Genomic DNA, 57671 nt, shown 5'->3' with positions numbered 1-57671 from the left:
CAGCCGCTCGCCGGCAGAAACACCGCGAGACTCAGCAGATAGGAGGTGATGGCCAGGTTCAGATGCAGCGTCTGGACCTGCAGCGAGCGGGCGATCGACGGCAAGGCCGTCGCCATGATCGACGTGTCGAGGTTTTGCAGGAACAGCGGACAGGCGACGATGAGGGGAATGAGTCGGGAGCGGTCGGTCATGCGCTCCCTTTTACCGCAGAACGCGGCGTCCGTAAAACACGGCTTCTGCAAAACGCGACATCCGTAAAACCCGGCGTCCGCACAACGCGCCGTCCGCAAGACTTCACTCGCCTTCGCCCAACCTTACCAGCAGCGCCTGCAGTTTCTCCACGTGGCGCATCAGCAGATGCCGATGCTTTTCGATCTGCTCGAGCCGGCCGGTGAGATCGGCGTGGTCCGTGTCCTCCAGATCAGCGGCGTTCATGACGTCTTCCACCTTGGCGCGCAACGCGGCCAGTTCGACCGGCGGACTCGCCAGATGCCGCTCGAAGCGGCGCACGTCCTGCACCGCCAGATCGCGGACCTTGCGAAAATGCGCCTGACGCCGATGCGCCTCGGCGTCGAGCGTCTCCTCCTCGAGGCGGCGCGCGGGACCCGGCTGACCGAAGATCGGCTCCGGCGGCCGCAACACCGAGCGCTTGCGGACCGGATGCGCCGTGCCGCGAAAGCGCGCGAGCGGGCTTTCATTGTCGATGGCCTCGCGGGCGTTGGCGGGAATCTCCTGCTGGGCATGCGGCGCGTCCATCCAGCCTGCTGGCAGGCCGGTGACCGCTTCGACGCCGCGCACGAACTCCTCGCTGAATTCCCGTTGACCCGACAGCATCAACTTCAGATAGCTCGCGGAGAACGTCATCATCCGCGCGAGGCGGGTTGCCGCGCCGACCTCCTGGGTCAGCACCACCAGATTCGCCCGCCAGATCGGAAGCAGGGACTCGTCGGAATCTTCCATTGCTGGGTCTTCCATCTTTTTCTTGCCCGATTAGTGAGTAACGTCTGCGCGGGCGCCACTGCGGCCCACGCACGTTGTGTTCGTCAAAGGGTAGTCGCTTCGCCGGGCCGCGCGCAACCCGTATGTCCCGGAGAGTGTGACGTAACGTAACCGACGTAACTGTCGGCACGCCGTGTTCTTTCTGATGACAGGCATTGAGCGGGTGCGTTCCGGCCACCCGCTCAATCCCGGCAGGCCATTGTTCAGAGGTTTGCGGTACGGATCGTGCTGAGGGAAAGGCTCTACCACCCACCCGGACAAAAGGGAAAAACGATGAAGAAAGCGATCCTTGCCTGCGCTGCGGCGCTTACTACTCTGTGCGTCATGATCCCGGCGCATGCGGACGAGCATCATCACCCGGTATGTCATAACGTTCACGAGCATGGGCACTGGGTGCGGCACTGCCACTAAGACGGCGGGCTGAGACCTGAGACGGGCTGCTGGGCGCAGGGCTTCTTCGAAGGTCGAAAAAACGCTTTATTGCTGGAAAACGCTTGCTGGAAAACGCGCCACGGCGGCCGATCAGGGCCGCCGTGGCGCGTGTACGTTCAACGCGGATTAAAGCCTTATGCCGCAGCCACGTGCGCCAATGCGGTTTTCACCAACGTTTCCAGAAGCGGTTCGACCTGCGCGGCGAGCGTTTCGTCGTACGCATACGGCATCTGCTCTTCCATATACGTAATCTGCGTCAACTCGAGTTGCACCGCGTGCACGCCTTCTGCCGGCTGGCCGTATTGACGGGTGATGTAGCCGCCCTTGAAGCGGCCATTGGCAATCGACGAGTAGCGGCCGTCCTGCTCGACCACCACGGCCAGCGCCTCCGCCAGCCCCGCCGCAGCACTCGCGCCATTCGACGTGCCGAAGTTGAAATCCGGCAGCCGTCCTTCGAAGAAACGCGGCACGTGCGAGCGGATCGAATGCGCTTCCCACAGCAGCACCCGGCCGTGCTTCGCCTTGAGCGCCGCCAGATGCGCGGCGAGCGCGTCGTGATACGGCTTCCAGTAGATGTCGCGGCGGCGCACGAGTTCGGCCTCGCTGGGCAAATGACCGTCGAGATAGAGCGGCTCCTTGTCGAACGTGTCGACGGGCAGGAGGCCCGTCGTGTCCTGCCCCGGATAGAGATTCGCGCCGTCCGGCGGGCGGTTCAGGTCGATCACGTAGCGCGCGTTGACCGGCATCAGGATCGAGGCGCCCAGCTCGCGAGCAAAGCTGTACAGGCGGTCGAGGTGCCAGTCGCAATCTTCGGTGCGCTGGGCGATGGGCGTCATCGTCGCGGCAATATCATCGGGAATGCCCGTGCCGACGTGGGGTATCGAGATCAGCAGCGGCAGGCTTCCCTCATGCAGCGAAAAAACCGCTGGGGTGTTCGAAGCAGTCATGTCAGTCCGGAATCCATGAAATCAGGGTATCACGTCAGCAGCTTACCTGAGCGCCCCGGTTTGCGGCGCCGCTTTGCTTGGCAGCGTCGGCGCGAGAGGCTTACCTGAGCAACTCGGCGAGCGCCACGCGGTACTGCGCGTAAGCCCGCTCTTCATCGCGATGCCGGCGATTGTCGACCACCTTCACGCCGCCGGTATAGACGTCGCGAATCGGCGTCTCGCCATGCTCGCAGAATACAACGCCCGAAAGCCACGCGTCCGGCGCGTGTTCGGCAATGCTCGCGTGCTCGGCGTCCAGCACCAGCCAGTCAGCCCGTTGCCCTGCCCGCAAGGCGCCGACGGCACGGCCCGTGGCGTGCGCACCACCGTCGAGCGCGGCGCCGAAGAGCCGGTCGGCGACGAACGGCGCCTCGGCCGATGCCAGCACATTGCGTTGACGGCGTACCAGCCGCTGGCCGTATTCCAGCAGCCGCAGTTCGGCCCGCCAGTCCACTCCGATATGACTATCCGAGCCGACGCCAAAGCGCCCTTGCTCGTCGAGATAGGTATGCGCCGGAAAAATGCCGTCGCCGAGATTGGCTTCGGTCGTCAGGCACAGTCCCGCCACCGCGCCGCTTTTGGCCAGATCACGGGTTTCCTGCGCGTCGACGTGGGTCGCATGCACCAGACACCAGCGGGAATCGACAGCGAAGCGATCGAGCAGCCATTGCACCGGCCGCGCGCCCTCGATTTCGAGGCAGGCGTCCACTTCGGCAGTCTGTTCGGCGATGTGGATATGCACCGGCGCGCCGGGCAGATCCTGATCGAGCCCGTCGAGCAGACTGCGCAGCGATGTCTCCGAAACCGCCCGCAACGAATGCGGCGCCACGCCATAGCGCCGCGCGGCGCTTTCCGGATAAGCGTCACGGAGCTTGCCCAACAGATCGAGCAGGCTCTCAGGCGTATTGATGAAGCGCCGCTGATCAGCGTTTGGCGCGCGCGCGCCGAAGCCGCTGTACTGGTACAGCACCGGCAGCATCGTCATGCCGATACCGCTCGTCCGGGCCGCCTCCACCACCTGCCCGGCCAGTTCGGCTGCATTGGCATAACGGTTGCCATCCGGCATGTGATGCACGTAATGGAACTCGCACACCGAGGTATAGCCCGCCTTCAACATCTCGATGTAGAGCCACTGCGCGACAGCGGCCAGCCCTTGCGGCGTGATCTTCGCGGCGAAGCGGTACATCAGGTCGCGCCAGCTCCAGAAGTTGTCGGTGGCGTTGGCGCGGTATTCGGTCAGGCCCGCCATCGCGCGCTGGAAGGCGTGCGAATGCAGATTCGGCATGCCGGGCAAAACCGGGCCGGCAGCGCGGGGAACGCCGGCCATCCGCGCGGACGCGTCGGGTGTCACGTGCGTGAGCGTGCCGTCGGCGTCCCACTCCAGCAGCACGTTACGGCGCCAGCCATCCGGCAGCCAGGCGTAGTCGGCGAACAAGGCATGCTTCGACGTTCGAGTGGATTCAGTCATCTTCGGACCTTGATGGATTCAATCAGCCAGCGTAAGCGCGTCGCGTATAAACCGTCTCGCCGGCGCGCACCACGCGCGCGCACAGCGGACGCCCGAGCCAGTAGGCCAGTTCAGCCAGCGTATCGACGGACCACACGACGAAATCTGCGGCACGTCCTTCTGCCAGCGCGCCGTGGCGATCCGCCTGGCCGAGCGCACGCGCCGCATGCTGCGTCACGCCCTGCAGCACTTCGGGGACGGTCATGCGAAACAGCGTGGTCGCCATGTTCATCATCAATAACAACGAAGTGGCGGGCGACGTGCCGGGATTGCTGTCGGTGGAAAGGGCGATGGGTACTTCGTAGCGGCGCAGCAGATCGAGCGGCGGCAACTGCGTCTCGCGGATGAAGTAGTAGGCCCCCGGCAGCAGCACGGCGACCGTGCCGCTTTCCTTCATCGCCGCGACGCCCGCTTCGTCGAGAAACTCGAGATGATCCGCGGACAAGGCGTGGTGCCGCGCTGCGAGCGCCGTCCCGCCGCTGTTGGACAACTGCTCGGCATGCATCTTCACCGGCAGCTTGTAGCGCTCGGCCGCGGCGAACACACGCTCGCTTTGCGCCAGCGAAAAGCCGATCCGTTCGCAGAACACATCGACCGCGTCGACGAGGCCTTCGTTGGCCAGCGCGGGCAGCATGCGCTCGCAAACCTCGGTGATGTACTCGTCCGCGCGCCCGACAAACTCGGGCGGCAACGCATGCGCGCCGAGAAACGTCGTGTAAACCGACACCGGATATTGCTCGCCCAGACGGCGTGCGACGCGCAGCATCTTGCGTTCGGTCGCGAGATCGAGGCCATAGCCGGATTTGATTTCGATAGCGGTGACGCCTTCGGCGAGCAGCGGTTCGAGCCGCGCGGCGGATTGGCGGAACAGGCTCGCTTCATCGGCCGCGCGCGTCGCGCGTACCGTCGACACGATGCCGCCGCCCTGCCGCGCGATCTCTTCGTAGCTGACGCCGGCAAGCCGCTGCGCGAACTCGTCGGCACGCTGGCCACCGTAGACGAGATGCGTATGACAATCGACGAGGCCCGGCGTGACCCACGCGCCGCCGAGGTCTTCGCGCGGCCATGTGGCGTACTCAGCCGGCAATTCGCTCGCGGCGCCGAGCCATGCAATGCGGCCGTCGCGCACGGCGATCGCGGCGTCGGCCTGGGTGTGGCGGGGATCGCCTTGTGGGCAGAGGTTCAGGTGATGCCAGACGGTTTGCTTCATCGCGTGCTCGTTGCAGCTCGTTGCGGTCTGTGAAGGCGAAGTCCGATGCGCGCCCGGACTCGCGGTGTGCTTCAGGCAATGCGTGTAGTGCGGTTGGTTCGTCCTGCTAACGTGGCGTGCCGGCGCGGCCCGTCTGCGCCGCTTTTTGTCAGGTCACGCGTACTGCAAGCGAATGACGAGCAGCGCGCCCTCACCGCTTACCCCGCACGTCAACGCATCCGGGGCCTCGATCTGCAGCGTGTCGTCTACTGCAAGCGTCATCGGAGCGGCATCGCCCAACGTCACTTCGAGCGAACCCGCCGCGCAGAACAGCAGCACGACGTCAGCGGACAGTTTGCGCGTTGACGGCCCGCTCGTGCCACCGTCGCTGCGCCATACATCGAGTTCGCCGGTTGCCGCGCCACGCCGCACCATCAGGTTGAAATCGCGCGTCGCTCCGTCGACCAGACGCGCTTCGATCGCCGTCTCGCCCGCAAACCGCGCGATATCGAGCGGCTGCGTCAGCGCATGCGTCGGCCCCTGCGCCTCATCGAGCAGCATACCCGCGCCCGCCAACAACACCAGCGTGCGATCGATGCCCGCAAAGTGTGAGAACGGCCCTGCCTGCGCAACGTCTGCAATGCTCACGCGCCAGATGAACGCGTCGAGTCCCGAACCTTCCGGGAACGCGGCCACTTCACGCGTGACACCGCCGCCGTTCTTCCACGGCGCCGCCACGCGCTCCGCACCGCGCAGCAACCTCACGCCAAGGGCCGGAACCGCACCCGTGGACGCCGGGTTGCTGGGCTCGACCGGCAAGGACGGCGCCACGATCAGCGACCCAGCATCGGCAGGTTGAGCCCCACTTCGCGCGCGGTTTCCTGCGCGAGTTCGTAGCCGGCATCCGCGTGACGCATCACACCGGTGGCCGGGTCGTTGAACAGCACGCGGCCGAGGCGCTTGCTGGCTTCATCGGTGCCGTCGGCGACGATCACCACGCCGGAGTGCTGGCTAAAGCCCATGCCGACGCCGCCGCCATGGTGCAGCGACACCCACGTCGCGCCGCCCGCCGTGTTCAGCAGCGCGTTGAGCAACGGCCAGTCGCTGACGGCATCCGAACCGTCCTTCATCGATTCCGTTTCGCGATTCGGGCTGGCCACCGAGCCGGTATCCAGATGATCGCGGCCAATCACGACCGGTGCCTTCAACTCGCCGTTCTTGACCATCTCGTTGAACGCTTGTCCAAGACGATAACGATCCTTCACGCCCACCCAGCAGATCCGCGCCGGCAGACCCTGGAACGCGATGCGTTCGCGCGCCATGTCGAGCCAGTTGTGCAGATGCGGATCGTCGGGGATCAGTTCCTTGACCTTCGCATCGGTCTTGTAGATGTCCTCAGGATCGCCCGACAGCGCAACCCAGCGGAACGGGCCCTTGCCTTCGCAGAACAGCGGGCGGATATACGCCGGCACGAAACCCGGGAAATCGAAGGCGTTTTCGACGCCCATTTCCAGCGCCATCTGGCGGATGTTGTTACCGTAGTCGAGCGTCGCCGCGCCGCGTTCCTGCAGCGTGAGCATGGCCTTGACCTGCTCGGCCATCGACTGTTTCGCAGGTTTGACGATGCTGTCCGGCACCGTCTTTTGACGCTCGCGCCAGTCTTCCACGCTCCAGCCTTGCGGCAGGTAGCCGTGGATCGGATCGTGCGCGCTCGTCTGGTCGGTCACGCAGTCCGGCGTGATGCCGCGTGCGACGCACTCGGCGAACACGTCCGCTGCATTGCCGAGCAGCCCAACCGAAACCGGCTTGCCGGTTTTCTTCGCGTCTTCGACGATCGCCAGCGCTTCATCCAGCGTTTTCGCCTTGCGGTCGACGTAACGGGTCTTCAGACGGAAATCGATGCGCGACTCGTCGCACTCCACCGCGATCATCGAAAAGCCGGCCATGGTCGCCGCCAGCGGCTGTGCGCCGCCCATGCCGCCCAGACCGCCCGTCAGAATCCACCGGCCCTTCGGGTTGCCGTTGAAATGCTGGTTCGCCACCGAGAAGAAGGTTTCGTAGGTGCCCTGAACAATCCCCTGGCTGCCGATGTAAATCCAGCTGCCCGCCGTCATCTGGCCGTACATCATCAGGCCCTTGCGGTCGAGTTCGTGGAAATGTTCCCACGTCGCCCAATGTGGCACGAGGTTGGAATTGGCCAGCAGCACGCGCGGTGCGTCGGCATGTGTTTTGAACACGCCAACCGGCTTGCCCGACTGGATCAGCAGCGTTTCGTCGTCGTTGAGATCTTTCAGCGAGGTGAGAATCTGATCGAAGCAATCCCAGTTACGCGCGGCGCGGCCAATGCCGCCATATACCACGAGCGCATGCGGATGCTCGGCTACTTCGGCGTCCAGATTATTCTGGATCATCCGGTACGCGGCTTCCGTCAGCCAGCTCTTGCAGGTCTTTTCCGCACCGCGCGGGGCGCGGATCGTGCGGGTCGGGTCGAGACGTGGGTCGAAGTGCTTGGGGTTGTTCATGGTGGCCCTCGGAGGCTGGAAAGTACTCGGGAATCAGGTCAAAAAACGCAAAGCGGATCAGCGAAATCAGAAGTGTCCAGTGAAGCGGTAACGGCTGCCGGGATGCCAGAGATTGGCCACCGAAGCGACCAGGCTCTGCGACCACGTGCGACGATGCAGCACGAGGCACGGTTCGAGTTCATCCATGGTCAGCAGGCGCCGGGTATCGGCATCCGTCACCGACGCTTCAATGCGGTACTCGACGCGCTGCAGCGGCGCGACGTGCACCAGATACTGGTTCGGCGTGGTGTTGGTAAAGTCCTGCAACGCATACTCGGGAGCGACCGCCGGGTTGACCCAGCGTTCTTCGAGCTGCACGGGTTCGTCGTTTTCCAAATGCAGCACGCGCGAGTGGAACACCGGGCTGCCGGCGCTCACCTGCATCTCGTCGGCGAGCGCCTCGTCGGCAATCGCGGCGCCGACATGCAGCACCTTCGCCTGATAGCGGTGGCCGCGCGCGACGATCTCGTCGGAAATGCTGCGGATCGCCACCAGCGTCGACTCGTACTTCGGTCGTGCGACGAAGGTGCCCGATCCCTGCACGCGTGTGAGCACCTGCTCGGAGGTAAGCTCGCGCAGCGCACGGTTGACCGTCATGCGCGCCACGTTGAACTCGCGTGCGAGCTCGTTTTCCGAAGGGACCTGGTCGCCTTCACCCCATTCGCCCGCGTGAATGCGGGCGAGGATGAAGTCCTTGATCCCCTGATAGGCCGGTGCGTTCATGCTCGATGTGCCGTGAGTGCCGTTGCGGTGCTTACTGTTCGGACGGGAACACGTACGGGCTATGCGCGGCGATCGTGCCGTTCTGCACGAGATGCGTGATCGCGGCGATGTCCGGTGCAAAGTAGTGATCGAGTTCGTAATGCGCGACTTCCTTGCGCACGGTCTGCATGACTTTCTGCAGGCTCGGGCTGGTCTCATGCGGCGCGCGCAGATCGACGCCTTGCGCGGCGGCGAGTAGTTCGATCGACAGGATGTTGGCCGTGTTCTCGGCGATGTCGCCGAGCTTGCGCGCAGCAAACGTCGCCATTGATACGTGGTCTTCCTGGTTCGCGGAGGTCGGCAACGAATCCACCGAAGCCGGATGCGCGAGCGTCTTGTTTTCCGATGCAAGCGCAGCCGCCGTGACGTGGGCGATCATGAAGCCGGAGTTCACGCCGCCGTCGCGAACGAGGAACGGCGGCAGACCGGACAGCGTGGAATCGATCAGCAGTGCGATGCGACGTTCGGCGAGCGCACCGATTTCGGCCGCGGCCAGCGCGAGATTGTCCGCGGCAAACGCTACCGGTTCAGCGTGGAAGTTGCCACCCGACAGCACTTCGCCCGTGTCCGGGAAAATCAGCGGATTGTCTGAGACGGCATTGGCTTCGATCAGCAGCACGTCGGCCGCATGGCGCATCTGGTCGAGACACGCGCCCATGACCTGCGGCTGGCAGCGCAGGCTGTACGGATCCTGCACCTTGCCGCAATCGCGGTGCGACAGATTGATGGCCGAGCCGTCGAGAAGCGAACGGTACGCCGCCGCGGCTTCGATCTGACCTTGATGACCGCGCAGATCATGGATGCGATGGTCGAACGGCTTGACCGATCCGGCCGCCGCATCCACCGATAACGCACCCGCCACGAGTGCCGTACGGTACAGATCTTCGATGGCGAACATGTTGTACAGCGCCAGCGCGGTCGAGGCTTGCGTGCCGTTCAGCAGCGCCAGGCCTTCCTTCGCCTGCAGCGTGAGCGGCTTGAGACCGGCGAGGCGCAGGCCTTCGGTGGCGGCCATGCGCTCGCCTTTGGCGATCACATCGCCGACGCCGAGCAGGGTGGCCGACATGTGCGCGAGCGGCGCGAGGTCGCCCGAGGCGCCCACCGAGCCCTTGACCGGAATCACCGGCAGCACGTCGGCATTGAACAGCGTGATCAGCGCGTCCATCACTTCGCGGCGGATGCCGGAATGACCGCGGCCGAGGCTCGACAACTTGAGCGCGATCAGAAGACGCACGACCGGACGCGACATGGGCTCGCCCACGCCGACCGCGTGCGACAACACCAGATTGCGTTGCAGCAGCTCGAGCTGCTCACGCGGGATATGCGTGCTGGCAAGCCGCCCGAAACCCGTGTTGATGCCGTAAGCGGGCTCGCCCTTCGCGGCGATATCGGCGACCGCCTGCGCGCAGGCGTCGATGGCGGCAAAGCTGGCGGGATCGAGTTGCAGCGTGACCTGTTCACGCGCGATCTGGCGCAGTTGCGGGAGAGTCAGGTGGCCGGGCTTGAGCGTCATCATGGAAGTGAGTCCTGTCTATACAAGTTGAGAGAAGTCTAGCGGCGCCAGCTTGTATATACAACTTATTTTTAATCGTTTGTGATTAGTGGTTTCCCGAGGGTCTGGTTGAGCCCTGCCGCATTGCTGGCATGCTTTTCGCAGAAATTCACCGGGCCGGTGCGTGGCGCTGCACCCAGTGAGGGCGTGCCAACCTGCGCCGTCATTTCACGAGAACTTGTATATACAGCGGATCGTCCGCTTGAAATGATGGAGAAGTGTGACTAAAGGTCGAGGCGTGGCCCGATGAAATCCAGAAACGCCTGCACCCGGCCGGCCAGCGTGGCGCTCTGATAAAACACCGCACTGACCGGTTGCCGGTCGTCGACCAGCACGTCTTCGAGAATTCGCACGAGCCGTCCATCGCGTACGTCCGCGAGCGTCATGAAATCGGACAGGCAGGCGATACCGCTATCCGCCATGGCCAGTTGACGGATCGTCTCGCCGCTCGACGCCGTCATGGCGGGCGCGATCTTCAACGCAGCACGTTCGCCGTCGCGCAGCGGCCAGCGGTTCAGATGCTCGGGCGCCGTAAAGCCGATCAGACGATGCGCATGCAGCGCCTCGGCAGCATCCGGCTCGCCGTGCCGCGCCAGATAACCCGGGCTCGCCACGACGCGCCGCTTGCTGCTGCCGAGCGAGCGCGCATGCAGCGTCGAATCCTGCAGTACGCCAATCCGGATCGCGATATCCACCGTCTGTTCGAGCAGATCGACGATCCGCTCGTTGCTGGTCAGCTCGAGATGGATCTCCGGGTACAGCGCCGAAAACGCCTGCATATGCGGCGCGATGCAGTGAAGCATGAAGGGCGACGCCGCATCCACGCGCAGACGCCCGCTGGGCCGCTCGCGCCGCCGGGCGACGGACTGCTCGGCCTCTTCCATGGCGTCGAGAATCGCCCGTGCCCGGCCGAGGAACAATGCGCCCTCTTCCGTGAGTTGCAGCCGCCGTGTCGTACGGCGAATCAGGGCCGTGTCGAGCTTCTTTTCGAGCCGCGTCAGTGCCCGGCTCACGCCCGACACCGTCTGTTGCAGCTTTTCGGCGGCGGCCGTGATCGAGCCGCTGTCGACTACGGTCACGAAAACCAGCAGCTCGTCGGTCGAAGTCTTCATTGTTGATTTCAAGTCAAGATTGATTTGAGACTAACACGCTTTTTGCCAGAATCAAGACGGCGGATACTGGCTCCACTGCAGCGGAAATCCAGCGATTCCCGCTTATCCCGGCTGTCCCAGCCATTAGGAGAACGTCTTGAACATATTCATCACCGGTGCCAGCGGTTTTATTGGCGGCTCGATTGCGGCGGGCCTCGTGCGCGCCAGACACCACGTACGCGGCCTGATCCGGAATCCTGAACACGCTGCTGAGCTGCAGCGCCATGGCATCGAAGCGGTCGCCGGCACGCTCGACGATCGCGCGTTGCTGATCGCCGAAGCCCAGGCCGCGGACGCCGTCATCAACGCGGCCAGCAGCGACCACCGTGCGGCCGTGGAAGCGCTGATCGAAGGCCTCGCTGGCTCCGGCAAGCCGTTTTTGCATACGAGCGGTTCGAGCATCGTCGGCGATGCATCCGGTGGCGAAGCCGGCGCGGCCGCGATCTATCACGAAGACGCTCTGCCCGAACCGACTGCGGACAAAGCGGCCCGAGTTGCCATCGACCGTCTGGTGCTCGAAGCGGCCCAGCAGAATATTCGCTCAGCCGTGCTATGCAATACGCTGATCTATGGCCACGGCGCCGTGGCGGGTAGCGCCAGCGTGCAATTGCCGCGCCTCGTGCGCCAGGCGCAGAAAAGCGGTGTCGTGCGGCAGGTGGGAAGCGGCGGCAACATCTGGTCGAACGTGCATATCGACGACGTCGTCGAGCTGTATCGGCTCGCGCTGGAGAAGACGCCGGGCGGCACGTTCTACTTCGTGGAAAGCGGTGAGGCATCGTTCCGCGACATGAGTGCCGCTATCGCCCGCGCGATGAACCTGGGACCAGCGCAGGACTGGCCGCTGGCCGAGGCCGAAAAGGAATGGGGCTATGAAATGGCGAACTACGGGCTCGGCTCGAATAGCCGGGTACGGGGCGAACGGGCGCGCAAGCTGCTCGGGTGGCAGCCGAAGCGGAATTCGGTGGTGGAGTGGATCGAGAAGGAGATGGTGGCGCGGTAGGAGATCAGCGCCCTTTGGGGCGCCCCCCAAGGGGACTTCCTCCGGGCGCTGACGGCGCCCTCCAGGGCGCCCCCCAAGGGGACTTCCTCCGGGCGCTGACGGCGCCCTCCAGGGCGTAATCTGTGTAAGCGATTTTGTTGCGAATTCGTAAGCTCAACTCGTTAAAATCCAGCCGAATTAATGCGTCGTTTCGCAAACGCGAACCGACCTTCGAGCCCGGATCCCTCGATGAGCCTCGCGCTAAATTTCGATTGGCTGACCAACCTGATGGCGATCCTGTTCGTCGTCGCATGTCTCTATGACGTGCGCTACGACGAATACGGCACCTTGACCATCGCGGCCGCGGCAATGGGACTCGTCGTCATGGCCATCGAACTGTTCCTCAGACCCGCCTTCGAGTTGTCACTATAGCCAGCAAGGCGGCGCAGTCCATCCACTCAGACAGCGCCGCCGGCCCTGCCCCGGCATGCCAGTTCACACACCGGGCAGAAGCAGCACTTACAGGATCACCGCCACTTCCGGCGGCGCACGACGGAAGCCCCGTGTAAGCCAGCCGAGATAAACCAGGCCCAGCACGAACCAGATCGCGCCCAATACCAGCGCCGTCTTCTCCAGGCTCACCAGCAACCACAGATCCGCCAGCGCACCCAGCAACGGGAACAGCAGGCCGCCCAGCACACCCATGGTTTGCGCACTGCCTTTGGCCAGAAAATACTGGCGTACGACGCACAGATTGACCGCGGTGAACGCGAGAAACGCGCCGAAGTTGATGAACGAAGTGGAAGTCGCAACATCGAGCTTCAACGCAATCAGACCCACCACTCCCGCAATCGCGATGTTGATGGCCGGCGTCTTGAACTTCGGATGCACGAAACCGAAAATGCGCCGCGGCAGCACTTCATCGCGGCCCATCGCATACAGCAGACGTCCAACGCTTGCCTGAGCCGAAATGCCCGAAGCAAACTGCGCGAGAATCAGCCCGGCCAGAAACACCGTCACGAAGATATCGCCGCCCACCATGCGCGCCACTTCGAACGCAGCGGAATCCGGATCCTTGAACACGGCGCCCGGGTGCGCAAGCTGCACCGTATAGGCCGCAATCACGAAGATCGCCCCGCCGATCAGCGCAATCAGGACGATCGCACGCGGCATGGTCCTCTCCGGCGCAATGGTCTCTTCGGTGAGCGTCGACACCGCATCGAAGCCGAGATACGAATACGCGGCAATCGCGGCGCCCGCCATGGTCGCGGAGAACGGCACGTGCGGCTTGAAGAACGGTTCAGCGGAAATCAGCCCGCCCGGTCCCATCGCCGCCGTCACATAGTGACAGCACAGGACAACGAACAGTGCGACGATCGCCAGTTGCACCACCATCAGCACGATGTTGAAGCGGTTCGCGAGCTCAATGCCGAGGATATTCAGCGCGCTCGTCAATACGATGAACGCGACGATCCAGATCCAGCTCGGCACCGTCGGAAAGGCCGCGCTCAGATAGGCGGCGCCAATCAGCCAGATCACCATCGGCAGGAAGAAATAATCGAGCAGTGTCGCCCAGCCGATCATGAAACCCAGATGCGCATTGAAGGTCTTGCGCGTATACGTGTAGGCCGATCCCGCTACCGGGAAGAGCCGCGCGAGTTTGCCGTAGCTCAACGCGGTGAACACGATGGCGATCAACGCGATCAGATAGGCGAGCGCGGCCGTATCGTTGCTCGCGCTGGCGAGCACGCCGTAAGTACCGTAAACGATCAACGGCGCCATATAGGCGAGGCCGAACAGCAATACCGAAGGCAGGCCAAGTGTGCGCTTGAGGTGCGTGGTTTGCGTGCCCGCTCGTTCGGCGGGGGATGAGGTTGTCATGCAGTGTCTCCTGGGTATCGCCGGCCAGCGTGGCCGGACGAACGGGCGGTTTTAGTGAATGATCAGGTTTGCTACGGACGTGCCGCATCACCCGCTGGATGAAACAGGTCCAGTACTGCGACTCCAGATATCGTGGCGCGGTCTGGCGAGAGCGGTCCGCGCGAACGCCGGACCCTCGCCTCGTGCCACGCGCCTAACGGATCACGCGGACACGCTGGCCGTTCTCGCCGTCGAGCGTCTTGAGATCCAGCGCGATGCGCGCGTCATGCAGGTAGCGATAATGTTCACGCGCGTTTTCCAGCCGAGCGGGATCGAGGCTCGCTTGCAGCACGGTCTGCGCGGCGCCTGCTTCGCAGACGACCTCGCCGAACGGATCGATCAGCGCCGATTCGCCGGGGAAGCTCAGGTTGTCGTCACCCGTGCCGGTCCGGTTGACAAGCGCGGCAAACATCTGGTTTTCCATTGCCCGCGCCACGATCGCGCGGCGATGCACCGGGCCGAACGGATCCATGTTGCCGTTGGTCACCAGCAGCAGATCGGCGCCCAGCGAGGCGACTGCGCGCGCGGTCTCGGGGAATTCGATGTCGTAGCAGATCAACATCCCGACGGTCATGCCCTTGAAGCTGCACACTTCGTAGCGATCGCCCGGTTCGAACACACCGACGTCCGACGCCCACAGATGCGTCTTGCGATAGCGCAGCGCCAGTTCGCCCTGCGCGTCGATCAGCACCGTGGTGTTGTAAAAGCGGCTGCCGTCGCGCTCGGCGAGACCTGCCGCAACCGCCACGCCAGCCGAACGCGCGGCGTTGCGCACGCGCGTCAAGGCCGCGCCGTCGAGCGGTTGCGCGACATCGGCCACCGTGTCGCGGGTGGGGAAGCCCGAAAGCGTTGTTTCGGGAAAGACGATCAGATCCGTACCGTCCGCACGTTTCTCGATCACTTCGAGCACGCGTTGCACGTTGGTGTCGGTCGCGCCATCCTGAATCGGAATCTGCGCCAGTTCGAGCTGCATTGATGTCTCCTTGCTTTGCCAGTCCGCTTCGTCCACGTCTACTGATTATTTCGGCCGTCGCCGAAGCGCCTGGCGCTATTATCACCAGACATATTTATCGTGGAATCACCCGGCTGGGTTACCCTCAACGGAGCAGGCATGGAACTCGAATGGCGCGACCTCGCCTTTCACAGGGAAATTGGCGCGGTCATCGAGGCGCTCGACAGCACGCAGTTCTGGACCCGGCTCACCCGTGCGCTGCAACGCTACGTGGCCTTCGACAACTGGGTGGCGCTGCGTTTCACGCCGGACGAGGCGCCGCTCGTGTGCGCCGAATCGCCGACGCCCGACGGCACGGTCGATGTCATGTTCCAGGATTATCTGGCGGCGCTCTATCAGCTCGACCCGTTTTATATCGACGCGTGCGAGCGGCCCGCATCGGGCTTCGTCACGCTCGCGGATGTGGCGCCCGACAACTTCTCGATGACTTCGTACTATCAGCGCTACTTCAGGAAGAACATCGTCGGCGACGAGGTGCACTTCAACTATAGGATCGATGCGCGGCATACGCTGGCGTTTTCACTCGGCGCGACCCACGGCTATGGCGAACGGGACCTCGCCGTGCTGGCCCTGTGCGCGCCGTGGGTGATCGCGCTGATGCGCCAGCGCTTGCCGCATGAAACCTTCGACACATCCGCCGCGCCGGGCATGGGCGAACCCGTTGAGGTGAACAAAGGAACTGCTACAGGTTCCCCACCCGCCGCCGATGTGCCGACCTACGCGGAGCGCTTCACGCAGGTGGCGCAGGCCGGTGGACACACGCCGCTCACGGCGCGTGAAGTGGAGGTGGCGATGCTGACGCTCAGCGGATTCTCCACGCGGGCGATTGCCGAAAAGCTGGCCATCTCGTTCGAAACCGTGCGGGCCCACAAGAAACACATTTATACCAAGCTCAACATTAATTCACAGTCCGAACTGTTTGCGCTGTTCTACGAAGCGGGACATCGCAGTACGCAGTCGTGATGCGAGCATCGAGGCGCCTGCCGGAAGCGCCCCTGCTCACTGACGCCGGCTAGCCGCACGCCGGACATCCGCGTGGCGCGTCCCCGTAACGGTCGTGATGCTTGACCCACTCGCCCAGGTTCCTGACTTCATTACGTCCCTTCGGCGCGATATCCAGATGCGTATAGGTGCCGATAAACGGCTCGCCACCACGCGCATAGCTCGAATAGGTGTGAAAGAGATCGCCGGCCTCGTCCTTATAAAACGCGCTATGCCCGGGCGCTTCGTCGCCGGAAATGTCCTGTTCCTCGAAGTTGTAGAAGGCCTTGCCCTGCGCGATCTCCTCCGGTGTGAACGACACGTGGTAGTCGAAATTGAAATCGCTGTCATGCGACGACACCCAGCGAAACCGCCACCCCATCCGCTTTCTGAACGCCTCGATCTTGTCGAGCGGCGCACGCGAAACGGCCATGTACGAGACGTCGTGATGTTCGAGATGCGCCAGCACACCATCGACACTGTCCGACAGGAATGAGCAGCCAGGGCATCCCTCCTGCCATTCGGGGCCCAGCATGAAGTGGTAGACAATCAACTGGCTGCGTCCGTCGAACAGTTCGGCGAGCGTCTTGCGGCCTTGCGGCGTATCGAACGTATAGGTCTTGTCGAGCTTGACCCACGGCAACGCCAGGCGCTTGCGGTTCAGTTCATCGCGCGCATGCGTGAAGGCCTTTTCTTCGGCCAGCAACGCGCGGCGCGCAACCAGCCATTGTTCCCTCGAGACAGTGCTATGCGGTTCCATCTGCTCTCTCCTTCCTCAGTAGTCACACCAGGTAGCGTTCAAGCCCGTCGAGCGCGGACGTCCAGCCCGCTGCATGCGCGTCGCGCGCGGCTTCGCCAACCAACTGTTCGTGAGTCAACGTCAACAGCGTGCCGTCGCCGTCAGGTCTTAAGGTCACCGTAACGAGCGATTCGCGTTCAGGGGTCGAGCGCCACGTCCACGTGAAAACCAGTTTCGCGTCCGGCACCACTTCCAGATAACGGCCGCTGACCGCATGCTCGGCACCGTCCACGCCGCGCATCACGAGTTGAAAACGCCCCTCGACACACGCTTCCACTTCCGCGTGAATCATCTGGTTGTCGTTCGGGTGCATCCACCTCAGGATTTGCGCCGGTTCCGTCCAGGCACGGAAGACTTTCGCGGGCGCGGCGTTGAGACGGCGCTGGAGCGTGAGACTGGGTTGGGTGGACATGGCTCATCCTCTTCGACAAACGCAGCAAGCCGATCGAGCTGTTCGGTCCAGAAGCGCTGATAGCGGTTGAGCCACTGCATCGCTTCCTCCATCGGCCCGGCAGACAAACGGCACGCTACCGTACGGCCTGTCTTGGTACGCGTGACGAGACCGGCCTCGGCTAGCACATCGAGATGCTTCATCACCGCTGGCAACGACATCTCGAACGGCTGCGCGAGTTCGCTCACCGACAGATCGTGCCTATCGGAAAGGCGCGCAAGGAGCGCACGCCGCGTCGGGTCGGCGAGCGCCGCAAAGGTGCGGTCGAGAACGGCTTCGGAAAACTTAACCATGAGGTTAAGTGTAGTCGCGCGAAACGGGATGTCAAGAACGCGATGAGCAGGCGAAGTCCCCTCCCACCCACGCGTTACAGCGATCGCACCAACCGCTCCCGCTGAAATCAGATCGCCCAGCCGCCGAGGTAGAACACGGCCAGTACGATTGCAATCGCCACCGTGCCGACGTTCAGCTTGCGATACTCGCCACTCACGATGCGGCCGATCACCAGCGTGCTGAATCCCAGCATGATGCCCGTCACGATGTTGGCAGTGAGCACGATGAACACCGCGCATACCAGACCCGACATCGAGTCGACCATGTCGTCCATATTCAGCTTGCTCACGCTCGACAGCATCAGCAGGCCGACGTACATCAGCGCGGGAGCCGTCGCATACGAAGGCACCAGGCCGGCGAGCGGCGAGAAGAACATCACCACCAGGAACAGCAGACCGACCACGGCCGCGGCCATACCCGTCTTCGCGCCCGCTGCCACGCCGACCGTCGATTCGATATACGCAGCAGCCGGTGCACCGCCGAGAAAGCCCGAGAAGATCGAGCTCAGCGAGTCCGCGGTCAGCGCACGGCCGCCGTTGATGATGCGGCCATTGGCGTCGAGTTGACCGGCCTGCCCGGCGACGGCGCGGATCGTGCCGGTCGCGTCGAACACGGCCGTCATCACGAGGGCCAGCACGCTAGGCAGCACCGCCAGCGAGAGCGCGCCCTTGATGTCCATCGCGCCGATCAGCGAAGCGTGACCCGGCGCGCTCAGCGACGGCAAGGCAAATACACCGTGAAACGCCACGGCCGGATCGATCAGGAGTCCGATCGCAGAAATCGCGACAATCACGATCAGGATCGAGCCCGGCACACGACGGCGCACCAGTCCGAAGATCGCAGCCAGGCCCGCCACCGACATCAACGCCGGCAGCGCCGTGATATTGCCGAGCGAGACCGGCAGACCGGCGCCCGGGTTCTTCACGACGAGGCCCACGTCGTTGGCCGCGATCAGCAGCAGGAACAGACCAATGCCGATGCCCGTACCGTGCGCCACGCCGGAGGGCAGGTTGCGCAGGATCCACGAGCGCACGCCCGTCACCGAAATACCGGTGAAGACAATACCCATCAGGAACACCGCGCCGAGCGCGACGGTCGGATGCAGGCCCTTGCCCAGCACGAGACCAAAGGCCGTGAAGGCGGTGAGCGAGATGGCGCAGCCGATCGCGATCGGCAGCTTGGCCCAGACGCCCATCAGCAGCGAACCGAACGCCGTGGTCAGGCACACGGCCACGAAAACCGCGCTGGTGTCGAAGCCTGCCTTGCCGAACATGCCAGGCACGACGAACACCGAATAGACCATCGCCAGAAACGTGGTGACGCCGGCGATGATTTCCTGACGCTGCGAACTGCCGCGCGAGGAGATTTCGAAATACCGGTCGAGAAAGCCCTTGGAGTCGAAGGTTTCGACGCCGACATCGGAAATCGGCTGGGCGTGGGGTTCCATCATGATGAGTGCCTCCTTTATCAGCATGCCGAAACAGCCGGGGCACCGGCTGTCATCAGGTTCGTCTCGTTGCGTTTATGTAGTGGGGTGAAGCAAGGTTTGAACGTTCATCCAGACGGACAGCCTGTGATTCAGGCCGCTCCGCTTTCATCCGAGGATTCCCGACATCCCTTACAATCGGGCACCTACGTGTCGGGTGAAACCTGTGGGGCACAACCCGCGTCAACACCGTTCATCAGTTGCTGTCCCGAAATGTAGGCGAATACAAATATGGCTCCCATCGCATGAATGGCATGCCGGTCATGTCGCGATGCTTATATCGTTTAAGCCACGGCGGCATGCGGGTCCAGCCCGCGCGTATACACCTACGGCTCTTCACGCGCCTGCCGTCGGTCTTCGCGCTGCACGATGCCGCATCCGCCGCGCAGATGAACCGGGTCCGCGGTTTTTCCTGTCAATGCGGGCCGGAACGCGGCGCGCCGCGGGTTAAACTCTGACGCATACGCCGTTTCAATTGCAGCAGCCGCGGGTGCGGCGAGCCCATCGCACCCTCCGCTCTCGCCCATGGAGTCCTTCTTGATGAGTGGCGGTTTTCCACGTCCAGCTTGCCGTTATCCGATCCTTCTCGTCCTCGCGGCCATGGCCCTGTCGGGTTGCAGCTTGCTGCGCGGACCGCAGCAGGCGCCGATCACCGAGGCCGTGCCGGTCCTCGTCTCGCCCGACGGCTCCACGCTCGTGGCCGGACCGCCCGAGACCACCGTGCAGACGGAAGCGGCCAAACCCGAAGCGCCGCCGAAACCGAAACGTCCTCCTGCCCCGCCCCGCAAGCCCGAGGAGCCGCCGCCCCCGCCCGCGCCGCCGCCTCCGCCGCCGCCCGCACCTGCGCCGCTCATCGTGACGCGGCTGATCGACCGCAACCAGGCGCATGGCCTGCTCGACAGCGAAGTGCAGAAGCCCGACGGCAAGGTCGTGGGCCGCGCCGTCGATCTCGTCACGGACGCGAGCGGCAAGCCGATCGAAATGGTCGTGAACCTGCAGGGCTTCCTTGGGGTCGGCGACCGCAAGGTCAACTTCCCGTGGAACGTGTTCCGCTTCACGCCGAACGCCAAAGCCGCGACTATCACGCTCAATCTCGCGCCGGGCCAGGCGCCGCCCGCCGACCGCTCGAAAGCCGCTGCGGCGGCTGCCGGCACCGCAACGGCGACGCGCTTGCCGCTGCTCGATGCCACTGTCGAGCGGCCCAACGGCGGCAAAGTGGGCCGCGTGGTCGACGTGCTGATCGACGCTAACGCGCAGCCGCAAGCCGTGGTGCTCGACGTCAGCGGCGGCATCGTCAACACCGACCGGCGCACGATTGCCGCCAACTGGTCCGCGCTGCACTTCGGCACCAAGGACCACGCGCTCTATCCGCTGCTGGATCTCAGCGACGCCGCGATCGCCGCATCTCCGGCCTACGACACCGGCCAGCCGGTCCGCGCCGTCTCGCCCGCACCACCCGCAGCGCCCGCAGCGCCCGCTAGTGCGCCCGCCGCGGCTGCGTCATCGTCTACAGCGGCGGCTTCGACCGCACGGGCGGCCCGATGACAGGCCGCCTTTTGGTTAATGCCCGCAGCCTGCGCGCGCTCGACTGGATGAACTTTTTCGTCGCCAACGTGCAGACGGGTTTCGGGCCCTTCATCGCGTCCTATCTGGCGTCGCACAAGTGGACCCAGGGGGAAATCGGCATGGCGCTGTCGGTCGGCACCATCAGCGCGATGGTGAGCCAGGTGCCCGCCGGCGCCGCCGTCGATGCCATGCGTAACAAGAAAGGCGCGGCGGCCTGGGCGATCATCGCGATCATTCTCTCCGCCGTGCTGCTCGCCAGCAGTCCGACCGTGCTGCCCGTGATCGCCGCGGAGGTTTTCCACGGCTTTGCCAGTTGCATGCTGGTGCCGGCGATGGCCGCCATTTCGTTCGCACTGGTGGGACGCCAGAACCTCGGCGACCGGCTTGGCCGCAATGCGCGCTGGGCGTCGATCGGCAGCGCGATCGCAGCCGGGTTGATGGGGCTGTTCGGCGAGTACTTCTCGTCGCGCGCCGTGTTCTGGCTGACCGCCGCGCTTGCCATGCCCGCGCTGATCGCGCTGAGCATGGTGCAGAACACCGGCACGCTCGACCCGTTGCCGCAGGCCAAAGCCGAACCCGATGCGGACGAGAAACGCGAAAGCCTACGCGAGTTGCTACGCGACAAGCGCATGTTGATCTTCGCGGCCTGTATCGTGCTGTTCCACCTCTCGAACGCGGCGATGCTCAACCTCGCGGCCGGCGAAGTGACGGCCGGCATGGGCGATAACGTGCAGCTCGTGATTGCAGCCTGCATCATCGTGCCGCAAGCGATCGTCGCGATGATGTCGCCGTGGGTGGGACGCTCCGCGCAACGCTGGGGACGCCGGCCCATTCTGCTGTTCGGCTTTTCCGCGTTGCCGCTGCGCGCGCTGTTGTTCGCGGGCATCAGCAGCCCCTATCTGCTGGTGCCGGTGCAAATGCTCGACGGGCTGAGCGCTGCCGTGTTCGGCGTCATGCTGCCCCTGATCGCCGCGGATGTGGCGGGCGGCAAGGGGCGCTACAACCTGTGTATCGGTCTGTTCGGACTGGCGGCCGGGATCGGCGCGACCTTGAGTACGGCGGCGGCAGGTTTTATCGCGGATCGTTTCAGCAATACGGTCAGCTTCTTCGGTCTCGCAGCGGCTGGCGCGCTGGCGGTGCTGCTGGTGTGGGCGGCCATGCCGGAAACGCGCGAGAGCGAGACCGTCGCGCGGCCGGAAGGGGTGCCGGAGGCGAGATAGTGCGTAGTTGCAGGTTGCACCCAAAATGATCCGCAGTGAAAGGCCGGTGTCGCTCGAGCGACACCGGCCTTTTCTTTGCGCGAGTTGTCCCTCAATCAATCGGTCTGCCCGCCGTTTCGCGCATGAACGGCAGCGGCAGCAACGACACCAGCCCGCAACCGATCAGATACCACGCCGGCGCGAGCGTGCTGCCCGACAACTGGATCAACCAGGTCGCGAAAAATTGCGCGAAGCCGCCGAAGATCGATACACCGAGGCAATACACGATCGACATCCCGGTTGCCCGGATTTCGCGCGGAAACATCTCCGGCAACATCACGATATTCGGCACGGCGGTGAAGGTCACCAACACCGCAAGCACAGCGACGACCGCCAGCAATACGGGGACCGTCGGCGATGCATTGATCAGCATGAACGCCGGATACACGGCAGCAATCAGCAAGACACGCGAGATCCACAGCACGCGCTTGCGGCCCACGCGGTCGGATAACGCGCCAGCAAACGGCGACAGGATCACGGTGACGAATGCTGCGGCCCACGAAGCCCACAGCGCGAGCGACATGGGCAGATGCAGAATGCGGATCGCATAAGTGGACAGATAGAACAGCACGATGTAGTTCGCTGCCGTGCCGCCAATGGTCGTCACGACGCCCGTTGCAATCACGCCGAGGTGGTTGCGAAAAATCTCGCGCACCGGTTGCGCATGCGCCGCGACGATGCACGCTTCGCTCGTGCCTCCCTCGCTGCGTGCGCGCCCTGCTTTATCCCGCGTTTCGGCCTCGATCGGCTGCGCGGCGAGCGGCAAGGTTTCGTCCAGATGACGGCGAATGTAAACCCCGATCGGGCCCATCGTCATGCCGATCACGAACGGCACGCGCCAGCCCCAACTTTCCAGAGCAAGCGTGCTCAGGCTCGCCGCCAGCGCGACGCCGAGCAGCGACCCGCACACGGTATTCAAGCCCTGGCTCACGAACTGCCAGCTGCCGTAAAAGCCGCGCGACTTGTCGCGCCCATATTCCATCAACAGCGAGGTTGACGCGCCGATCTCGCCGCCGAGCGCAAAGCCTTGAATCAGCCGCGCGAGAATCACCAGCAGCGGTGCCGCCACGCCGATTGCCGCATAGGTCGGTGCGAAAGCGATGATCGCTGAGCCGAGCGTCATCATCCACAGCGTGAGACTCATCGCCGCCTTGCGGCCGGCGCGGTCCGCATAGGCGCCGAGCACCACACCGCCAACCGGTCGCATGATGAAGCCCACGCCGAACGTCCCCGCTGCGAGCATCAGTTGCGCGAGTTGCCCTTCGACCGGGAAATACAGCTTGCCGATGATCGTGGCGAAAAAACTGTAGATGGTGAAATCGAAGAACTCGAGACCGTTGCCGAGCGTAATGGCGGCGATGGCTTTGGCGTGGCTGACGCGTCCGCGCGCTTTTGCAGGCACGCTGTCGAGCAGCCCATGACAGGTCGATGTGTCATACGCCAGGCTGTCGTGGGCCCGTTCTTGCGAGCCCGCTTGCGGCTGCGGTGTGGCGGAATAATCCATGGGTGCGTCTCCTCCCAGATGTGCTGCAGATGCGTCGCTCCGTGACGACGGATGTGGATCCGCCTTTGCACGCTGCCGAATGCTGTGACCGGCGCGCCGTCACGCCCTCAGGCGAGAAACGACTCGGTCAGCCGTACCCAGTACGCTGCACCGGTGGCGAGACAATCGTCGTTGAAGTCGTAGCCGGGGTTGTGCACCATGCACCCGCCTTCGCCGTCGCCATTGCCGATGATCAGATAGCTGCCCGCGCAACGTTCGAGCAGAAAGGCAAAGTCCTCGCTGCCGGTGAGCGGCTGCAAATGGGGAAGCAAGCCCGCGTCGCCGAGCCAGTCGCGCGCGACCTGTTGCGCGAAATCAGTCATGGCGGCGTCGTTGACGAGCACCGGATAACGGCGCTGATAGTCGACCTCCGCGCGTGCTCCGTACACCGCCGCCTGCGCCTGCACGACTTCGGTGATACGTGTTTGCAGATAATCGCGAACCTCAGGCTTGAGCGCGCGCACCGACAGGCGCATTTCCGCAGTTTCAGGAATCACGTTCGACGCTTCACCGGCGTGAATCGCGCCGACGGTGACGATCGCCATGTCGAGCGGTGCGATGTTGCGCGAGACGATGGTCTGCAACGCGAGCACGATCTGCGCACACACAACCACCGGATCGACCGCCTTGTGCGGCATCGCGCCGTGGCCGCCGCGCCCGGTCACGTTGACGATCACCGTATCCGACGACGCCATGAACGAGCCGGGCAGAAAGCCGAATTTGCCGGTCGGGTATCCGGGCATGTTGTGCATGGCGAACACGGCGTCGCAAGGAAACGCATCAAACAGGCCGTCTTCGAGCATCTTCTTTGCGCCGGCCTGACCTTCTTCAGCCGGCTGGAAAATCAGGTTCAACGTGCCGTCGAACGACTTCGCGCTGGCGAGATGTTTGGCCGCGGCAAGTAGCATCGCGGTATGGCCGTCGTGACCGCATGCGTGCATCTTGCCGGGGATCGTACTGGCATGCGGCAAGCCGGTCTGCTCGTGGATCGGCAAGGCGTCCATGTCGGCGCGCAGGCCGAGGCGCCTGGTGCCTTTGCCTACTTTCAGTTGACCCACCACGCCGGTTTGCCCGAGCCCTCGTTTTACCGTATAACCCCACTCCTGCAGACGTTCGGCCACCAGATCGGCAGTGGCGAACTCTTCGTACGCCAGTTCCGGATGGGCGTGGATGCGGCGGCGCAAAGCGATCATTTCGTCTTCAAGATCGGCGATGCCCGCCGGGATGGCCATGGTGTTCACGTAGCTGTCTCCGTCAATGAATCATTGAATGCGTGGGCCCAGCATAGCCAGGGGCATTTTTGACGGGCAGGCGTAGAATCGTCACGGCGGCAACCACAGGTTGCCGCCCACCCCTCGCTCACACCCCATGAAACTGCATCAGCTCAATACCTTGGCGGCGATTGCGGATACCGGCAGTATCCGGGCCGCAGCGCGTACGATGGGCCTCTCGCCCGCGGCCGTGACCAAGGCTGTGCGCGAACTCGAAGCGGATCTGCAGGCGCCGCTCGTGATCCGTGGCGCAAGCGGTGTCGCGTTTACCGAGTTCGGCCGCGCACTCGTGGTCCATGTGCGGTTGGTGCTCGGGCAGCTGCAACGGGCCGAGGCGGAAATCGAAGCGTTGCGTGGCGCAGCGGCCGGAAAATTGTCGATCGGCGTCACGCCGTGGATCGCGCTGACGTTTTTACCGCAGACCGTGCAGCGTTTCCGCCAGCGCATGCCCGAAGTGCAACTGGAGTTCTTCGAAGGCCTGCTGGCTGTCGTGCAGCCGCGTTTGCGCGACGGCAGTCTGGACTTTTCGATCGGACGGCCGCCGCCCGCTTCGCCACAATCGGAATTTCATAACGTACCGCTGTTTTCGACGCACTCGGCGGTGGTCGCACGGCGCGATCATCCGAAGGCCGGGTGCCGGACCTTGCTCGAACTCGAGGACGCCGAGTGGGTGCTCAACTGGGATCCGGCGAGCCGCGAGTCGATGGCGGACAACCTGTTCCGGCATCGCGGCATGAAGGTACCGCATACGATTCACCTCGCGCACTCGCTGGCCATCGTGTTGGGTTTGCTCGCACATACGGACATGCTGAGCATCTTTCCGTGGCCGCTGGTCGAAGTCAGCAGTGCGAAGGAGAATCTCTGGGCGTTGCCGCTGCGCGAGACCGTGGATGAGACCATCGTCAGCATCACGTCACGGCGTGGCGCGCCGACGAGTCCCGCCGCGGCGTGTTTTCTCGATTGCCTGCGGGAGGTGATCGACGAGGGCGCGCGTTCGAAAGACCCGGAACAACGCAGGCTGTTTCATTCGATCGAGCTTCTGCTGTAGGTTCGCCACGCCGCTCTTCAATCCAGCAGTTCCGCCGCGCGCTTGCGCAACTCGGCGCCGAAGTCATCGAGCCAGCCAATCGACAAGCGCCAACTCTGCCAGTAAAGATCCACATCCACCGGCTTGCCCGGCGCCATATCCACCAGTTCGCCGCTCTCCAGATGCCGCGCGATCATCCGCTCCGGGCACAGCCCCCAACCCATCCCCGTGACGCAGGCCCGTAAAAAGCCGGCGACGTGCGGTATCCAGTGCAGCGGCGGGTCCATTTCCGCGCGGGTAATCCGGCGCATGAAACGCTTTTGCAACTGGTCCTTCGGATTGAAATCGACGCAAGGTGTGCGCCGCAACGACTCGCGCGTGACGCCATCGGCGAAGTAACGCGCGTAGAAATCCGGCGCGCACACGGCCAGATAGCGCATCCGTCCAAGCCGAACCGAGCGGCAGCCCTGCACCGGCTCGGCCTGGGTGGTGACCGCGCCCTGCACACTGCCGTCGCGAATCCGCTGGGCGGTGTGATCCTGATCGTCGATCACGAGATCGAGCAGCATCTCGCGCTGCACGCAAAAGCCCGCCACTGCATCGATAAACCACGTGCCCACGCTGTCGTCGTTGACCGCGACGCGCAGGGTCGGCCACGACTCCAGCAACGCCCCCGGCAACGCGGGCAAGCGCCCGCTCAGCTCCGATTCAAGCAGTTGCACCCGCTCCGTATGCCGGCACAGCAGCGCGCCGGAGGTGGTTGCCACGCAGGGCTGCCCGCGTTTGACGAGCACGCTGCCCACCCGCTCCTCCAGCAGCTTCACGCGCTGCGACACCGCCGACGGCGTCACATTCAACGCGCTCGCCGCGCGGTCGAACGAGCCGTGACGCACCACGGCAGCCAGCGCATCCAGCAAGGCATAGTCGAGCATTAGCGTTCCTTAATCGGCATTAACTGAATTAGCTTCTCTTATGAGCGGCGAAACCGCAGACTAGCGCTAATTCGTCTCACCCGTCTACTGGATCTCTTATGGATTGGCTTGCTTTCTCCCACGGGGCGGCGCTGTGCGCGTCGCTGATCGTGACCATTGGCGCGCAGAACGCCTTCGTTCTGCGGCAAGGCATCATGCGCTCGCACGTCGGCAAAATCGTGCTGCTGTGCACGTTGTCGGACATGATCCTCATTGGCGCAGGCGTCGGCGGCGCGTCCGTGCTGGTCGAGCGCTATCCGGTGTTCATCCACACCATGCTGTATGTCGGGCTGGCGTATCTCGGGTGGTTTGGCTTCAATGCGCTGCGCCGCGCAGTACGGCCGAGTCATGCGGTGCTGGATGTAAACGCACCGGGCGAGGCGGCCTCGGGCAGTCCCCCCGCCCCCGCCGCGCAACGCGCCATGCCGGTGATCCTGATGACGCTGGCCTTTACGTGGCTCAATCCGCACGTGTACCTGGACACCTTTTTGCTGATCGGTACCGCGGGCGCGCGTGAAGCGCTGAGCGGCCGGGTGGCGTTCGCACTTGGGGCAATGGCGGTCAGCGCCGTGTGGTTCGTCGGTCTTGGCTACGGTGCGCGGGCACTGGCCCCGCTATTTCGCCGCGCCATGGCCTGGCGCGTATTGGACGGCGCCATCGGCAGCATGGTGCTGCTCCTCGCGGTCACGCAGTTGCGTTAAACACTTGCGTTAAACACCGCGACCGGCGATGTGCATGAATTTTCGAAGCACGCGCCGGCTCCCCGCGCGTCAAGGCTGGGTGGCTGCCGGCGTATCGTCGCAGATCCCGGCGCGCCCTACCCCGACGGTCTGCAACGCACCGTCCGCCACGTACGGCACTAGCCCATCCTTGCAGATTTTCTGCACCGTATCGCGCGCGCACGACTCATCGCCGGGCGCGCAGTAGTCGATCGAGATCACCGGCAAACCATACTGCTCCCGGATCGTTCTGGCCTGCCCAAGCAGCCAGTCACGATCGGCTGTTGGCACCTGCGTATAGCGCTGATTCGTCTGATCCCAGCCGCTGTAGAGCGATTCGAGCGCAACCGCGTACACCAGATCGTGCACCTGCGGCAAAATCTCGAAGCCCCGGTTGAACATGAGTTTGGCCCGTGGATAGCGAGCCTTGATTGCGCGGATCAGCGCCACCAGTCCAGCCTGCTGACGCTGGCGGTCCGCATCGGTTTTGGCGATCAGTTGATACGAATCCAGCGTGTCGAGAAAGAAGCCGCGATAGCCTTTGCGCCATAGCGGTGCAATCACCTGCTTCACGTAAAACGCGGGCCAGCCGGGCGCGTCCTGATCCACCACGCTGGATGACCATGCCGCGTTGTGGCCGGCCAGCCAGGTCTTCGGCATGGCCGCGTAGTACTGCCGCTGCGGTGTCACTTCGCCGACGCTCACATACGCGAACCAGGCCGTACATCCTTCCGGCTGTGCTGCCGATTGTGCTGCCGGGTCGAAACCGCTATCGGGTTCCACCACCACCGCGTTGAACCGCGAGAGTGTTTCGACTGGCACCTCGGCGCCATAGAAAAACGCAACCGTTGGCATGCCCGCACCGTTGGCCGCATTCGCAGCGCTGCAGTCCGCACCGGCCGGCGCCACCGCTTGCGCCTGCGCCGCCTGCCCCAGTCCCGCGGCCGTGCCGAAGCAAGCCACCCACGCGAAAAAGCGGTACAGCGTGCGCACCATCAACATCCGCATCCCACCTGACCGGTCAGTTATGCAACATGTAGGTTTCGTACTCGAGCTTGGCGAATTTGCGGTCCAGCGTCAGCACGGCGCTCACCACCAGAATCAGCAGCGCCAGCGCAAAGCCGTAACCATAGGCGTTGGGGCTCATCTGCAGCGTGATCCACGTTAGCACACCGTTGAGCGCCACAAAAGCCACGCACAGCTTCAACACCGTGCGCCGCGCGTCCAGATAGAAGAACACGTTCAGGAGTCCCAGCAATACCACCTGCAGGCTGGCCGCAATCACGTCGACGGTCAAAAGCGGCATGTACAGCGGCGAGATATGCAGCGCCTCCAGCACGTTCTGGCCGAAGGCAAAAATCAGCAGCAGTACGACCACCTGAATCTTGATGATTTCATACAGGCCCGCGCGCACGCTGCCGACCATCATGTCGCGCATATCGTTGATGTGGCGCAGCGTCGCGCCGCTACGCACGGCACCGTAGAACGCGTCGTAGTACTCGACGAAATCCGCCTCGATACGCACCAGAAAGGTCGCCATGCCCGGCATCACGCAGACATAGGCGATAAACACGGGGATATCGTAGATCACCGAGGCGTGCAGCGGCCCGATCACCGGCGCGCCGGTTCCGGGCGCGTACCAGAACATCAACTTGTCGAGCCACACGCCGAGATTGAAGAACAGCCCGACCAGCGCGAGCGTCGGATAGGCGAAGCGCCTGTCGAACACTTCGAACGAGATCAGCCGGCCGCTGCGGTAATTGCGGTAAATCAGCCCGGACAGTCCACCCAGCAACACCAGATGCCCCGCCACGAAGCCGCCGAGCAGGCCCGGCAGACCATGCCGGTTGAGCATCAGGGCGAACCCCACGGTGCAGCCGTAGCCGATCAGAAACACAAACAGGATCTGCCGGTACTGCTTGACGCTGGACAGAAAGATCACGGCGATCCAGATGTTGCTGACCACCACGAACCCCGCCACCATCAGCACGCGATAGGCCAAGGGTTCGCTCTTGAACCCCAGCAGCATCGCAAGCACACCGACCAGTCCTGACGCGATCGTGCTGACCAGTACGACGCCGTTGTAGTTCGACAGCACCAGATCGTCGCGCTTTTCGAACAGCCGATCGGAGATAAAGCGCGTGAACGACAGTTGCAGCGGCCCCGTGAGGATCAGGCTCAGCGCGATCAGATACGTGACCGACACCTGAAACTGCACGATCGCGTATTTCGGTATCACGAACGCGAGGCTCATCACCCCGATGATCAGGATGCCGAAGATCGACAGGATCAGCGGCCCCGAGCTGATGAGGCCGGCGTAAGCATAAGCGCGCGCGACGCCGAACAGTGTCTCCTGCTTCAGGATCTTGCGCAGTTCGAAACCAATCCCGGCCATTAACGTGTCTCCCCGGTTTGAGCGGCCTGCGCCCCGGCTGACGCGCCATGATTCACCGGACAACCGCCGCCCACGCTACCGCGCTTGCGCTGCGCGACGTCGGGCGCGGCTGCGAGCTGCTCGTACAGGGTCCGGTAGCTATCGGTCATCTGTGCCTTCGTGTAGTAACGGCGCACACGCGCAAGTCCGGCCTGCTGCGCGCCCTGCCAGCGAACGTCGTCGTTCAGCAGCGCCACCACGGCCTGCGCGAATGCCGCCGGATTGGCGATCGGCACGACCGCGCCCGCGGTGCCCAGGGCACGGTCTTCGGCGGTGAAGCCTTCGATCAGCTGGCGGCACGAGCCCACATCCGTCGTAATGGATGGGATGCCGGCCGCGAACCCTTCCAGCACCACCAGCGGCAGCGCCTCGCTGATCGAGGTCAGTGCGATTACGTCGATCTTCGGCAGCACCGCGTCGATGCGCTGAAAACCGAGGAATTTCACGTTATCCGAGAGCCCCAGGCTTTCCACCAGTGCGCGGCATTCGAGCGCGTAAGCCGGATCTTCTTCTTCCGGTCCGATGATCCAGCCTTCGATGTCGGGCATCGCGCGCGAAGCCACGAACATGGCGCGGATAAACGTCTTGATGTCCTTGATCGGCACCACGCGGCCGATCAGCGCCACCACCCGGTGCCGTCCCTCGGCCCGTTGCGCGACGAGCGGCGCGAGGCCGTCCACGTCGACACCGTTCGGGATGCTACGCGTGCGCTCGGCGGCCGCGCCGTCGGCGATCTGGCGCTGACGATTCGCCTCGTACAACGCGACGATCTCGTCGGCGGCGTCATACGCCAGCTTGCCGATCGCTTCGAAAAAGCGCACCCATAGCTCGCGAAAATAGCTGATGCGTGAAATGTCGCGCTCGAACGCACCGCGGTTGTCTCGAATCCACTGGCTTTGCAACAGGTCGATCTTGCGTTCTTTCGTGTAGATGCCGTGCTCGGAGATCAGCAGCGGACGCCCGGTGCGATGGTGCAGCAACGCGCCCAGAAAGCCCGCATAGCCCGTCGAAACCGTGTGATAGACGCGTGCCGGGATCAGTTTTTCAGCGACGTTCGCCAACTGCCACAGCGGCTTGTGCATGATCCGCACAGTCCAGAAGTAGTCGGTAAACGACGGGTCGGTACAGTATTTCTCGTACTGGTCGACAATAAACTGCCACGACTGGCGGCTCGCCAGAAACTGCGCTTCGTTGAGCGCGCCATGTTCGCCGAGCGTCGGCACCATCTCGGCCATCAACGCGCCGACGTCCGCACCGCGCACTTCGCGCAAGGCGTCGTGCAGTTCGGCCGACTTCGCGAACGCCGCCGCATCGCCTTCGATCTCACGCGGCCGCTGGGCATCTGCCGCGGACGCCTCGTACAGATAATGCGTCTCCAGGTGCACGACGTTGTCGGGCAACGCGTAGGCGGCACCGTTGTAGTCCTGCTCGCGGCTGCCGATAAACACAATCGCAAAGCGCGTCTGCGGGAACGCGCGCAGCATTTCATTGACCCAGCTCGACACCCCGCCGCGCACGAACGGGAAGGTGCCTTCCAGCAACAGGCAGACATCGGCATCGGCGGCGCGCCGCATCAGGGACTCTTTCATGATGACCAGTAAGTCACAACAGGTTTGAGCGTCGGCAGCGCGGCGGCATTGCCGAGCGCCGCGAGCCATTGGCTGGTCTGGGCGTACTCGCCGCGCAGGAACGCCACTTCGGCGAGCCACGGAATCAGCCGTTCGCGCGGAAAACCCAGTTCAAGGGCACGTTCCATATACTGCCCCGCTTCATCGGGGCGCCGTTCGGCAAGCGCCAGGCGGCCGCGAATCAGCCACAGCGCCGCGTCCTTGTCGTCGGTTGCGAGCGCGTCGCGCGCGTAGCGGTCGGCCTGCTCGAGCGTATGGCGATACACCGCGCCCTGCACGAGGTTCTGATAGACCAGTTCGAAATACAGTTCGGCGAGGCGCCGGTTGATCGCATGACGCTCGCTGTCGTCCTTCGCCTGGTCCAGCGCTTTACCGGTCGTGAAGATCTTTTGCATGATCTCGTTCTCGGCCTGGTCGAGCGTGCCGTAGGCGATCAAGCGCACGTCCTCGATCGGATCGGCCAGCAGATCGCGCAGCAAGGTGCCCGTGGTGCGGGTGGGCATGCTCTGGATCGCGACGAGCGCAGTCAGCCGGTCAGTAGACGACACCTGCGTGTTGATCAGGCGCGCCTGCAGCCGCGCTCCCCCGCCGTGCGAAACACGCGAGACGAGGTACGTGACGAACTCCGGACGCGGCACGTCGGCCAGTTGATCGCTGTCCTTCGTGCCCGGAAACCAGGCTGCCCAGATACAGCTCGCCAGCAGGACGAGACCGGCGCCCAGCGGCACGAAGGTGCACAGCACCCACAGCAGCAGCAGGGTCCAGAAACGCGGCTCGCGATATCGGCGCGGCAGCATCTGACGCAGCAGCAACGCCTGCACGAGCGCCACCAGCGCCTGGACCACGAAGCCCGTCAGCAGCGGATCGATGCCGGCCGGCGCATGCAGAAAGCTCAGGTACGCGAAGTATTCCACCAGCACGTAGCCGGCGAACAGCAGCACGTTGGCGAGGGCGGACATGAGCTTAGACATCGAGGCCGCTTCGCTTCAGAAGACGCTGCAACGCCGGACCCGGCTCCATCGTGCCCAGGTGCAGCGTGTGCACGCCGACGCGCGCACTCTCCAGGTCAAGATTGAACTGGGCCGAGAGGCTGCTTTCGATACGGGCGAGATAACCGTCGATGCCGGTCGTGTCGGTGGCCGGCATCAGATTCACCAGCACCGACTGCGACGCCGTTTGCACCGGCCACATCAGATCCAGCGCACGGCGGCGGCGGATCACATGTTCGAATAGCGAGTCGCCCGCTTCGTCGCGCGGGAACGCCAGCGCCACCATCGAAGACGCGATGCCGGCGTCGCGCTGCAGACGTGTGAGGCGTCCGAGGTCGAGCGCGAAGTCGTACGGGCAACCTGGCACCGTAGCGAGGATGCCCTGCACGAGTCCCGAGTGCTCCACGCCGTCCGCGTAGTAGCCGAGCAGCACTAGCAGCAGTTGCAGGTTATCGAAGTTCAGCGACAGGAACGGCATGCGCTTGATCACCAGCATCGCCAGCAACTGGCCGTCGGCGCTCACCAGCGGCGCGCATACCAGGTATTGCGACTGGGCAGTGGGGATGTCGTCGCTTTTCAGGTGCGCCACGCTCATGGTGCTGATGGCGTGGGTGACCAGTTCGTCGTCCGGCGCGAGTGCGAAGTCATCGCCCACGCGCGCGGCCGCCTCGGTACCGACCCGGCCGTTGCGGACCGGGAACAGTCCTGCCACTTCAATCTGGCAGACCTGTGCGACGAATTCGAGCAGACCATGCGCGCCCGGCAAATCGCGCAGGGGCGTCACCTTCGTCGCGTTCGGCTCGTTCGTCCCCTCAGCGCCCTCGCCTGCGCTTTCGCTCTCGCCCAGCACCGACAGGCGCCGCAATTCGGTAATCGAATCGCGCAGCGTGGTCGGACGGGACAGCAGATCCTTCTCCAGCCGCTCGTGCGACAGGCGCATCAGATAGTGGCTGTTGGTGATCGCCACGAGGCGGTCGTTCAGGTAGTCGTTGATGGTTGAAGCACGCGCGGCGCGATTGCCCCACGTATCCCCAAAGTGACCCGCGACGACAGTCTGCAACAGACCGCCGGTGAAGAACATCAGCGGCCAGGCCTGCCCGTGGCTGACGCCCGGCAGATACCACGCGCCGACCGTCATCGCGCTCGCGAGCAGACCGAGCAAGGTGCCATAGCGCAGCCCGATCACGAGCGGCGCCAGCCACAGCCACGGAAAACCCGACTTCAGCAGCAGCGGATCCGTACGGTCGAGCGCCCAGCACAGACCGAGCACCACGAGCATGAAGACGACCGTTTCGACAATCGCGAAAGGCCGCGTGGCAGCGGGCGCAACCAGGCGCCGCACGGGGCTGAGATTGCCGAACGGATTCGATTGGCGCGGTTTCGACGCGCTGGCGCCGGTTTGCGCGGTAGCGATATTCACGGCCTGTTCCTCATGACGGGGCGGATTGCGGATGACGGCGCGCCATCGCTCACGAGTGGGCGTACAGCGGTGCAAGCAGGCCACCGATCAGCGTGGTGGCGACACTCGACAGACTCGAGCGACTCCAGCCACTGCGCGTGCCGGTAGCACTCCAAACGACCTGGCCCGATGCGACATCGATCAGTTCGAACGTGAGGCCCGCCACCGGCTCACCGTCGACACCGACCTTGTAGCGCCACTCTTCAACTGCACCCGTCAGCACGTACTTGATGTGCTGGTCGCGCGCCCATCCGAGTTGCTTCTCGCCGGCGTCGCGTTGCGCGGTGTCGAACATCGCGGTGTTCGTGCCGTCGGCGGGCGCGAGACGCACGTCGGCGAAACCGTTCGCGCGCAGCACGTTGGCGGCGATTGCCGAAGCGCTGCCGCCGGCGGCCGGCGTTTCGGTGAAGTTAGCCAGCGACACCACCGCCACCGAATCTTTCGACGTCAAAGCCGGCATGCCGGTCTGACGAATCGAACTGCAGGCGCCGAGCAACAGCGCGCATGCAGCCAGTGCGGCGGACCAGCCGGCCATACGGGACCATCCTTTCATCTTGCTCATCGAACCACTCCTCAGTTATATCGTCGTTCTGTGCCGAATGCGTAGCTTCTGGCTACGTTATCTACGTCATATACGCGTGACGGCCAACCCTGCCGCGCGCCCCCAACCCGGATCAATAAAACCAGTTGTAGCGGGCGCCGACCACCGTCACCGGCGTGCCGAGTCGCGACACGCTCTGGTGCTCGAAATACAGCGCCAGGTGATCGCCGCCGAATACCGAACCCGCGATGCCCAGGCTGATATCAGGTCCCCAGCCTTGCACCGAATTGTGCAGGATGCCGATATCGAAGAACGGCCGCCATGCATGCGTGTACCGGTCGAGCAGATCGTTGCCGAAGCCAAAATACATACCGTACTGCCAGTAGCTTTGCGGTATGAAATCGCCGGCGAGCGCGGGTTGCAAGGCCACCGGTTCGAGCCGCGAAATCAGGCCGTCGGCGCCGCCGCTCGCACCGTAGCCGCCGTGCTCGCCCACCAGACGCACGGTGTAGTCGGGGTAATCCGTGCGGATCCGGTAAGTGATTTCACCGTTCTCCAGCAAACCGCTGCCAATGTAATCGCGCGCCTGGCTGTAGAAGCGATCGCCTTCGATGCTGCCCGTCAGCGTGATCCGCTGGGTCGCACGCCACGTGAAGTCGCCGACCACGTTGTCCTTCATGCCGCCAACCTGCAGGAACTGATCCTCGTCCGCGACCTGGTTGCGGCCAGCGTGCACACCGAACTGCAGATCCGAATTGCGGCCCGTTTCCGCCGCCAGCTGCAGCGTGTAGAAACTCGCGAGCGCGTCGCGCCGGCCCGCCGTGATGCTGGCCGCGGAATCTACCGTCTGACGCTGCAGGAAGAAGCTGAGCGAACGGTCGACGGACGGCACGTTGATGAGCTGGCCCGAATCCGTCGAACGCTGGAAGTTCTGCACTTCCGTCACGCCGATCAGATAGTGGTCGGCAATTTTCTTGCTGCCGGCCAGCGTCTGCGCCACATAGTCGAGCGGATGCTCGACGTTGTTCACGACGCTTGCATCCAGCGACTGCGGCCACTCCAGCGCGGTCTCGGTGAGGTGCGTATGGATGTCGGTGTTATCCGGGGCACCGTCGAGTCCTTCGAATCCGAGCTGCTGCGCGCGGCCCTGCCGGTCGGTGGCAACCGCGGCATCGATGCGATCGTCCAGCGGCAGCCGCGAGCGCTCCTGCGCAAGCAGTTGTTCCATCGCGGCCGTGTCGTTTTCGGCCAGCGCGATCGTGAGGCGCGCATCGGCCGGCTGCGCGAGGCGCGCTGCGTATTGCTGGGCGAGCCAGCGCTTCGCGAGCGGATTGCCTTCGTGCGACAACGCCCATGCAATCGCCACGTCCTTGGCGACGGCTTCACGCAGACGATTGTTCTGCTGCGTATCGATACCGGCTTCGGGTGCCGCGCCGGGCAGACCCTTAGCCGTGCCAAGCAATGTTCGACGCGCGAACTTCACGCTATCGGACGCCTGGGTGCCCGCCAGCAGATCGTTCAGCATGGCGGCCGAGTCGTCGCCGGTTTCGAAATCCGACGAGAGCGTCACGCGCCGGCCGCGAATATCCGCGAGGGTTTCCGCATCCTGCCCGGACCGGCCGCGCTGCGCGGCACGTGCGGCGCCGTGCAGTTTGGCGAGCGCCGCTTCGTCCTGCTGCAACTGCTGCCACACCTTGTGGCGGATCGACCATGCGAGGTCGGGCCGGCCGGCGGCTTCCTCGGCATCGGCGTAAGTCATCAGCCACAGCGGATCGCGCGACAACGAAGCCGACTGGCGCCGCAGATAGTCGAGCGAGCGCACCGGGCGGCTCATGCGCATCTCGGCGGCGGCGTACGGCTCCCAGAGCACGGCACTTCTGTCTTCCGTGCCACGCCAGCGCTTCAAGGTCGCATCCAGTTCCGCGTCGGTGCCGTAGTCGATCAGCGTCCACAGATAGGCCGCACGCAAGTCCGCCGTGGCGCCCGGCAGGTCGACCGCATGCTTCAGATCGTCGAGCGCCTTCGCGGGCTGGTCGGTCAACCGGTAGTATTCGGCCCGCACCCCGAGTACGCCGGGCGACGCCAGCGCGTCCTTGCGTTCCTGCGCCGTGAGGGTCGCCAGCAGCGCGGCCACGCGGTCGAGCGCCTGTGCGTCGGTGTAGTAATAGATCGCGTTTTGCAGCGCCCGCGGCGTATGGTCGCGGCGATACTGCAATTCCGCCACCCGTCCTGCGTCGATCGGATACGGGTCGAAGAAATACGTGATGTCGCCGAGATCTTCCGGCGTGGCGTCGCCGCCCGCGAGCAGATGGCGGTAAGCATCGCTCGCGTCGGCGTCACGCTGCAACAGTCGCGCGAGTTCGGCGTAGTTGCGCCAGTACTCGGTATCGCTGTCTTTCGCGGTATTGCGGGCGGTTTGCAGCGCCGCGAACGAGGCGCGATAGTCGCCCGCGCGATACAGCACGCTCGCCGTGCGCAGCGCGGCGCCCGCGTTGCCGGGCTCGCGCACCTGCACGGCACGGTAGGCCGCCAGCGCCTGATCGTCGTGACCCGCGCGCTCGGCGAGTGCGCCAATACGCTGATCGATCGCGTCGGCATTGCGGCCGCGCGGCAGGCTGCGCAGAAACGCCAGACCGTCGTCCGGGCGGCCGAGCCGTTCGTACGTCGCGATCACGTTGTCGACCAGCTTCAGATCGTCAGGCGACGCCTGCGCCTGATGCACCAGAGCCGCCAGATACGCGTCGTCGTCGTCGAGCATCGGCGCGATACGCAGCACGTTTTGCCAACCCACCGGGTCGTTCGACAATTTTGCGTAGTCGAGCCAGGCATTCAGCGCGAGCATCGGGTTGCGGTCCCACTCGGCGGTCTGCGCAAGACGCTTCGTCCACAGCACCGAACGCGGATCGCGCTGCACCTGCTGCTGGGCGATCTTCAGGGCATTCGCGAGATCGCCCGATTCGACGAACGACTGGAACACGAGGTCGGCGACCTTCGGGTCCTTGCCGGCGCCAGGCGCGCTGTCTGCGGACGCCGGGCTGGCTGCTGAAGCAGGCGCGGCCGGTGCCGGCGCGGGAGCCGATGCCGATGCCGCCAGTGCCGGGTTCGTTGCGGTGCTCGCGGCAACCCGGATCACGTGCACAGCGGCTGCGTCGTGCGACGACCGCACATGCGGTGCGCCCCACCACTCGGACGCTTCGCGCATGCTCACCGTTCCGAAGCCGTGGCGCGACGGCAGCGGACCATCCATATAGGCATACGCCGCCCGCGCCGATGGCTGCGGCTGGTCTTGCGGCTGCGGCTCTGCCTGCGAGTAGCGCGCGAGCATCTTCGCGTATTGATCGACGCGCGCGGGCCGATTGGCGGCCCGAGCGAGATTGAGCAACACGATGAGGGTTGCCGGATCGCTGTCCAGCGTACCGAGATGTTGATCGGCTGCCGTGAGCGCCTCGTTCAACAGATTGCCCGACTGCAACGTACGGACCCCGGCAATGAAACAGCGCCGTTGTTCGTCGCGCGTCGTCGCAGCAGCCTGCTGGCGGAACCAGGCGTCGGCCGCAGCGTGATAGTCACCCGACTGCAAACCGTATTTCGTGATCTGCGTGTCCCAGCGTTCGCGCCCTTCCGGGTCTCCCGCCGAAAGCCGCGTGTAGAGTTGCAGCGCGAGATCCGGCAAGCCTACCGCGGCGCTGCGTTGCGCCAGCCATTCCAGATCCTTCGGCGCCCACGGCAGCCGCGCGGCCACGATCAACTGCTCGCGCAGACTCGCGAGCGCGAGCCCACGACGCGGATCGTCCTCGGGAATCGCGAACGTACGCTGTTCGGCAATCGACAGCCGCAGCATCATCGCGGCCATTTTCATGTGACTGGAACCGAGCGCTTCCATGCGCTCGGCTACGCCGACGGCGTCGTCGATCCGGCCGAGCGACGCATACTGCGCGCCCAGCAGCGAGAGGAATTCCTCGTTCTTCGGCTGGACCTTCGACCAGGCTTCCAGGTAGGCGGCACTCAGATCGCTCGGCTCGCCGACCGATGCCAGCCGTTGCTGCAAGCCGCCGCGCGGCGACGACGCGAGCATGGTCAGTATCACCACCACTGCCAGCAGCAGGACGAGCCAGGTCGGAGCAATACGCGGACGCTCAGCGCGCACAGTTGACCTCGACCGGTTGATAGTTCATCTGCAGGGACGCACTGGCGGGCGCTTCGAAGCGCAGCAGCGCGCCATCGCGTTGCACCGCGGCCGGACGGCCTGCGACCTGAACGCTGCACGTGCCAGCGTTGGCGAGTTCGACGAACGGCTGGTAGTAGCCGCCAAATTCAAATGCCATACCGTGCGCGGTCCGCTTGAACTGACGGACGTAACCATTGGCAACCGCGATGTACGGCAGCGGTGCATTCGCCGACTGTGCTGCGCTGGACGGCGCGAGCGTCACTGCCGCGGCGCCGTCGGCGAAGTGGATGTAGGTACCATCGGCACCCACCGCGTAGCCGGTGACACCAGCCGACGCACGCAGATCCGGCACGCTGCCCGAAGGCGCGCGCAGTTCGCGCACTTCACCGTCGCCGCGCACGATCCAGTGGGTACCGGCACTGGCCGCAGCGCCCGCCGGCACGACCGCACGGGCAACCGCGAAGGAACGCCAGTCGAGCACCTTGTGGGTGTAATCGGTGACCTTGATCGGCAGCACCGGCTCTTTGAGCACCGTCGAAAAAATCTGGTCGAGCGCGCGCAGCGACGCGACCTTGGTGCCGCTATACATGTGGTAGTAAATGTCGATCGGCTTGAAGCGCAGCGGCTTGTCGGTCAGATCGAAGGTTTCGAGCACGCGGGTAAAGCCGTAGAACGGGCCGAGCCAATCGTTCGTGTACACGTTTTCGTCCTGATTTGGCGCATACACCTGATAGGCACCCGGTCCTTTGTCGACACCGACTGGCGCGATATTGGTCCAGCTATTCGCGCTCTTCGTAATGACCGTGTCCCCGCCATTGATGTTGTCGACGCCCGCCGCGTAGACTTTGCGCACGACGATCGCCGGTGGCTCGCAGTTGCCAGGCCACTGCAGGATCACCGTTTTCTTGCCCGGGGGCGCAAGGCGCGAGTTGATGTAGTCGATCGAGCCGGTAACCTCGCGATCGATATTGAACTTGTAGTTCGGGATGTTGAGCGAGAACGCCGTGTCGCCACCGCCACGATCGATCCGCTCACCGGTCTTTGCATCGACATCTTCCCACTCGAACGGATGCGAATAGGTGTGCGTACCAATCTCGACGTAGGGCAGCGCGAACATCTTGCGTGCGATCTCTTCGAGCCGCGGCGAAATCTGCGGATACAGGCCCTTCGGCCCCACTTCGCCTTCAATCACCGACAAGGTCATCGGAATCTTGTAGCGCGTGAAAATCTGCTGATACAGCGCTTCGCCCGAATAATCCGGCCCGGGGAATTCGACGCGCGAGGCAAAACCGTCGCCATCCACGTGCGTCATGAAAAGGCGCCGGCCGTTTTCGGTCGTCACGTTAGGCGCCGGCATCTGCTGCAGGCGCAGCGCCGCCGTGAGAAACGACATCGGCTGGATCGCCCAGCGTTCCTGGCCGATTCCGTTGAGCGACACAATCGTGTACGGGTTCATCGCGAAGCCGCCCCACGGCGTGATCGCGACTTCGTCGAGCGTCGCGTTACCCGAGCGCACGCGCAGCAGCGAACGGCTCGCTGCGCCTACCTGGATGCCGCTCAGATCGCGCGGTCCCGGTTTGGGATCGATTTCGAAGCCGATCATCGGATCGCGCGATACGACTTGCACCGGATCGTTGAAGGGCCCCGCCACGGCGAGCAGATCGAGCGCGCGGCCGTCGTCCTGCTCGGCGTCGAAACCGAACTGCCCCATGAATGCAACCGGGACATGCGCCGCCATGCGCGCCTCGATCCAGCTGCGCCATGCGCTGCTGTCGTTCAGATCGTCACCCTGAAACCAGGCGACCACACCGGCATACCGGTCCGGCGTGATGTCGTTGGGCAACGGACCGTTGGCATCGGCGTACTCGACGTCGTAGCCAAGATAGTTGAGCGGCGTCGCGAGATCGCGCACGCCAGGCGTTTCGTCGAGCGGCAGACCCGCAGCCGGGTCCTGGACCACCAGAATCTTGCGCGGCAGTACTTCGATCGCGCCCACACCGACGACATCGGCGGCCGCGCTCGTCACGTACGGCACCACGCCGGTCGCCACCACCTGCGCCGCGGTCGCGCGGGCACAGACGCGGTCATTGGACGGGCAATATTCGAGCGAGACGACCGGCACGCCGGTCTGCTGCGTGAACGCGCTGTCCGCAGCGAGGCGGCTCGTGCGCGTGGCCTCGGGTACATCGAGCGGTTGTGTGCCGCCATTATTCAAACCATGCACCAGCGCTTCGCCCAGCACGGCGTACAACGCTTTCGCATGCGGCTCTGCCGTCTGCAACGCGTCCGCGCCGGCGACCACGAGGCGGGCGTCGGGATGCAAGGCGCGAATGGCCTCGGCAGCCGCAATCGCCGCAGGCGTGTCGAGCAGGAAACCACGGTAGCCGCGCTGCCATAGCGGCGCGAGCGATTGCGCGAAAGCGGCCGGCGTCATGCTGGAATCGGCGGCATGCGTACGGGCAAGCCACACCGTATGCGGCAGCGGATATGCCGCCGGATCGAAGCCACGCGCGGGATCGAGCACCACGGCGTCGAACGCCTGCAGCAGGTCGACCGGCGGATTCGCGCCGTAAAACAACGCCACGTTCGGCTGCGACGCGTGGCCAGCAGCAGCGGGTGCATCGGCAGCACGCGCGAATTGCCACGGCGCGACGCTGGCCGCCAGCACCATCAGCGCGACGGGCACGGCCGTGCGCCAACGCGCTGTGCTGTTCGCAAGCGAGCCGGTCCGTGGCGATATCGAGCGGCGTGGGTTTTCAACCGGTAGAAATTCCCGGGTAATCCCCCCTGCCAACCGCTGAATAATCCCCCGCTCTTTTTCCTGCTTATTGAACGGCGCCAACCCCCAGGCTTCCGTTCGAACGCCGAATATCGGCGCAATCCTCTTTAGCATCTGATTTCTTATGATCGCACTCGATGTTTTATTGGCAACCGGCGGTACACGACCCGTCCAGATGGGCCAAATTTACCGATTCGACTCAAACACTCTGCCGATGCCGACCGGCAGCATTCCAGATACGCAAAAAGCAAATGGCCCGATTCACGCTGTCGCAGACAGGATGGATCGAAGTGCGCGAGACGCAGGCCGAGACGGTGATTCGGCGCGCATTCTAGCGCGCCCTGCCTGCAAAACGAGCGGCATTTTTACAACACTTTGCCTCCCAACACGAATCAGATACGAGTCAGATCAAGGAGTTAGCCATCAATTATGAGACAAAGCCGACACAATAAGGCCGCGCAAACGTTTTACCGACGTGAAACCGGCTACACCCCGAAACTTCACATTTGACGATCTTTAGCCTTTGGATATCAGGCGTGCGTCAGCGCACGGTCGTTCTGGTTATATTGTGAATCGTCCGTGGCAAACGTTATCCCAGGACTTCGCAAAGTGCAAATTATTCATTAAAGGCGAAATATCCAGCCGGGAATTGCGGTTCACCCGCCGCTCCTTTCGGTGTCTTTTTTATGACCCATCGCCGTAATATCCAGTGATATTCTCCGATCGCCAGATGTCTATGCACTGCGATTTAAAATGGCCATTTAGTGAGATCGGAGCCACCCACGTAACTCACCGGTCGCGCGAAAAAATGCTTGATGCATACGGGGCGCGCCCAAACCGCAAACCCGTCGATAGAATGCGCGATGAACCGGCGCGACCCTGAATTTCGATTTCCTTTATCCGGCTTTTGCCGCCTACCTCACCCCATCAATCAAGCGTCGCATGAAGAGCAGCATCATGACTCTGGCGGTCACCCGCCAACATCGCGTGGCGGCATGCGCTGTGGCGGGCTTCATCCTGTGTGTGGTGCTCGCGACCCTGCCGTTCGCCGGTTTTGCCGAGCCGCATGTCGCGGCGTTCCTGCCGCTGTTTGCCATGGCCGTGTTTATGACCGAGGGCCTCACCGCCTATCTGTTGTGGACGCAGTTCATGATTACGCGTGGACCGTTCCTCGCCGCGCTGGCGGGCGCTTATGCCTATACCTCGGTGACGGTCGCGATCCAGTTGCTGGTATTTCCCGGGGTGTTTACCACGACCGGCCTGCTCGGGACCGGCGCGCAAGGCGCCGTGTGGATCTGGGCTTTCTGGCATGGCGGCTCACCGTTGCTGATCCTCGCCGCGCTGTTGGTCCGCCGCCGCTTTCCTGTTCCGGTTGCGCACGCCAGGACGCGCGTGGTCGGTCTCGCCCTGGTGGGCGGCCCAGTTTGCCTGTCACTGCTCCTTTGTTCTCTGGCCGTGCATGCTGAAGCCCTGCTGCCGAAGCTGATCGACGCCCAGACCTACCAGCGGCTTGCGGTTAGCCCATCGGGCCTGCGCATTGCCGTCGTCAGCGCCTGCACATTGCTCTATCTCGTCGTGACCACCCGACTGCGGACACTGCTCGACCTTTGGCTCGGCGTGGCGCTGTTCGCCGGACTCGGCGACGTGGTCGTGACGCTGGTCGCGAACTCGCGTTTCAGCATTGGCTGGTATGTGGCGCGACTCGAATCGGTGCTGGCATCGAGCACGGTGCTCGGGGTCCTGATCTGGGAGATCAGTCATCTGTACCGCGAATTGCACGCGGCCAACGCGCGACTGAGCGAGTACGCTTCACGCGACGGCCTGACCGGTATCTTCAACCGGCGTTTCTTCGAGGAGCGCTACCCCGCCGCGCTCGCCGAAGCCAATGCGGCGCAACGCACGCTGTCGATCCTGATGGTGGACATCGACCACTTCAAGCGCTTTAACGACACGCGCGGCCATCTGCGCGGCGACGAATGCCTCGGTGCCGTAGCGGGCGCATTGCAGGCAAGTCTGCGGCGCAGCGCCGATTTTGTCGCGCGTTTTGGCGGCGAAGAATTCGTTGTCGTGTTGCCGGACTGTGGGCACGAGATGGCCACGCGCCTCGCCGAAATCCTGCATGCGGCGGTCGCGCGACTCGCCGTCGCGGCGCCCTTCACTGAGGCGGGGCGCGTGAGCGTGTCGATCGGCGTCGCCACGTCGCAACCGCACGCGCCGGTGCCGGCAGGCGAACTGCTCGCACAGGCCGACACCGCTCTCTATTGCGCCAAGGAAGCTGGGCGCGACCGCGTGACGGCGTGGCAGGACGCGCCGTTTGCGTTGCGTTCGATGCAGGTTTATTAGCGGGATTCGCGGTGCTGCGCCGCGGATAGACAACCGTATAGCAGGCGCCCGGCGACACACCCGCCCTCCCCTCAGGCACACGAGTTGCTCTTCCAGGAAGCGACGGCACACCCCGCACGGGACCTGTATCCACATACAGGCGCATGCGGCTGAGGAAAGCCCGCCGTTTTACCGATTCCAGCAATCCATCGAGGAGACGCCCATGCTTCGCTACGCCGCAATTTTCTTCATCATCGCCATCATTGCCGCGGTCTTCGGCTTCGGCGGCATCGCCGCGGGCGCGGCCGAAATCGCCAAGGTCCTGTTCTTTATCTTTATTGTGATCTTCCTTGTGACCTTGCTGATGGGCGTAGTGCGACGCTGACCGCCGGCCTGCGTAACGATGCCGCGCAAACGAAACCCGCCACGGCGCCGCAGCCTATTGCAATAATTGCCGCTGTCCCTTGCAATAGTTGCGGCCCCGGTAACGCGCGGCAAGCCGCCTCAAACCGTCGCCGCTGCCGGATTCAGTTCGATATGCAGCATCACCAGCCAGCGCCGCGGACATTCGGCGGCGATCCGTAGTCCCGGTTGTCCGTCGCGCGCGGCTGCCACGAAGCCCTTCTCCTTCGCAAAGCCAAACGCGCGGCGCGCATCGGCCTGCAGCCACATCGAAATCAGACCACACGTCACAAAACCGAACACGGAGATGATCTGCGGCGACAGGCCCGCATCGATCTGCCGGGCGAGCACCGTAAATGCAGCGGTCAGGATCTGGCTCGCCGCAATCGCAATCAGCACGACCTTCAGCATGCCGCGGAACATCATCCCTGGTCTTTGCCTAACCATCTGTTTCCTTAGTCCTTCTACTCGTTTGTTTGAGGGGTCTCGTATGGATCGTCGCAGTCTCACGCTGCGCGGGCAATCTGCCGACACGGCAACGCGAGCCGCCGCGACCATGTGGCGAGCGTCCGCGCCGCGACGGCGGGTTTGCTGAGAATCGCACTGTCGTAGCATTTGCCGTCAAAGCGCGTGAAGTCGACAATGCGAAAGCCGTGACCGCGATAGAACGCAATCAGATGATTGGCGGGCTGCGGGGTGTCGAGGGCGAGTTCCGCATAGCCGCGCGTGGCGGCCCAATGATCCGCGAAGGCCAGCAACAAGGTGCCGATGCCGCGCGCCTGCCAGGCCGGTTCGACACCAAACTGGCGCATGCTGGCAATCTCGTCGCGCCGATACAGTTCGCAGGACGAATCGTTATCCGGTGCATACAAGGTCATCGTGCCGACGATGCGGCCATCGCACACCGCCACGTAGCAGTCGCCGCGTGTGGCCCGCGAGCGTGTGACGGCGGCACTCTGATCGACGCAGGTGCAGTTCAGCCCCATCCCACCCAGCCGCGCAAACGCCCGATGCAGCATATCCGTAAGAGTATCGAAAGAATCGCGCGCCGGATCGAAGCGCCGCAGTTCGATGCGGCCAGGACCGCGCCTCACATAGTCGATCCGTTGGGGCTGCTGCGTGGCTGCGCGTGTGTTCACCTTGACCATCCAAGTTCATCAGGTTGGTCGAAGTGTAGATTTGGCCGGTGATCGCCCGCAAGAAAAAATCTCGTAAAAACTGCATGGGGCGCGTCGACTCGCACGGCTGCCGGAGCGCCCTCAGGCGTAATACTCCGCCTCGTACAGGCGCTTGCCGGCTTCGTCCTTGGCGGCAAGAATTGGCGCGAACTCGATTGGCCAGTCCACGCCAATATCCGGATCGCTCCACAGCAGGCTGCGTTCGTGTTCGGGATACCAGTAGTCGGTCGCCTTGCACAGGCACTCGGCCGTGTCCGACATCACCACGAAGCCATGCGCGAATCCTGGCGGCACCCACATCTGCCGGCGGTTGCTCGCACTCAGATGAACCCCGATCCATTTGCCGAAGTTGTGCGAACTGAGGCGGATATCCACCGCCACGTCGAACACATCGCCCACCACGACGCGTACCAACTTGCCCTGCGGATGCTGGATCTGATAGTGAAGTCCGCGCAATACGCCGCGCCGCGAGCGTGAATGATCGTCCTGCACGAACTCGGCGCCCGCTCCTACACGGTTCGCAAATTCATCCGCGTTGAACGTCTCGAAGGCGCTGCCCAGCTCGTCGCAGAACAGATCCGATTCGACAATCTTGACTTCCGGAAGCGCGGTTCGCGTCACCCTCATACTCATGCCGTCCGACCCATAAAGAGTTGCTACCTTTGCGCAACGGGGACTCGCGCTGCGGCTCGCAAGCCGCTCGCGTCCGCTGGTTGCGCGATGCGTTGTGCCCGGCCGTGCCGATGTTGGATAACGTGCGTTCATGCTGGCATCTTGACGATTCGGTAGAGCATCCAGGCCGCGCTGCCGGCGAGACCGGCCGTCATCGCCCACGCTACGCCTGTCACTCCCCACAGATGAGTCGAGGGCGGCACGATGACCACCAGTGCGATGGCCTGCAGCACCGCCGCATGCGTGGCCACCTTGGGAGCGCCGATGGCGCGCAGATAAGCGACCAGCATTGTGTTCGTCGCACCGAACGCCATGTTGATGACGAAGATCTTGAAGAGCGGCACCGCGGACATCCATGCGGAACCGAGCACCAGCATGAAGAGCGGCGCGGCAGTCCAGCGCAGCAGCAGGACCACCGCCACCTCGCCCAGCACGATCACCGTGAGGTAGCGGAAAAATAGTCTGGATGCCGAACCGTCTTCACGCCGATGATGCGCAGAGAAGGTCGGAAACAGATACTGGCCCAGCGCCACCGACGCATCCACGAGCAACATCTGCGCAAGCTTCGACGACATCTGATACGCACCCAGCGCCACCGGGCCAAGCAGTTTTGCAACAAGCACCTTGTCGAACTGGTTGAGCAGCAGATTGACCACGCTGCCTGCCCAGATCCAGCGGCTGAAGTTCACGTAATGGCCGATACCGTGCCACGCGAGGCGCACCGGCGGGCGTGGTCCCATGGTCGTCCAGGTCAGCACGGTCTTCAGCGTTTCACCCACGATCATGCCGATCAGCACGGCAAAGACGCCCGTGCCGCTCCATGCGCACACGAGGCAGATCGCGCAGTCGGCGAAGGCCGAGAACGTTTCGACGCCGGCCAGTTGCGCAAAGTGCCGCTCGCGTTGAACGATGTAGTAGGCAGGTGAAGCAATCCCGCGGATCAGCGGCAAGGCCGCAGCCATCTGCAGCAGCACGAGCGAACCACCCAGATGGAACTGCGCGTTCATCACCGGCGCGAGCGCGATCAGCAGCAGGCCGATCAGCAAGCCGCGTGCGGTCAGCGTGGTCCAGACCGCGCCGAGTTCCGGGCGGGTCGGCGTGGCCTTTGCCTGCACCACGGCTTGCGCCAGACCGGTGTCGCTCAGCGCTTCGGCAATCGCCACCGCGAGCAAGGCAACGCCGACGCTGCCGATCGCGGCGGGGCCGAGCATCCGGCCGATGGCGAGGAATTTCACCGCCGCCAGGCCGCGCACGGCAACCTGCTGGATCAATACCCAGGTGGCCGCGCTGCCGTCAAATGCAGGCCTCATCGAGACAAGCGGTACCCTGATCGATCTCACCGATGCCCTCCCCTATCAAGCATTCGCAATCCATCCTTGACACGGTAACGCGGCTGTTTATGCGGGGACCGCCATCTCATAGCCGATATCGGCCCCGCGCGGGCCTGCGACACTGTTTTTCGTTACCTTGGGGACATGACAAAAGATACGATCCTCATTATCGAGCCCGATTTCTCCGGACACCGTTGGCGCTACGCCGAGTGGGCCGCGCAAGCCTGCGTGGAAGCGGGTTACGCATGCGTGATCGTGACGGCTTCAGCCAACGCGCCCCATCCGCTCGCGCAACGCCTCGCTGCCGGCCGGGGCGCAAACACCCAGGCCGACCTGCAGATCGGCTTCGTCGACCCGCCCGCCGAGGCCAGCCGCCGCGCGAGCCTCGGCCTCGGTTCATTGAGCTACGTGCATTTCTTCCGCTATTTCCAGCACATTTATCGCACCGTGGGCCGCGAGCACGGTGTCGCGCTGGTGCTCGTGCCCTATGTCGACTACTTTTTTTACGCGCTGCCGCTGCTCGGCACACCGTTCGGCACGACACCCTGGTTCGGCATTACGATGCGCGCGACCTTTCATCATCACGAGGTCGAAGTACGCGCACCGCGCCGCCCGCTCGTCAATGCCGTCAAACGGCACCTGTTTCGCCGCGCGGTTCGCACGAGCGGCCTGAAGGCCTTGCTGAGCATCGACCCGACGCTGGCCGATTGGTGCGAACGGCATCCGGAGCCCGGCGCTGCGCCTGTGCAGTATCTGGCCGATCCTTCCCCTGATGCAGCGCCGCGGGATCCATGGCTCGCCCGCGAGCGGCTCGGGCTCGCCGCGCACAGCCAGTTCGTGCTGGTGTACGGCGCAATCAGCGATCGCAAGGGCATTTTCGAACTCATCGACGCGCTCGCTGCGCGCGACGAAGCGCCGACACTGGTCATCGCAGGCGCGCAGGACACGCCCGTGCGCGCGCCCTTGCACAAGGCGCTGAAGCAGCTGACACCCGCGCCCGTGGTGCTCGACCGCTTTATCGACGCCGACACCGAACAGGATCTCTTTTCAGCGTGCGACGTCGTCTGGCTCGGCTATAAGGGACATTACGGCATGAGCGGTGTGCTGGTTCAGGCGTATCGCAACGGCAAGCCGCTGATTGCGACGGCGGATGGACTGATCGGCTGGCTTTCTCGCAGCGGTGAGCTTGGGCCGGTCATCGACGATCTCGAGCCCGATTCGATCAATCATGCTCTGGACGCCGTACTGGATTCGCCGTGGGTGCGGCCGGACTCCGCGCACGGGCATTTGCTGGAGCGCAATACGCTGGCTCACTTCAAGCAAACTTTGCAGTCGGCGATTCAGGCGTCGTCAGCCCGTCATACTCGCGACGCCGCCACGCTTCCCGCTCAAGCCGCCGTGCCGGGTCCGTGATGCGCGGGTGCGTCCGCGCCCATCTCAGCCCACGCCAGTGACGGCGCCTGCGTGAACATTCACGCTCACCACACGCGTCCGCCGACGGCCGGCACTTCCACTTCCTCCGGTATCCCCTCGCCCTGCGGCCCTTTGCGGCGCGCCGGGAAAATCGCATCGCGGATACGCAAGAATGGAAACTCGATGGCGCGCGTCGTCACGTAGCCGATCACGATCGCAATCACGAACTGCGCGATCAGCACCGGCGCCCATGCGGCAAGCGCCGGCACGTGCAGCGCCGCGAGCTTGCGGATCAGCATGTCGCCGGGGGCGAGCGCCAGCGAATGCCACAGGTAGATGCCGTACGAGTACACACCGATCCATGCCACCGCGCGGAACCACCAACCCTCACGCAGCTTGTGGGAATACTCAATGGTCAGCACGATCAGCGCGCAGAAGCCCAGCGCCTGGATCGTGTAGCCGATGCTCTCGTCGAGCGCGATGTTGCCGGTGGCGAGCACGAGCCACGCAATGAGCGCCGCCACGAGACCGACCAGGGTTTTCTTGTGAGCGGCAAAGCGCCGGTACAGTTCGGGCTTCATCCAGTAAACGGTCGCCAGAATCACGCCGAACAGCAGGCTGTCGATGCGGTACTGGGTGTAATAGAACGCTGCATGCAGATCGCCGTTCGCCACCACCACGCAGCGCGCCGCCAGCACGATCACGCAGATCGTCAGCAGGGTGGCGAGAATCGCATTCGCGCGCAGCTTGAGGGCCGCGACAATCAGCAGCAACGCCGGCAGGAATAGATAGAAGTGCTCTTCGACCGCGAGGCTCCACGTCTGCGAAATTGAGGAGCCCAGATAATTCTGCATATGCGTGAGATTCTGCACGAGGAACGTGCCGGTGGGATGGCGCCCGCTCAACACGTGGAACAGGATCAGCACGTAATAGGCCGGCCAGATCTTGAAGATCCGCCGGATGATGAAGCGCCGCGCGTCGATGTGCCCCGCCTTGGCATATTGCTTGAGCAGAAGTCCGCCCACCAGAAAGCCGCTCAACGTAAAGAACAGGTTGACGCCTTCAAGGCCAAAGCTTTTCAGCGGATACTCGATTGCCGCGACAATCGCACTGCCCGTGTGCACGGTGTGGAAGTGAAAGCCCATCACGGCGATGATCGCAATGCCGCGAATGAAGTCCAGCTCGATCGAACGCTGGGGCGCCTTCGAATCGTGGGCGTTCTCTTTCCCGAGGTCTTTCCCGAGGTCTTTCCCGAGGTCTTTCCCGAAGTCTTTCCCGAACCAGCGCATGATTTCCCCCCTGATACGGAATTGACGTGTTCCGCCATCTGTCCTCTTATCTTGTTGTGACGGGTCCGCCTTGATCCGCCAACATCACGGCATTCACGGCCATCCGCCGACGCCGTTGGCGAAGCCCAACGCCCGCGCGCGGGACTGTACCAGGGCAGCAGTCGATTCACGCCGAAGGCTAGTCGCGGGACGCCGCAGCGGCCGGCCGACAGCACGCGCACTGGTATATTCAAGGCCATGATTGGGGGAATGCGGGGCCATGGGAATCACCATGCGACAACCCGCGTACAGTCGGCACATGCCACGTTACACGCTGCCCGCGCGGTCACGCTTCGCGGTAGCGGCACTCGTGGCAGACATGCAATCGCACCAGCACGCATTGCAGCAGCGCCTGACGCATTCTGGTCGCGCATCTCGCACCGGTCTCCTCCATGCCCGTATCGCTCGTGACGTGAATCTCGGAGCATAAGGAGAACCCAGCCGTGCGCAACAAGTTCACCTCGGTCTGGATCTGGCTGTTCCTCATACCGCTCGCGTTCGACTTCAAGGCCACCGAAGACGCCACCAGCCATCTCGCGCAGATCCTGCTCGTGGTGCCTACCGTGGGCGCGGGATTGCTGCTGCTGATGATCGCCCCGCGCTTCCAGCACCGCTCCCACATGCGCAAGGTCGTCCTCTGCGCGCTGCTTATGACGATTCTCGGCAGTGCCTTCACGCAGGCGCTGCGGGGCAACGACGTCGGCAATTATCTGCGTGTGCTGCTGCCGTTCCTGCTGTTCCTGCTCGGCTACCTCGTGGCCTGCCATCCGTGGAGCGATGTACGGCTCGCCCAGATCGAGAAGACCCTGCTGTGGGCCATGGTGATGTCACTCGCATTCACCCTCGTGTATGGCTTCAAGACCATCGGCTCGCTTGAGGACGTGCGCTTCCGCATCGTCTCGGTCACCTTCCTCGGCCTGCAGGGGCTCCTGCTGCACGAATTCGTCGTCGCCAAGCGCTACAGGGCCTTCTCGATTGCGGTGTTTCTCGCCACGATCGTGATCGAATTGCTGAGCGTGACGCGCTCGCTGATGCTCGCCACCATGCTGCTATTCGTGCTCGCCACCTGGCTGAGCGCGCCGTCGCTGCGGCATATGGTGCGCGCGGCGTTCCGCTCGCTCGTGATCGGCCTGCTGATCGGTGCGGCCGTCGCGGGTGCGGCCGCGCTGTTCCCGTCGGTATCGGAACATTGGACCCAGCGCATTTTCGCCTCGAAGGAAACCCAGGCCCACGTCGATCCGACCACCATCACGCGTCTCGCGGAAATGAAGGACCAGTACGATCAGGTGACGTCGTCATCGTTCGCACTGCTAGCCGGTGAAGGATACGGGCACATGTACCGCTATTCGCCGAGCTATCTGCCCGACCTTCATGGGCAGATGAGCGCCAAGGATTTCTTCGCCATCCGGGAATGGGTAGCAGGCCATAACTTCTGGGTGTACCAGTTGTTTGCCGGCGGCCTGCTGTTCGGCATCGCCATGCCGCTCGCCATTCTCTACGCGCTCATCAAGGGCGTGTTCGCGCACCGCGAATGGCGGCGGCGCATGCCGAACCTGTTGTATTTGCCGGTGCTCGGCCGTTCGCTCATGATGCTCGCCGCCGTGCCGGCCATCTCGATTGGCGGCAATCCATTGGGGCCGCGCTTCTCCGGACTCGTGTTCGGTGTCGCCCTTGGCCTCGTCGTCGCCAGCTATGCACGCATCGCGCAAACCATGCGCGTGCGCGCGGCACGCCGCGTGGTGCGTCCGCAGCGCGCCCCGAGCATGTCGCCCGTGCCGCCATGGCCACGTGGCACCCTCGAAGGCCGGCCCGGTCTCGCGCAGTTGCCGCCGGGCCTTTCTGGACGGGGCCCGTCATGAAGATTCTGCATCTGCTGGCAACGCTCGACCCGCGTGCGGGCGGCCCGACTGAAGGCGTGCGGCAAAGCGGCATCAATATGACGGCGCTCGGTCACGAGGTGGAAGTCGCCACCGTCGACGATCCGTCCGCGGCATGGCTTGCGGCATTTCCGCTGCCGGTTCACGCCCTCGGGCCGGCCAAAGGGTTCTACGGCTTTACACCGAAGCTCGTGCCGTGGCTCGAGGCCCATGCGACCTCGTTCGATGCGGTGATCGTCAACGGTCTCTGGCAATACCCCGGCTATGCGACGTGGAAAGCCCTGCGGCGGCTGAACGTGCCGTATTACGTGTTTCCGCATGGCATGCTCGATCCGTGGTTCAAGCGCACCTATCCGCTCAAGCATGTCAAGAAGTGGCTCTATTGGCCGTGGGCGGAATACCGGGTGCTGCGCGACGCCACGCGCGTGCTGTTCACCACGCAGGAAGAGTGCCGGCTCGCGCGCGAATCATTCAGCCTGTATCACGCCAACGAGGCAGTCGTGGCCTTTGGCACGAACCGGCCGCCCAGTGATGCGGCCAGCCTGCGCGAAGCGTTTTACAACGCGCACCCGGCGTTGCGCGACCAGCGCCTGATCCTGTTTCTCGGCCGCATCCATCCCAAGAAGGGTTGCGATCTGCTTTTGCAAGCCTTCGCCGCGGCGCGCGAACTGGAGCCGGCGGCACGTCTGGTGATGGCCGGTCCCGATGGCGACACGTGGGTGCCGACGCTCAAAGCGCTTGCCGACGAACTCGGGATCGCCAGCCGGATCACGTGGACCGGCATGCTGCAAGGCGACGAAAAGTGGGGGGCGTTCTACGCCAGCGACGCGTTCGTGCTGCCCTCGCATCAGGAGAACTTCGGCATTGCAGTGGCCGAGGCGCTCGCCTGCGGCCTGCCCGCGCTCATCTCCGACAAGGTCAATATCTGGCGCGAGGTTCAGGCAGACGGCGCGGGTTTTGTTGCACCGGATAGCGTCGCGGGCACGCTCGCCAATCTGACTCGCTGGATGCAGCTCGACGCCATCCAGGCCGCAGCGATGCGGACGCAGGCACTGCACTGTTTCGAGCAGCACTTCACGGTCGACGCGATGTCCGCCGATCTGCTGCGGATCTTGCAGCAGGACCGCCACAAGCCTCGCAACGAGGAAGGCACACTCGCCCTCGGCCGGAGCTAGCGGGCCGCCCAGCTCACGCTACGGCATGCGCTGGACCGCATCCTGTGACGCGAAGCGCGGTTTGATGAAACGCACAGGATTGCCGCCGTAGACGCCTTCGGCTTCAAGTGAGCGATGCACCACCGAGAGCGGCGTCACGAGCGCCGAACGGCCAATGGTCACACCCATCTGCACCACGCACTTCGAAGTGATCCATACGCCGTCTTCAATCACGATAGGCGCTACGTGCAGATCCATGCTGGTGGCGTAATCGTGCGAGCCGGTCGTAAGAAAAGTGCCCTGTGAAATGCACACATTCGAACCGATGCGAATCGGCGCCTGGTTGTAAATCCACGCATCGACGCCAAACCACGAATTCGCCCCCACTTCCAGATTCCACGGCGCCTTTACGCGCAACGGATGCATGAAGCGGCAGTTGGGGCCGATCTTCGCGCCGAACAGGCGCAGCACCCCGACGCGCACTGCCGAAAACGGTATCAGCTTGTTGTTGATCAGGCACGCTTCGACCACGAACCACAGTGCCTCGGTCAGGCGGCTCGCGCGGCGCACATAATTGCCCTTGCCCGCCAGGCTCAGATCGATGACGGCCGACGCAGGCGCCGCTCCGCTTGCCGGATCCGGCTGCCATTCAAGCGCTGTGTCGAGTTGTTCGCGTTTCATCTGAATGTTGCGCTCCACTTGCATCCTGCTGCCTTCTGCATCAACACCTGCCTACCTCTGCCGCCACGCGTTTTGTGCTTCACGTCCCAGCTTTTTTGCAGCGGCTGAGAAATTGTGCACAGCCGCCACAGCGTTTCGCGCGTGCCAGCGTCAATTGGCTTGATGCACCCAGGCTTTGTCGGCTTTGAACTGACATCTCGTCCGGACCGCGACGCGGTTGACACTACCATTAGCATGACGCAGCGCGATTCTCCGCGCCGCCGCCTGTCGTGCATGGACCTCTTCCCATGAATCCTCTTGCCTTGCGCATCACGCGCTCCTTCTCTCTCGCGCTGGCTTGCAGCGCGATGTGCAGTGTCACCTATGCCCAGGCGCTCGCCACGTACGGAGATGCGCCTGCGGCCGAAGCGGAGGGCGCAGCCGCCGCCTCGAACCGTGCCGGCAGCGGCGGCGGTTTGACCTCACGCAGTGGCGACGCATCGTTGCTGGGCGCGCCCGCCACCTACGGCGCGGTCTATCGGTCCCAGACCATGGGCGACGACCTGCAGCAGGATGTGCCCGCCGCAGCCGCCGACCCTCAGGGCCGTGGCGTCACGCCGGTCGAACATATGCTCTCGCAACCCGGCACGCCCCAATCGGCGGGTGCCGCTGTCCGTACCACTAGCGCCGGCACTGCGCGCCGCGCCACAGCGGCTGCCACCGCCACTGGAATCGGCAGAAGCACCCTGAGTGACGACCCTGCCACCGCCGCGGCGCGACAGCTATACGGTGACGGCACTCCCAGCCGCGCCGTCCATCACGACATCTACAAGTCGCCCTGGTAAGCGCGTTCAATCAACCTGCGTCGACTCCAACGGCGCCTCAGTCAGCTTCTCGCACGATGGACCGTTTGCATCGCTTGCGCCGTTTGCATTGCTTTCCGGATTCGACGGGTCATGGCGCGGCACTGTAATGCCTGGCATTCCACACAATTCGGCTAGCCTGGCGTTCAACGCCCCCAGCACGCTCACACCTGACAAAGTACGTTCAGCGTAGGCGCGACCTGCTGCGCCGAGCGCCGCACAACGCGCCGGATCGGCGGCGAGCGCCACGATCGCCTCGACCAGCGCGTCGACATTCTCCGGCGGCACCACCACCCCGCGCGGCGCCACCACGTTGTACAGCTCAGTGCCCGGACACGCCATTGCGATGATCGCCCGGCCGCTCGCGAGCATCCCGTTGAGCTTGGACGGCATCACCAGATCGGCGGCACCGCCGCGTTGCGGCAGCACGTGAATGTCGGCAAGGTTGAGTAGCTGGTTCAACTGGCGCGCCGGCTGCACCCCCATAAAGCTGCAATTGCGCAAGCCGGCGCAACTCGCTTCGAGCAGGGCTTGAACCGGGCCGCTGCCGCAGAACACGAAACTGATGTCGGGGCGCTCCACGAGTTCCGCAGCGGCCGCTGCCAGCACTTCGAGACCCTGCTTGGAACCCATATTGCCGGCATACAGCACGACCGTCTGCGGCAAGCCCCGTTGTTCGAGGCCGAGCAGTTTGCGGTAATAGCGGGCCTGAGCGAGCGGGACGATCGCACGCGTATCGACCCAGTTCGGCAAACAGTAGGTCTTGAGCGGATCGACGCCCTTGGCGATGGCGCGCTCCACCATCTTCGCGGACAGACTCGACACCATGTCGAAGCCACCCAGCAGCCGCCGTTCGATAGCGTGTGCCACGCGGCGTGCCAACGAACCACGGATCAGGCCCAGGTCGAAGGCGGCATCCACCTCGTAGTCCTGAATGTGCAGCCACGAGCGCGCTCCGCTCAGACGCGCGACCAGCCAGGCGCCCGGTGCGCTCATCAGGCTCGGCGCGATGCTCATGACCAAGTCGGCTCGCCACGCCACCTGCGCGGCAAGCACCGGCAGCGAAGCCAGTGAAAAACTCGCCAGATGCAGCAGGCGCGCCACGCCCGTAGGCTGGGCCGGCACCCACAATGGGACGCGCTTCACGCGCACGCCGTTGCGTAACTCGCGGCGATAGCGCCACGCGCTAAAGCCTTCGGCCACGCGCCAATGCGGGTAATACGGCGGGCCGCACACGACCCGCACCTCGTGACCTTCGGAAACCAGCGCTTCCGCCATTTCAGCGGTGTATTTGCCGACCCCCGTGAGCTCCGGCGCATAGTTGAGCCCCACGATGAGAATTTTCATACCCCTCCTGTTCCGCACGTCGCGCCGCGCGCGTTGGCGCAATCGTGCCTTACTGCCCCGCCACTTCGTAGACCTGACCAGCGCGCCGCCATGAGCGATCGCGGCGGCGCCGCCCGCGCTGTCAAACCGTCCCTTCTGAAAGCGTGGCCGCGCCAAAGCGCGCAACGAAATCCCGATAGGTCGCTTCGATCCCTTCCTGCAAGCCGATGCTCGCGCGCCAGCCCATACGCGCCAGACGCGACACGTCGAGCAGCTTGCGCGGCGTGCCGTCCGGTTTCGAGGTATCGAACACGATCTGGCCGTCGAAGCCGACCGTGGCCGCGACCCGCTCCGCCACCTCGCGGATCGACAGGTCGTCGCCGACGCCGACGTTCAACAGGCCATCGGCGACCTCGCGTTCGAGCACGAAGGCCGTCGCAGCGGCGAGATCGTCGACATGCAGGAACTCGCGGCGTGGCGTGCCGGTACCCCATACGGTCAACACGCGCTCGCCGTTCAGCTTCGCCTCATGAGCCTTGCGGATCAGCGCCGGCAGCACGTGACTGTTACGCAGATCGTAGTTGTCGTTCGGGCCGTACAGATTGGTCGGCATCAGCGCGACGAACTTCGTGCCGTACTGGCGGTTATAGGCCTCGCACAGCTTGAGCCCGGCAATCTTCGCAATCGCGTAAGGCTCGTTGGTGGATTCGAGCGCCGAACTCAGCAGGTAGTCTTCTTCGATCGGCTGCGCGCAGGCCTTCGGATAGATGCACGACGAGCCGAAGAACACGAGACGCGTCACACCCGCCTGCCAGGCCGCGTGAATGACGTTGGTCTCGATCGCCAGGTTCTGGTAAATGAAGTCCGCGGGTTGCGTGGCGTTGGCGAGAATGCCGCCCACGCGCGCCGCCGCCAGCAGCACGACATCCACCCGCTCCGCGTCGAAAAAACGCTTCACCCCGGCCTGGTCGAGCAGATCCAGTTCAGCGTGCGTTTTCGTCAGGATGTCTGAGTAACCGTCCTCCTGCAGACGGCGGACCAACGCCGATCCGACCATGCCCCGATGGCCGGCTATGAAGATGCGCGCGCTCTTGTCCATGGCCGTTACTCGTGATGTTCGAGGGCCTTGAAACCGGCCAGCGTCACTAGCGCGTCGCGGCGCGCAATCTGGAAGTCGGCTCGCACCATTTCCTTGACCAGCGTCTGGAACGACGTCACCGGCTTCCAGCCGAGTTTGGCATGCGCCTTGGAGGGGTCGCCCAGCAGGGTCTGGACTTCGGTCGGCCGGAAATAGCGCGCATCGACGCGCACGATCACGTCGCCCGGCGAGAGGCGCGTTTCCTTGCCCTCCACCTTGTCGACAATGCCGACTTCATCGACGCCCTCGCCTTCGAAGCGCACCGTCACGCCCAGCTCTCCCGCCGCCGCCTGGATGAACTCGCGCACACTGTACTGCTGGCCGGTCGCGATCACGAAGTCTTCCGCCTGCTCCTGCTGCAGCATCATCCATTGCATTTCGACGTAGTCGCGCGCATGGCCCCAATCGCGCAGCGCGGACAGGTTGCCCAGATACATATCGTCTTGCAGGCCCACCGCAATCCGCGCGATGGCGCGGGTAATCTTGCGCGTCACGAAGGTCTCGCCGCGCACTGGCGATTCGTGATTGAACAGGATGCCGTTGCACGCATACA

Annotated in this window: 49 protein-coding genes (2 of these 49 running past the window's edge); 13 read left to right on the top strand and 36 right to left on the bottom strand. The window is 64.1% G+C overall.

Going from position 1 to position 57671, the window contains the following annotated elements; all coding sequences use genetic code 11:
* From P3T43_RS21100 to P3T43_RS21055, 10 genes are all read right to left on the bottom strand, one after another.
* A protein-coding gene (locus P3T43_RS21100; RefSeq protein WP_429282984.1) for an MFS transporter crosses the window boundary here: on the bottom strand, positions 1 to 191 show its beginning. 1198 nt of this gene lie to the left of the window's left edge; only the first 191 of its 1389 coding nucleotides appear in the window; the start codon lies at positions 189 to 191; its stop codon lies off the left edge, out of view.
* 103 nt (positions 192 to 294) lie between these two features.
* Entirely contained in the window at positions 295 to 960 is a 666-nt protein-coding gene (locus tag P3T43_RS21095) for a hypothetical protein (RefSeq protein ID WP_429282983.1), read from the bottom strand.
* A 605-nt stretch (positions 961 to 1565) separates the two neighbouring features.
* Entirely contained in the window at positions 1566 to 2378 is an 813-nt protein-coding gene (hutG, locus tag P3T43_RS21090) for an N-formylglutamate deformylase (protein WP_429282982.1), read from the bottom strand.
* A 100-nt stretch (positions 2379 to 2478) separates the two neighbouring features.
* Entirely contained in the window at positions 2479 to 3885 is a 1407-nt protein-coding gene (locus P3T43_RS21085; RefSeq protein WP_429282981.1) for a formimidoylglutamate deiminase, read from the bottom strand.
* Positions 3886 to 3907: 22 nt separating this feature from the next.
* Entirely contained in the window at positions 3908 to 5134 is a 1227-nt protein-coding gene (gene hutI, locus P3T43_RS21080) for an imidazolonepropionase (protein ID WP_429282980.1), read from the bottom strand.
* 153 nt (positions 5135 to 5287) lie between these two features.
* Complete coding sequence (locus P3T43_RS21075; protein ID WP_429282999.1) at positions 5288 to 5878, bottom strand: HutD/Ves family protein; 591 nt, start codon at positions 5876 to 5878, stop codon at positions 5288 to 5290.
* Positions 5879 to 5946: 68 nt separating this feature from the next.
* The gene (gene hutU / locus P3T43_RS21070; protein WP_429282979.1) at positions 5947 to 7635 is read right to left on the bottom strand and encodes a urocanate hydratase; all 1689 of its coding nucleotides are present in this window, start codon (positions 7633 to 7635) and stop codon (positions 5947 to 5949) included.
* Positions 7636 to 7701: 66 nt separating this feature from the next.
* A complete protein-coding gene (hutC, locus tag P3T43_RS21065; RefSeq protein WP_429282978.1) occupies positions 7702 to 8397 on the bottom strand; it encodes a histidine utilization repressor in 696 nt (231 codons plus the stop codon).
* A gap of 31 nt (positions 8398 to 8428) precedes the next feature.
* The gene (gene hutH / locus P3T43_RS21060) at positions 8429 to 9952 is read right to left on the bottom strand and encodes a histidine ammonia-lyase (RefSeq protein ID WP_429282977.1); all 1524 of its coding nucleotides are present in this window, start codon (positions 9950 to 9952) and stop codon (positions 8429 to 8431) included.
* 260 nt (positions 9953 to 10212) lie between these two features.
* Complete coding sequence (locus P3T43_RS21055) at positions 10213 to 11100, bottom strand: LysR substrate-binding domain-containing protein (protein ID WP_429282976.1); 888 nt, start codon at positions 11098 to 11100, stop codon at positions 10213 to 10215.
* Between the two features lie 136 nt (positions 11101 to 11236).
* Here P3T43_RS21055 and P3T43_RS21050 point away from each other — a divergent pair, with 136 nt between their 5' ends.
* Positions 11237 to 12139 carry an NAD-dependent epimerase/dehydratase family protein gene (locus tag P3T43_RS21050; RefSeq protein ID WP_429282975.1) on the top strand — a complete coding sequence of 301 codons (903 nt, stop codon included), beginning with the start codon at positions 11237 to 11239 and terminating at the stop codon, positions 12137 to 12139.
* A 228-nt stretch (positions 12140 to 12367) separates the two neighbouring features.
* On the top strand, positions 12368 to 12550 hold the full coding sequence (locus tag P3T43_RS21045) for a hypothetical protein (RefSeq protein WP_429282974.1): 183 nt from the start codon (positions 12368 to 12370) through the stop codon (positions 12548 to 12550).
* Positions 12551 to 12637: 87 nt separating this feature from the next.
* On the opposite strand, the gene P3T43_RS21040 is transcribed toward P3T43_RS21045, so the two are convergent.
* Complete coding sequence (locus P3T43_RS21040) at positions 12638 to 13999, bottom strand: APC family permease (protein WP_429282973.1); 1362 nt, start codon at positions 13997 to 13999, stop codon at positions 12638 to 12640.
* A 193-nt stretch (positions 14000 to 14192) separates the two neighbouring features.
* Positions 14193 to 15011, bottom strand: coding sequence for a carbon-nitrogen hydrolase family protein (locus P3T43_RS21035; RefSeq protein ID WP_429282972.1), 819 nt, complete (start codon positions 15009 to 15011; stop codon positions 14193 to 14195).
* Positions 15012 to 15149: 138 nt separating this feature from the next.
* On the opposite strand from P3T43_RS21035, the gene P3T43_RS21030 reads away from it, so the two are divergent.
* Positions 15150 to 16013 carry a response regulator transcription factor gene (locus tag P3T43_RS21030; RefSeq protein WP_429282971.1) on the top strand — a complete coding sequence of 288 codons (864 nt, stop codon included), beginning with the start codon at positions 15150 to 15152 and terminating at the stop codon, positions 16011 to 16013.
* Positions 16014 to 16062: 49 nt separating this feature from the next.
* On the opposite strand, the gene P3T43_RS21025 is transcribed toward P3T43_RS21030, so the two are convergent.
* The 4 genes from P3T43_RS21025 to P3T43_RS21010 all read right to left on the bottom strand — a co-directional run bounded on the left by P3T43_RS21025 (position 16063) and on the right by P3T43_RS21010 (position 19064).
* Positions 16063 to 16791 carry a DUF899 domain-containing protein gene (locus tag P3T43_RS21025; protein WP_429282970.1) on the bottom strand — a complete coding sequence of 243 codons (729 nt, stop codon included), beginning with the start codon at positions 16789 to 16791 and terminating at the stop codon, positions 16063 to 16065.
* 22 nt (positions 16792 to 16813) lie between these two features.
* A complete protein-coding gene (locus tag P3T43_RS21020; RefSeq protein ID WP_429282969.1) occupies positions 16814 to 17242 on the bottom strand; it encodes an SRPBCC family protein in 429 nt (142 codons plus the stop codon).
* Positions 17149 to 17574, bottom strand: a complete 426-nt coding sequence (locus P3T43_RS21015; RefSeq protein ID WP_429282968.1) for an ArsR/SmtB family transcription factor — start codon at positions 17572 to 17574, stop codon at positions 17149 to 17151. The genes P3T43_RS21020 and P3T43_RS21015 overlap by 94 nt, the downstream gene beginning before the upstream one ends.
* Positions 17575 to 17681: 107 nt before the next feature.
* A complete protein-coding gene (locus P3T43_RS21010; RefSeq protein WP_429282967.1) occupies positions 17682 to 19064 on the bottom strand; it encodes an NCS2 family permease in 1383 nt (460 codons plus the stop codon).
* Between the two features lie 576 nt (positions 19065 to 19640).
* Between P3T43_RS21010 and P3T43_RS21005 the strand changes: the two genes are divergently transcribed.
* Positions 19641 to 20645, top strand: a complete 1005-nt coding sequence (locus tag P3T43_RS21005) for a PRC-barrel domain-containing protein (RefSeq protein WP_429282966.1) — start codon at positions 19641 to 19643, stop codon at positions 20643 to 20645.
* Positions 20642 to 21886: an MFS transporter gene (locus P3T43_RS21000; RefSeq protein ID WP_429282965.1), complete on the top strand. Its 1245-nt coding sequence runs from the start codon at positions 20642 to 20644 to the stop codon at positions 21884 to 21886. Before P3T43_RS21005 ends, P3T43_RS21000 begins: the two co-directional genes overlap by 4 nt.
* A 91-nt stretch (positions 21887 to 21977) precedes the next feature.
* On the opposite strand, the gene P3T43_RS20995 is transcribed toward P3T43_RS21000, so the two are convergent.
* Positions 21978 to 23429, bottom strand: coding sequence for an MFS transporter (locus P3T43_RS20995; RefSeq protein ID WP_429282964.1), 1452 nt, complete (start codon positions 23427 to 23429; stop codon positions 21978 to 21980).
* A gap of 107 nt (positions 23430 to 23536) precedes the next feature.
* Complete coding sequence (locus P3T43_RS20990) at positions 23537 to 24709, bottom strand: M20 aminoacylase family protein (RefSeq protein ID WP_429282963.1); 1173 nt, start codon at positions 24707 to 24709, stop codon at positions 23537 to 23539.
* A 127-nt stretch (positions 24710 to 24836) separates the two neighbouring features.
* Between P3T43_RS20990 and P3T43_RS20985 the strand changes: the two genes are divergently transcribed.
* On the top strand, positions 24837 to 25787 hold the full coding sequence (locus P3T43_RS20985; protein ID WP_429282962.1) for a LysR substrate-binding domain-containing protein: 951 nt from the start codon (positions 24837 to 24839) through the stop codon (positions 25785 to 25787).
* Positions 25788 to 25804: 17 nt separating this feature from the next.
* Here P3T43_RS20985 and P3T43_RS20980 read toward each other — a convergent pair whose 3' ends face one another.
* A complete protein-coding gene (locus P3T43_RS20980; RefSeq protein WP_429282961.1) occupies positions 25805 to 26698 on the bottom strand; it encodes a LysR family transcriptional regulator ArgP in 894 nt (297 codons plus the stop codon).
* Between the two features lie 98 nt (positions 26699 to 26796).
* Between P3T43_RS20980 and P3T43_RS20975 the strand changes: the two genes are divergently transcribed.
* Positions 26797 to 27438 (top strand): LysE/ArgO family amino acid transporter, encoded by a 642-nt coding sequence (locus tag P3T43_RS20975; protein ID WP_429282960.1) that lies wholly within the window; start codon positions 26797 to 26799, stop codon positions 27436 to 27438.
* A gap of 69 nt (positions 27439 to 27507) precedes the next feature.
* Here the strand turns inward: P3T43_RS20975 and P3T43_RS20970 are convergent, their stop codons facing one another.
* From P3T43_RS20970 to P3T43_RS20935, 8 genes are all read right to left on the bottom strand, one after another.
* The gene (locus P3T43_RS20970) at positions 27508 to 28458 is read right to left on the bottom strand and encodes an endo alpha-1,4 polygalactosaminidase (RefSeq protein WP_429282959.1); all 951 of its coding nucleotides are present in this window, start codon (positions 28456 to 28458) and stop codon (positions 27508 to 27510) included.
* Positions 28459 to 28477: 19 nt separating this feature from the next.
* Positions 28478 to 29851 (bottom strand): exopolysaccharide Pel transporter PelG, encoded by a 1374-nt coding sequence (pelG, locus tag P3T43_RS20965; protein ID WP_429282958.1) that lies wholly within the window; start codon positions 29849 to 29851, stop codon positions 28478 to 28480.
* The gene (gene pelF / locus P3T43_RS20960; RefSeq protein ID WP_429282957.1) at positions 29851 to 31479 is read right to left on the bottom strand and encodes a GT4 family glycosyltransferase PelF; all 1629 of its coding nucleotides are present in this window, start codon (positions 31477 to 31479) and stop codon (positions 29851 to 29853) included. The genes pelG and pelF overlap by 1 nt, the downstream gene beginning before the upstream one ends.
* Positions 31476 to 32489, bottom strand: a complete 1014-nt coding sequence (locus P3T43_RS20955; protein ID WP_429282956.1) for a tetratricopeptide repeat protein — start codon at positions 32487 to 32489, stop codon at positions 31476 to 31478. Before P3T43_RS20955 ends, pelF begins: the two co-directional genes overlap by 4 nt.
* Positions 32482 to 33927, bottom strand: coding sequence for a PelD GGDEF domain-containing protein (locus P3T43_RS20950; protein WP_429282955.1), 1446 nt, complete (start codon positions 33925 to 33927; stop codon positions 32482 to 32484). The genes P3T43_RS20955 and P3T43_RS20950 overlap by 8 nt, the downstream gene beginning before the upstream one ends.
* A gap of 49 nt (positions 33928 to 33976) precedes the next feature.
* Entirely contained in the window at positions 33977 to 34528 is a 552-nt protein-coding gene (locus tag P3T43_RS20945) for a penicillin-binding protein activator LpoB (RefSeq protein WP_429282954.1), read from the bottom strand.
* Between the two features lie 112 nt (positions 34529 to 34640).
* Positions 34641 to 38654, bottom strand: a complete 4014-nt coding sequence (locus P3T43_RS20940) for a tetratricopeptide repeat protein (protein WP_429282953.1) — start codon at positions 38652 to 38654, stop codon at positions 34641 to 34643.
* Positions 38644 to 41346: a polysaccharide deacetylase family protein gene (locus P3T43_RS20935; protein ID WP_429282998.1), complete on the bottom strand. Its 2703-nt coding sequence runs from the start codon at positions 41344 to 41346 to the stop codon at positions 38644 to 38646. The genes P3T43_RS20940 and P3T43_RS20935 overlap by 11 nt, the downstream gene beginning before the upstream one ends.
* A gap of 1050 nt (positions 41347 to 42396) precedes the next feature.
* Between P3T43_RS20935 and P3T43_RS20930 the strand changes: the two genes are divergently transcribed.
* Both P3T43_RS20930 and P3T43_RS20925 read left to right on the top strand, forming a co-directional pair.
* Positions 42397 to 43797 (top strand): sensor domain-containing diguanylate cyclase, encoded by a 1401-nt coding sequence (locus P3T43_RS20930; protein WP_429282952.1) that lies wholly within the window; start codon positions 42397 to 42399, stop codon positions 43795 to 43797.
* Between the two features lie 202 nt (positions 43798 to 43999).
* Positions 44000 to 44161 (top strand): DUF1328 family protein, encoded by a 162-nt coding sequence (locus P3T43_RS20925; protein ID WP_074265082.1) that lies wholly within the window; start codon positions 44000 to 44002, stop codon positions 44159 to 44161.
* Between the two features lie 119 nt (positions 44162 to 44280).
* On the opposite strand, the gene P3T43_RS20920 is transcribed toward P3T43_RS20925, so the two are convergent.
* From P3T43_RS20920 to P3T43_RS20905, 4 genes are all read right to left on the bottom strand, one after another.
* Positions 44281 to 44625, bottom strand: a complete 345-nt coding sequence (locus tag P3T43_RS20920; RefSeq protein ID WP_429282951.1) for a hypothetical protein — start codon at positions 44623 to 44625, stop codon at positions 44281 to 44283.
* A gap of 59 nt (positions 44626 to 44684) precedes the next feature.
* Positions 44685 to 45326 (bottom strand): GNAT family N-acetyltransferase, encoded by a 642-nt coding sequence (locus P3T43_RS20915; protein WP_429282950.1) that lies wholly within the window; start codon positions 45324 to 45326, stop codon positions 44685 to 44687.
* A 111-nt stretch (positions 45327 to 45437) separates the two neighbouring features.
* Positions 45438 to 45989 (bottom strand): dTDP-4-dehydrorhamnose 3,5-epimerase, encoded by a 552-nt coding sequence (gene rfbC, locus P3T43_RS20910; RefSeq protein ID WP_429282949.1) that lies wholly within the window; start codon positions 45987 to 45989, stop codon positions 45438 to 45440.
* Between the two features lie 128 nt (positions 45990 to 46117).
* Positions 46118 to 47368 carry an oligosaccharide flippase family protein gene (locus P3T43_RS20905; protein WP_429282948.1) on the bottom strand — a complete coding sequence of 417 codons (1251 nt, stop codon included), beginning with the start codon at positions 47366 to 47368 and terminating at the stop codon, positions 46118 to 46120.
* A 135-nt stretch (positions 47369 to 47503) separates the two neighbouring features.
* Between P3T43_RS20905 and P3T43_RS20900 the strand changes: the two genes are divergently transcribed.
* Positions 47504 to 48772: a glycosyltransferase gene (locus P3T43_RS20900; protein ID WP_429282947.1), complete on the top strand. Its 1269-nt coding sequence runs from the start codon at positions 47504 to 47506 to the stop codon at positions 48770 to 48772.
* A 65-nt stretch (positions 48773 to 48837) separates the two neighbouring features.
* On the opposite strand, the gene P3T43_RS20895 is transcribed toward P3T43_RS20900, so the two are convergent.
* Positions 48838 to 50061, bottom strand: coding sequence for an acyltransferase family protein (locus P3T43_RS20895; protein ID WP_429282946.1), 1224 nt, complete (start codon positions 50059 to 50061; stop codon positions 48838 to 48840).
* Positions 50062 to 50543: 482 nt separating this feature from the next.
* Between P3T43_RS20895 and P3T43_RS20890 the strand changes: the two genes are divergently transcribed.
* Positions 50544 to 51959, top strand: a complete 1416-nt coding sequence (locus tag P3T43_RS20890) for a hypothetical protein (RefSeq protein ID WP_429282945.1) — start codon at positions 50544 to 50546, stop codon at positions 51957 to 51959.
* A complete protein-coding gene (locus P3T43_RS20885; RefSeq protein ID WP_429282944.1) occupies positions 51956 to 53152 on the top strand; it encodes a glycosyltransferase in 1197 nt (398 codons plus the stop codon). The genes P3T43_RS20890 and P3T43_RS20885 overlap by 4 nt, the downstream gene beginning before the upstream one ends.
* 18 nt (positions 53153 to 53170) lie before the next feature.
* On the opposite strand, the gene P3T43_RS20880 is transcribed toward P3T43_RS20885, so the two are convergent.
* Positions 53171 to 53812, bottom strand: a complete 642-nt coding sequence (locus P3T43_RS20880; RefSeq protein WP_429282943.1) for a DapH/DapD/GlmU-related protein — start codon at positions 53810 to 53812, stop codon at positions 53171 to 53173.
* A 287-nt stretch (positions 53813 to 54099) separates the two neighbouring features.
* Here P3T43_RS20880 and P3T43_RS20875 point away from each other — a divergent pair, with 287 nt between their 5' ends.
* Positions 54100 to 54636, top strand: coding sequence for a hypothetical protein (locus P3T43_RS20875; RefSeq protein WP_429282942.1), 537 nt, complete (start codon positions 54100 to 54102; stop codon positions 54634 to 54636).
* Between the two features lie 6 nt (positions 54637 to 54642).
* Here P3T43_RS20875 and P3T43_RS20870 read toward each other — a convergent pair whose 3' ends face one another.
* The 3 genes from P3T43_RS20870 to gmd form a co-directional block, all read right to left on the bottom strand.
* Complete coding sequence (locus P3T43_RS20870) at positions 54643 to 56001, bottom strand: glycosyltransferase WbuB (RefSeq protein WP_429282941.1); 1359 nt, start codon at positions 55999 to 56001, stop codon at positions 54643 to 54645.
* 121 nt (positions 56002 to 56122) lie between these two features.
* Positions 56123 to 57079, bottom strand: a complete 957-nt coding sequence (locus P3T43_RS20865) for a GDP-L-fucose synthase family protein (protein WP_429282940.1) — start codon at positions 57077 to 57079, stop codon at positions 56123 to 56125.
* Between the two features lie 5 nt (positions 57080 to 57084).
* A protein-coding gene (gmd, locus tag P3T43_RS20860; protein WP_429282939.1) for a GDP-mannose 4,6-dehydratase crosses the window boundary here: on the bottom strand, positions 57085 to 57671 show its 3' portion. It continues 532 nt past the right edge of the window; 587 of the gene's 1119 nt are visible here — the last part of the coding sequence; the start codon falls outside the window, past its right edge — the gene reads right to left on this strand; its stop codon occupies positions 57085 to 57087.

It is taken from the genome of Paraburkholderia sp. GAS41 (assembly GCF_050436545.1).
In the GTDB taxonomy this organism is placed as follows: domain Bacteria; phylum Pseudomonadota; class Gammaproteobacteria; order Burkholderiales; family Burkholderiaceae; genus Paraburkholderia.
The sequence above is the reverse complement of the archived record's forward strand: the minus strand, read 5'-3'. Positions and strand labels throughout refer to the sequence as shown.

Excerpts from the sequence above, each read along its gene's own strand:
- P3T43_RS20895 (WP_429282946.1), bottom strand. The coding sequence starts at position 50,061 with ATGCGCTGGTTCGGGAAAGACTTCGGGAAAGACCTCGGGAAAGACCTC.
- P3T43_RS21030 (WP_429282971.1), top strand. The coding sequence starts at position 15,150 with ATGGAACTCGAATGGCGCGACCTCGCCTTTCACAGGGAAATTGGCGCG.
- P3T43_RS20975 (WP_429282960.1), top strand. The coding sequence starts at position 26,797 with ATGGATTGGCTTGCTTTCTCCCACGGGGCGGCGCTGTGCGCGTCGCTG.
- P3T43_RS20870 (WP_429282941.1), bottom strand. The coding sequence starts at position 56,001 with ATGAAAATTCTCATCGTGGGGCTCAACTATGCGCCGGAGCTCACGGGG.
- P3T43_RS21015 (WP_429282968.1), bottom strand. The coding sequence starts at position 17,574 with ATGGTTAAGTTTTCCGAAGCCGTTCTCGACCGCACCTTTGCGGCGCTC.
- P3T43_RS20900 (WP_429282947.1), top strand. The coding sequence starts at position 47,504 with ATGACAAAAGATACGATCCTCATTATCGAGCCCGATTTCTCCGGACAC.
- hutC (WP_429282978.1), bottom strand. The coding sequence starts at position 8,397 with ATGAACGCACCGGCCTATCAGGGGATCAAGGACTTCATCCTCGCCCGC.
- P3T43_RS21005 (WP_429282966.1), top strand. The coding sequence starts at position 19,641 with ATGAGTGGCGGTTTTCCACGTCCAGCTTGCCGTTATCCGATCCTTCTC.
- hutH (WP_429282977.1), bottom strand. The coding sequence starts at position 9,952 with ATGATGACGCTCAAGCCCGGCCACCTGACTCTCCCGCAACTGCGCCAG.
- P3T43_RS21040 (WP_429282973.1), bottom strand. The coding sequence starts at position 13,999 with ATGACAACCTCATCCCCCGCCGAACGAGCGGGCACGCAAACCACGCAC.
- P3T43_RS21035 (WP_429282972.1), bottom strand. The coding sequence starts at position 15,011 with ATGCAGCTCGAACTGGCGCAGATTCCGATTCAGGATGGCGCGACCGAC.
- hutU (WP_429282979.1), bottom strand. The coding sequence starts at position 7,635 with ATGAACAACCCCAAGCACTTCGACCCACGTCTCGACCCGACCCGCACG.
- P3T43_RS20945 (WP_429282954.1), bottom strand. The coding sequence starts at position 34,528 with ATGAGCAAGATGAAAGGATGGTCCCGTATGGCCGGCTGGTCCGCCGCA.
- P3T43_RS20880 (WP_429282943.1), bottom strand. The coding sequence starts at position 53,812 with ATGAAACGCGAACAACTCGACACAGCGCTTGAATGGCAGCCGGATCCG.
- P3T43_RS20935 (WP_429282998.1), bottom strand. The coding sequence starts at position 41,346 with ATGGTGCTGGCGGCCAGCGTCGCGCCGTGGCAATTCGCGCGTGCTGCC.
- P3T43_RS21095 (WP_429282983.1), bottom strand. The coding sequence starts at position 960 with ATGGAAGATTCCGACGAGTCCCTGCTTCCGATCTGGCGGGCGAATCTG.
- P3T43_RS21085 (WP_429282981.1), bottom strand. The coding sequence starts at position 3,885 with ATGACTGAATCCACTCGAACGTCGAAGCATGCCTTGTTCGCCGACTAC.
- hutG (WP_429282982.1), bottom strand. The coding sequence starts at position 2,378 with ATGACTGCTTCGAACACCCCAGCGGTTTTTTCGCTGCATGAGGGAAGC.
- pelG (WP_429282958.1), bottom strand. The coding sequence starts at position 29,851 with ATGGCCGGGATTGGTTTCGAACTGCGCAAGATCCTGAAGCAGGAGACA.
- P3T43_RS20865 (WP_429282940.1), bottom strand. The coding sequence starts at position 57,079 with ATGGACAAGAGCGCGCGCATCTTCATAGCCGGCCATCGGGGCATGGTC.
- P3T43_RS20955 (WP_429282956.1), bottom strand. The coding sequence starts at position 32,489 with ATGTCTAAGCTCATGTCCGCCCTCGCCAACGTGCTGCTGTTCGCCGGC.
- P3T43_RS20875 (WP_429282942.1), top strand. The coding sequence starts at position 54,100 with ATGAATCCTCTTGCCTTGCGCATCACGCGCTCCTTCTCTCTCGCGCTG.
- P3T43_RS20920 (WP_429282951.1), bottom strand. The coding sequence starts at position 44,625 with ATGGTTAGGCAAAGACCAGGGATGATGTTCCGCGGCATGCTGAAGGTC.
- P3T43_RS20985 (WP_429282962.1), top strand. The coding sequence starts at position 24,837 with ATGAAACTGCATCAGCTCAATACCTTGGCGGCGATTGCGGATACCGGC.
- P3T43_RS21045 (WP_429282974.1), top strand. The coding sequence starts at position 12,368 with ATGAGCCTCGCGCTAAATTTCGATTGGCTGACCAACCTGATGGCGATC.
- P3T43_RS20915 (WP_429282950.1), bottom strand. The coding sequence starts at position 45,326 with ATGGTCAAGGTGAACACACGCGCAGCCACGCAGCAGCCCCAACGGATC.
- P3T43_RS21020 (WP_429282969.1), bottom strand. The coding sequence starts at position 17,242 with ATGTCCACCCAACCCAGTCTCACGCTCCAGCGCCGTCTCAACGCCGCG.
- P3T43_RS20970 (WP_429282959.1), bottom strand. The coding sequence starts at position 28,458 with ATGTTGATGGTGCGCACGCTGTACCGCTTTTTCGCGTGGGTGGCTTGC.
- rfbC (WP_429282949.1), bottom strand. The coding sequence starts at position 45,989 with ATGAGTATGAGGGTGACGCGAACCGCGCTTCCGGAAGTCAAGATTGTC.
- P3T43_RS21010 (WP_429282967.1), bottom strand. The coding sequence starts at position 19,064 with ATGATGGAACCCCACGCCCAGCCGATTTCCGATGTCGGCGTCGAAACC.
- P3T43_RS20995 (WP_429282964.1), bottom strand. The coding sequence starts at position 23,429 with ATGGATTATTCCGCCACACCGCAGCCGCAAGCGGGCTCGCAAGAACGG.
- P3T43_RS20930 (WP_429282952.1), top strand. The coding sequence starts at position 42,397 with ATGAAGAGCAGCATCATGACTCTGGCGGTCACCCGCCAACATCGCGTG.
- P3T43_RS21000 (WP_429282965.1), top strand. The coding sequence starts at position 20,642 with ATGACAGGCCGCCTTTTGGTTAATGCCCGCAGCCTGCGCGCGCTCGAC.
- P3T43_RS20980 (WP_429282961.1), bottom strand. The coding sequence starts at position 26,698 with ATGCTCGACTATGCCTTGCTGGATGCGCTGGCTGCCGTGGTGCGTCAC.
- P3T43_RS21055 (WP_429282976.1), bottom strand. The coding sequence starts at position 11,100 with ATGAAGACTTCGACCGACGAGCTGCTGGTTTTCGTGACCGTAGTCGAC.
- P3T43_RS20925 (WP_074265082.1), top strand. The coding sequence starts at position 44,000 with ATGCTTCGCTACGCCGCAATTTTCTTCATCATCGCCATCATTGCCGCG.
- pelF (WP_429282957.1), bottom strand. The coding sequence starts at position 31,479 with ATGAAAGAGTCCCTGATGCGGCGCGCCGCCGATGCCGATGTCTGCCTG.
- hutI (WP_429282980.1), bottom strand. The coding sequence starts at position 5,134 with ATGAAGCAAACCGTCTGGCATCACCTGAACCTCTGCCCACAAGGCGAT.
- P3T43_RS20885 (WP_429282944.1), top strand. The coding sequence starts at position 51,956 with ATGAAGATTCTGCATCTGCTGGCAACGCTCGACCCGCGTGCGGGCGGC.
- P3T43_RS21025 (WP_429282970.1), bottom strand. The coding sequence starts at position 16,791 with ATGGAACCGCATAGCACTGTCTCGAGGGAACAATGGCTGGTTGCGCGC.